Below are 57,671 nucleotides of genomic sequence, written 5' to 3'. Positions count from 1 at the left end.
CCTACGAATTAGGAAAAAACACAAGTATATCCACCAATTATAGCAAACGTATTACTAGACCGAGAGATCGTTTTATTAATCCTTTTGCTTCTTATACAAGTAATATCAACTTATTTCAAGGGAATCCTGATATTAATCCTGCTTATAGTGATGCTTTTGATATTGGTTTTTTAAAGAAGTGGAATCAATTAACATTAAACACCTCTGTTTATCTAAATCATACAACAGATGCTTTTCAAATTATCCGTAAAGAAAGAGGTGATTTTATTGATGGTACTCCTGTAATCATTAATACACCTTTTAATCTTTCAACAGACGATAAATATGGTCTAGAAATTACAGCTAATTATACCGTAAAAAAATGGTGGAAACTAAATGCTAATGCTAATTTTTTCTATAATATTACAAAAGGTGATTATCAATACACCAATACCAAAAATGAATTAGTTATTCAAGATTTTAATTTTAAATCCTCTACTTGGACGGCACGTTTAAACTCAAGAATTAATTTACCTTATAAAATTGATTTTCAATCTAATTTTACTTACAACGCATCACAAAAAATGGCACAGGGAATTCAAAAAGGAATTGCAGTGCTTAATTTAGGATTTAGTAAAGACATCCTAAAAGACAAAGCTACTTTAGCCTTTAATATCAATGATGTATTTAATTCACGTAAGATGATACGTGATTTAAACTTGCCAAGTGTAAATTCTTATTCTGAAATGCAAAATCGGATGCGCGTAGCTACTTTATCTTTTACTTATCGTTTTAACAAATCAAAAACCGAAAAAGAAAAAGATTCTAAGCAGAAACTAAATCATGATGGTAATGATAACGATTATATGGGAGGATAATACAATTAAAAAGCCCCATAAATGGGGCTTTTTGTTTAAAACAATAATAAAATTACTGTTTTAAGCTTTCTCTATTAGCTCTCTTTTCTTTGTATTCATTCCACAAATAACCTCCTACCCAATAGAATACGAAATTAATTAAGAAAATCATTAACCAAAATCCCATAGTTAAAATGGTTAAGAAAAGTAAGAAACCTAAATACTGTTGAAATTCAAACATTTTCCGGATTTTTTTGTATACTCTACAAAAGTAAAAATACTATTTATTATAGCCAATAATTATGACTCTTTTTTTATTTACTAAAGTTTTCTTTTTTAAAACAATTAAATGTTATTTTTATCCTAGAACCATTTTCTCCATTTAAAATAAATTGCCATAGCTATTAATAATATCACCATAGAAACCAATACCATAAAATAACCATATTTCCAGTGTAATTCAGGCATATTATCAAAATTCATTCCATAAACACCTACTATAAAAGTCAAAGGCATAAAAAATACTGAAACTATAGTTAAAGTCTTCATTACCTCATTCATCTTGTGGCTTTGTGAGGCAAAATAAAAATTTGAAGCACTCTCTAAAGTTGTTAAATCATATTCTATTTGCTCTAATAACTCTAAACATTTTTGATGCAATCGATCAAAAAAACTATAATTTTCCTTTTTTATTACATTAAATACATTGTCGTCTTTTGTCGTTCTTATAGAGTATAATGAATCTCGTAAAGGAATTATTGAACGTTTTAAAAAATTAAAATTGTCTCGATGTTTTTCTATTTGCTCTAATATTTCGGGTTTTGAATTCGTTTTAGAAATATTAATTAATGCCTCTACTTTATCTTCTTCTGCCTCTATTGTTATAAAAAAATTTTCTATGATAGCATCTAATAATAAATATAATAAATAATCAACTTCTTTATCACGTACTATACCTGAATGCGTTCGGATGCGCTCTCTTATATGTGCAAAAAAATCACTCTTCTTTTCTTGAAAAGAAGTTAAAATTCCTTCTTTTAATAAAAACGATATTTGCTCTACCTTTATATTATCGGAATGCTCAATGGGTAAAATAGACTTGATGCTAAAAAAGAGGACATTATGATACTCATCTATTTTTGTGCGTTTTGTTGTATTAAGAATATCTCCTAAGATAAATTTATCAACATTTAAAAAAGCACCTATTTTTTGAATTTTTTCTAAATCTGTTAATCCATGAATATTAATCCAATTTTGTTTTTTTAGATCTACGTCTACAATCATTTCTTCAAAAAAGCCATCAGCACTTTCTACTAGAGTATGTGTATCATAAACAAATAACTGCATGGTGGTGGGTATACTTTTATAACTTCCTGTATACTCTAAAAAAGTAGGAATTATTTTTTTTCCTTTTTTATATTTTATTTTTCGCAAGATTCATTTCTTTTTAGTACAACACAAAAATATATTTTAAAAGACAAAAAACTGTTAAAAAAACAAGCAGTTTTGGTGTGTTTAATGATGTCTTCCTAAAAAACGTAGCTTTCTTTTTTATATACGTTTTTTTCGATAATACCATTTAACGCTCTCTTACACGACTAATCTGTAATAGTATCATCTTTTTTATTTCTTGACAATCCCTCAGCTTATTTTTACAAAACACATTAGAATCAATCTTTTAGGTCTATCTTTAGAGCAAAAATAACAGTTCAATAAATTTATTATTAAAAAAATATCTGATCTCTTTTAAAAAAGTCAACTTTTTTTACTGAATACTATAAAAACAAAGTACTTTAGCAAGACTTTTTTTTATAAAGATGAAAAAATTAATTATAAACATACAAGAATTATTACAAATAAGAGAACAATCTATTCTGAAAGTTTCAGGAAAAGATATGGCTGAACTTCCCAAAATCAACAATGCGTATTTATTAATTGAGGATAATCTTATTTCTGATTTTGGACCTATGGAAAACTGTCCGGAAAAAGTAGATGCTCATATTATAGATGCTAAAGGAAAAGTAGTTTTACCTACTTGGTGTGATAGTCATACACATCTTGTGTATGCGGGCAACAGGGTACAAGAATTTGTAGACCGAATCAAGGGCCTTTCATACGAAGAAATTGCTCAAAAAGGAGGTGGGATTTTAAACTCTGCAAAAAAATTAAATGAAACCTCTGAAGAAGAAATTTTTGAACAATCAAAAATTAGATTAGAAGAAGTTATCCAACAAGGCACAGGAGCTATTGAAATAAAGTCTGGTTATGGATTAACAGTTGAAGGAGAACTTAAAATGTTACGGGTTATTAAGAAATTAGCAAAGCAATATCCTATTAAAATCAAATCTACTTTTTTAGGAGCTCATGCCTTTCCTGCTTCCTACAAAGAAAATCATAGTGCTTATATAGATCTAATTATAAATGAAATGCTGCCTATAATTGCTAAAGAAAACTTAGCTGATTATATAGATGCTTTTTTAGAAACAGGTTATTTTTCTGTTGAAGAAACAGAACGTATTATGAAAGCAGGTCAGGAATATGGCTTACGAGCCAAAATACACGTTAATCAATTTACTGCCATTAACGGAATTGAAGCCTGTGTAAAACACCAAGCTCTTAGTGTTGATCATTTAGAAATTGTAACGGATCATGATATTGAAGTATTAAAAAATTCAAATACCATGCCTGTAGCATTACCTAGTTGTTCATACTTTATTAGTATACCATATACACCTGCCAGAAAAATGATAGAAGCAGGTCTTCCGTTAGCTCTTGCTACTGATTTTAATCCTGGTACTACTCCGTCAGGAAACATGAATTTTGTAGTAGCTACTGCTTGCATTAAAATGAAAATGACACCTGAAGAAGCCATTAATGCAGCTACGCTAAATGGAGCGTATGCTATGGGCATCAGTGATACACATGGTAGTATTACAAAAGGAAAAGTTGCTAATTTAATTATTACGAAAGAAATTCCAACCTATTATCAGTTGCCATACGCTTTTGGAAGTCATCTTATTGACCAAGTGATTATAGAGGGTAAAATTATGTAATTTCTTACTTTTATATCAAAAAAAGTCTGTCCTTAAAACTTGAATTAGAGTTTATCTTTCATTCTTTAAGGACAGACTTTCGTTTTTAAAATAATATTTTTTTAATATTAGGTTTAAAATAATGAGGTCCTTTTAAAACTTTTCCATCTTCTCGATAGATAGGTTTTCCATCCATACCAAGCTTGCTCATGTTGCTTTTTTGAATTTCTTCAAATACTTCTTCTATTTTATGTTGTAATCCATGCTCTAAAATGGTACCACATAATATATAAAGCATATCTCCTAAAGCATCTGCAACTTCTACTAAATCATTGTTTTTAACTGCTTCTAAATATTCTTCGTTTTCTTCTTTCATCAAATTAAAACGAAGTTGATTTAAATCATTGCCTAAATCTGCCACTGGGACTTCTTTTACTCCTAAACCAAAAGATTGGTGAAATACACGTACTGATTCGAGTTGTTTTTCCATTTTTATTTGATTATAAATTTTATATGACAATTAAGATGTTTAAAATAAAAATATACCAATACTAATACTTAATTTTGCAATAAAAAACTATGTTTAGTCAAGGTCAAATTATATTTGCAATTTCTTTTTTTATTTGCTTTGTTATATTAATGATTTTTTCTTACAGAAAAGATATAAAACTACATAAATTACATTACAAAGGTAGTTTTTGGATACTTATCTCTTTTTTAATTTTCATTGGAATTTTATTTCTCATAAAAACAACACTCAAAAATCAATAAGAAATTTGCGTTTTTAACATTTTTTTATAGCTTTACATGAGTTTACACTTAGAAGCATGAAGGTAGCTAAATACTTATTCTTACTAATGCTATTACTTACAGGAACTATAACTGTATTTGTAGCCACAAAAGATGGAAAATATAAGATACAACATGAAAAGTTAATAGAGGTTTCTAAAGAAATCGCTTTTAAATACATGAGTGATCGTGCCAATTGGGATTCTATCAACCCTTGGAAAGATGAAAATTTTAAAGTAATCCAACTCCAAAAGGTCTCTAATGAATCTATTTCCCAACAAATTATCATGAATGAAGTAGTAAATAAATTAGTATTAAAATTTAAAGACACTTTACAAAACAAGACCAAAGCTATTTGGTCTACTGAAGGAGAATTAACATTTAAAGATAAATTTCTTAGTATTATAGGCAGAGGTGTTAAAAACGATTTTGAAGATCGTTTTGAGTCTGCTTTAAGCTTCGTAAATACTACATTAACAAGAGAGATTAACAATTTTGAAATAAAACTAGATGGTTTTGTAAAAAGAGATACCCTTTATTATATACAACGCCCTGTAATTTCTAAAAAAGAACAAATCCCATTAATGATCAAACGTTTTGTTCCTAAACTACAAAAAATACTAACCAGTACAAACACCCCTATAAACGGAGCCCCCTTTCTTGTTTACCATGCTAAGGATAGTATACAAAATCAATTTAAATACTCTATTGCTATACCTATAAAGAAAAAAATATACATTAGTAATGATAGTGATATATTAAGCGGTCAAATCAATCCTTCAAGTACTATAAAAGCAACTGTAAAAGGGAATTATATTCATTTAGCAAAAGCTATACCGCAGCTACATACTTTTATGGAGAAAAACAAATTGGAACAAAGTGATAAGTTCCGAGAAATAGAAGTTTTAGTTAAAAATAACACCACATCTCAATCCGCTTCTTCTTGGGTAACTGAAATTTACATTCCTGTCAAACCTATAAAAATAGCTACCAAAGTGAGTTCCGTAAAAAAAGATACGACAAAAACTCACATTGATAGCCCTGAAAATCTGCAAAAATAAAAGCGGATTTTTATTTTTTAAGTAGATCTCTAATTACCTTTTCTGCTGCGTGTAAACCAAACAAAGCAGGCATCCAACTATTCGTACCATAAAATGACTTCTTAAAATTAGATCCATCCGTCATTTTTACACTTGAATAATCAGGTCTTTCGTGTGAATAAACCACTTTTACTCCTCCTGAAATTCCTTCTGCTTTAAGTCTTTTACGCACTTGTTTAGCTAGTGGGCAATAGTCTGTTTTACTAATATCTTTCACACATACTTTTCCTGCTTCAAACTTGCCTCCAGCCCCCATATTGCTGATTATTTTTACTTTTTTCTTTTTAGCTGCAATAATAAGATTTAGTTTAGGTGTAATACTATCTATACAATCCATAACATAATCAAAATCCTCTGTAACAAGCTCATAAGCTCTTTCTGGTGAAAGAAATTCTTCGATAACGGTCAAATCTATTTCAGGATTTATATCCTTAATTCGCGCCGCCATTAACTGTACTTTAGGCACTCCTACAGTAGAATGCAAAGCGGGTAATTGTCTATTAATATTTGTAATATCTACCACATCACCATCTACAATAGTCATTTTACCTATACCTGCACGCACTACAAATTCTGCCGCAAACGAACCTACTCCTCCCATTCCTACGACTAAAACGTTGGAATTTCTTAATTTCTCTAAGCCTTCTGTTTTAAATAATAATTCCGCTCTTTCCTGCCAAACTGCCATTCAATTTTATTTTTTATTAATTCATTAAAGTTGAAACACTTTCATAAAATTAGCTTCTATTAATCCTTCTACATTCTTCCCTTTAATTATTGAAGCTTTATTGTATACCTCTTCAATCGTTTCTTCTATTGTATCTGTTTCTAAAAAAAAACGATCCTCTGGTACATACTTAAATACTGATGCTAATTCAGGATTTCTTATTAAATATTTCCCAAAAGAAAGATAAAATTCGTTATCTAATAAACTTTTAGCAACTTGAATATTCTTAGAAAAGCCATGTATAACAATAGGCTCCTCTATTTTCATTGCTTTTTTTATACTAATTATTTCCTGAAAAGCCGAAACGCAGTGCAAAATTAAGGGTTTTTTATATTTTTTTGCAAGTTCTAATTGCTTTTCAAACACTTGTATTTGAAAATCTAATTTTATATCTATCCGTTTATCTAAACCACATTCCCCTAACGCTAAACAATTTTGTAATGGTAATTTATTCTCTATTATCTTTAATTCTTTATTAATATATTCTTCTTTTATATACCACGGATGTATACCTATAGAAAAATAAGGTGTTTTTTCATTAAACGACATAGGGTATTGATTGACAACTTCTAATACCTCTTTTTGGTTTTTAAACGAATGTGTATGCAAATTATATTTCATCAGTCCTGATTTTTTTAACTCCTACAGAAATAGGTCTAGACAAAGTATTTTTATAAGAAACTATAGAACATGAATACTTTTGATTATAAACCCAATACGGATTGTACACTTGGTTAAAATCAAGCAATACCCTGTTTTAGGAGTACGTATTTCCAAATATATTCCGTCTCCGTAGGTTGTCACTTCGTTTGTTTCATCTCTAAATGGGAGAAACAAATAATTTCCGAATCCTTTTTTATGTTTTAATTCTTGATTTGATAGACAACCAATTCTTCTTTTACGCCTTTTATTTCAAAGCCCAAAAGTCCATACACTTTATAGATTACTTTACGTTCCGTTGTTGTAGTCAATTTCAAAAACTTTGCCTTTACTAAATAATCATTATTTATAGAAAAAAAATCCAAACTTTTAAATTTAGCAAGATCTGTTTTTTCTAAAGGTGTTTAATCTATCTAAAAACTCTTTATTTAAACGATTTTGAAATTGATAAACTGTTTCTTGAAGAGCCTCCTTTTGTTCAAAATATTTTAAAAAAAATAAAAGACTATAAATAGATTCTATTTTTTCATTTGCTAAAATTAAGTAAATATCTATAAATTACACATATTTTCTTTTGATATTTAGTATTTTTGAGAGCTATTACATCATTATGCTCAAAGCTGGAATTATTCGTTATATTAACAACTTCAAAGGATTTTCAAGAGAAATTTGGATACTAACCCTAACCACTTTTATTAATCGCGCGGGTACTATGGTACTTCCTTTTTTATCTAAATATTTAAAGGAAGATCTGCATTTTAGTTACAAAGAAGTGAGTTGGGTCTTAGTAAGTTTTGGTATTGGTTCTATGATCGGTTCGTGGTTGGGCGGCAAACTTTCGGACAAAATAGGTTTTTATAGAGTCATGCTTTTTAGTCTTCTAACCAGTGGTATTGGATTTATTATTTTACAATTTATCACTTCATTTATAGGTTTATGTGTAGGAATCTTTCTTATTATGGTGATAGCTGATATGTATAGACCTGCCATGTTTGTATCCTTAAATACTTTTGCTACTAAAGAAAATAGAACAAGGGCTTTAACATTAGTTCGTCTAGCGATTAATTTAGGGTTTGCATTAGGTCCCGCCATGGCTGGATTGATCATTATCGGAATAGGTTATAAAGGCCTTTTTTGGGTGGATGGTATAACTTGTATATTAGCCATTAGCCTTTTTAGATATTTTATAAAGATAAAAACCAACAAACATAACTCTAAAAAAAATGTAAGTCTATTTAATAACAAGATTACTGTATTTAGTGATACCCTTTTTTGGATTTTCTTATCTTGTTGTATGCTGATAGCCATTTTGTTTTTTCAACTTTTCACTACTTTACCCCTTTATCACAAAATTCAATTTAATTTAACAGAACTCCAATCGGGATTACTTCTGATGCTCAATGGTTTATTTATCTTTTTTTTAGAAATGCCCATTGTAAGTTATGTTGAAAGAAAACAAATTAATAAAATAAAGATTATCACTACAGGTGCTCTTATGATGTCTTTAAGTATGTTTATACTGATTTTTTCTTCTTGGAGTAGTATACTCGTAATTATGATGATTCTAATGTCTTTAGGCGAAATGCTTACTTTTCCTTTTTCAAATTCTTTTGCCATGAGCAGAGCTCCTAAAGGTCATGAAGGAAGATATATGGCTATTTTTAGTATGAGTTTTAGTGCTGCTAATATAATAAGCGCAAAAATTGGCCTGTCTATCGTGGATTATTTTGGATATACGACAAATTGGTTAATCATGGCTTTTTTAGGAATTATTGCTGTTTTATTAGGCATAATTACTTATAATCTTACTCAAAAAGAGAATTAAAGCATTTGCCTCTTTTCTTAAAAATAACTTAATTTTTAGTTAAACAACTACAAAAATAGTTGTTCAACTAAAAACATCGTTTTAGTTTTGTTCTACTTACTAAAAAAGAAGAAAGTATTTAACTATGCAAAAGTTAACAAACAAAGAAGAGGAAATTATGCAAATTTTATGGAAGCTTGAAAATGCTTTTGTAAAAGACGTAATGGCTGAAATAAAAAACGAAACGCCACATTACAATACCCTTTCTACAATTATTAGAAATTTAGAAGATAAAGGTTATGTTGGACATACTATTTTTGGCAACACACATCAATACTACCCCATTGTCCCCATAAAAGAATATAGAAAAAAGTTTTTTAACACAACTATTGAAACCTATTTTAACAATTCATACAAAAATTTAGTTTCTTTTTTTGCGGAAGAAAAAAAAATTTCAGCTGCTGAACTTAGAGAAATTTTAGAATTAATAGAAAATAAAAAATGATATGGGAATGCTAATTCTATATGTAGCTAAAGTCAACATAGTAATAGCAATTTTTTATATTGCTTATTATTTTCTTGTAAGCAAAGAAACTTTTTTTCGCAGTAATCGCTGGTTTTTACTATCTGGATTGATAACTTCTGTTATTTTACCCCTATTTTTCGTTCATAAATACATCGCAATCAAACCTCAAACAACACCAAAATCTACTTTCCTACAAAGTATACATCACACTCCAATTAGTCACACTGAATCCATGCCATTTATCAACTGGAATATTATAATAACAACTATTTATTTGAGTATCTCTTTAGTATTCTTTATTAAATTCATTATTAGTTTCTTTTCGTTGTATAAACTTCTTAACCAAGAAGAAGTTATTAAAAAAGGCTCTTTCAAATTGGTGGATTCAGATAAAGATATTGCTCCCTTTTCATTTTTTAATTATATAGTCTATAATTCTGATTTTTATACTGTAGAGGAATTACAATATGTGTTAGTACATGAGAGGGTTCATAGTAAAGAAAAACACACAATAGATATACTATTTACTTCTATATTTTGTATTCTTTTTTGGTTTAACCCATTTATTTGGTTCTACAAAAAAGCAATTGTTCAAAACTTAGAGTATATAGCCGATCAAAAAGCCAGTTCTTTTTTAAAAGATAAAACCCAATATCAAAAAGCATTATTAAAAGTAATTACACAACGAAATTATTTTTCAATTTCAAACTATTTTAACTCATCATTAATTAAAAATCGAATCATTATGTTAAACCAATCACAATCAGAAAAAAAGAACTCTTGGAAATACGCATTAATTATTCCTGTCGTAATGGCTTTTATATTCTTTTTTCAAGTAAAAACAATAGCTCAAGAAAAAAACATTGTTCAGCCTAACTCAAGTGGTTTATATATTACTACTGATAAAAGTTCGACGGATCAAGAAATAAAAGAAGACACTAAAATTGCTAAAGACAAGTTTGGTGTTATTCTAAAATATTCTAAAATTAAACGTAATTCAAAAGGAGAAATAACAGCTATTAAAATAGAATATAAAGATACTAATGGCAAAAAAGGAATGACACACATTCAAGGAGATGACCCTATTAAACCTATTTATTTTCACAAAATTAAAGACAGAATAGGCTTTGGAAAAGCAAGCGAAATAAATCTGAATAAAAATTTTTACAAGTCTAATAACGAAGATACTGATTTTGGGTTCTCTTTCTTAGAGAAAGAAAACGATGGAGTACCTGATTCAAATCAAATAGAACTACCTACACCAGAAAATCAAAACAATTTAGAAAAAAAAGAGGAGAAACCGGTAGTAAAAAATTATAGCAAAAGCATAGTGATTAAAAAGAAAAACGATGGAAAACCTCAAGTCATTATAGATGGTGAACAAATAGAAACTGATTCCGAGGAGTATAAAAAAATGTTGAAAGATTTCAATGGGAATTTTGAATTCAATATACAAGAAGAAGGTCCTATGGTTTTAAAATTTAACAACAAAGATCTTTTTAAATTCGATTCCAATGAAATAGAAAAAATAACAAAAGAGGCGTTATCTAACTCACAAAAACATATTAAAAAGTTACGTGAAAAAATGAACACTATACAACCCGAAACAAATCAAATGAAAATTGAAATGGAAAAAATAAAACCAGAAGATTTTAATTTTGATTTTCTTTGGAACGAAAAAGAAGGCGAATCTGAAATGAAAAAAGCTAAAGAAGAAATCATCAAAGCTCGTGAAGAAATGATTAAAGCTCGTGAAGAAATGATCAAGGCCAAAGAAGAAATGCTAAAAGTAAAAAGTAAACAAAATAAAACAAAGAAGGTATAATTTTATTACACCACTAAAGAAAGTATCCTAATAGATTGCAATCTTATTATTTCGACTACAGGAGAAAACATAGTACTATAATACGCCTTTCTCCTTTTGGTTCAAGTAACGAATTAGAGGTTAAACATCTATTTTTTAGCCCTCTTTTTTATCTAGTGTTTTTTATTCAGGAGATAAATATGTAAATCTACGATTTGATTTAGGAAAAAATATAGATTATGTCTGAGATTAGTTAATTTCACAAACGATGTTTAATAGTCAAAAAAGTTAGTAAAAGAACTATTAGACATTGTAAAACATGAAGTTTCGAAGAGTTTATTGAAATTTCTTTCAATAAACTCTTTTTATTTATGAAAAACTCAAAAAAAGCAATGTCCAACTTGTAAAAGTCTAGAAACTATAAAATGGGGATTCAACAAAACAAACAACAATTTAAGTGTAAGAATTGTGGAGAATTATTTACCATTAGGAATAAATCAGTTTCAGATTCTAACAAAGAAATTTGATTAAAAAACTGGGAGAATTAGCAAACCTCTGGTTACTAATCTCTTAATAATAGAAGCACCCTTACAAATGCCATTACAGAATATACTATATTAAAAGGTATCGAACAAAAAATAAATGGATAAACAATCCTTAATCTTGTATTTATAAAAATCAGGTTATTTCACCCCTTCTAATCCTTTAACCGTTTCAACCAATACGCAAACCATTGCTTACCTTTTGATCAGAAGATAACAATACAATATCATTATTTTCCCCCACAGAACCTAACACCAAACACTCGCTCATAAATTTGCCTATTTGTTTTTTGGGAAAATTTACAACGGCTATAACCTGCTTATCAATTAATTCATTTTTTGAATAACGCTTTGTTATTTGAGCAGAAGATTTTTTAATCCCCAATTCACTTCCAAAATCAATTAATAATTGATACGCTGGCTTATGTGCTTCAGGAAAATCATCCACAGCAATTATCGTTCCTATCCGCATTTCTACCTTTTCAAAATCAGACCAAGAAATTTCCATATTAAATATTTTAATTAGTATTTGATGTATAAAAAAAGCCCCAAAATATCGGGGCTTCTAATTTATTAAAAAACACTTAAATTAAGCATTCATTTCTGCGTGTCTTTTTTCTATTTCTTCTTTATCTTTTTTAGACAAAGTATCTACTAGCACAGGTGTTGCAATGAATAATGAAGAATAAGTACCTACAATAATACCTATCAACATAGCAAAGATAAATCCTCTGATAGACTCACCACCAAATACGAACATAATAGCTAATACTAAAATCATAGTCAATGATGTATTGATTGTTCTTGATAAAGTAGTATTAATAGATTCATTTACAATATGATTAAAGTTTCCTTTTAAGTTCCCTGCTAAGAACTCGCGAATACGGTCAAATACAATAACTGTATCATTCATTGAGTACCCAATAACTGTTAAGATAGCTGCAATAAAGTGTTGATCCATTTCCATGTGGAAAGGCATAAACTTATAACATATAGAATAAATACCTAATACAAAAATTACGTCGTGTGCTACTGCTGCTACTGCTCCTAGTGAATATCCTAATTTACGGAATGAAATTACTAAGTATAAACCTACTACTAACATTGCTCCAATAACAGCCCAAAAAGAGTTTGTTTTAATATCATTAGAAATAGCAGCACCTACTTTTGATCCTGATAATACAGCTAGTTTTTTACCATCTGTTAAGGTAATAAATGTTTTATAATCCATACCAGGGAAATATTTAGACAATCCTTGGTATAATAATTTATTGACTTCCTCGTCTACAGCTACGCCTTCTTCTTCTATTTTATATTTAGTTGTAATCCTTAATTGATCTGAATCACCAAATACTTTAGCTTCGGCAGGTACACCAAATACTTTTCCTAATTCTTCCGACACTACGGCTGCATCAACTGGTTTTTCAAATTTCACTTGAAAAGTTCTACCTCCAACAAAGTCTACCCCTTGATCTAAACCATTTACAAAGAAAATTGAAACCAAACTGATTATAGTCACCACTAATGAGAAACCATAGGTAAATTTTTTAATTTTTAAGAAATCGAAATGATATCCTGTAAACCAATTTTTAGACCAATCTGTAGTAAATGATAAAGTAATATTTTTAGCCACTGCTCTATCCAAGAAAATTCTTGTAATAAAAATAGACGTAAATAATGAAGTTACGATACCGATTAATAACGTGGTAGCAAAACCTTTAATAGGTCCTGTTCCAAAAGTATATAAGATAGCACCCGTTAAAACGTGTGTTACGTTTGCATCAATGATAGAACGCATAGCACCCGTCCAAGAGAATGATTTTTGTACTGCATCACCTAAATTTAAACCATGTCGTAATTCTTCTTTTGCTCTTTCATAAATAATGATATTGGCATCTACAGCTGTACCCAATGTTAGTACAATACCTGCAATACCTGGCAATGTTAATACAGCACCTAAACTGGCTAAAATACCAAACAAGAACAATAAGTTAACTACTAGTGCTATATTTGCATAAGTTCCTGATTTACCATAATATACCCACATCCACAACATAACAGCCAATAATCCCACAATAGCAGACATAGTACCATTATCAATAGCTTTTTGTCCTAATGATGGTCCTACTACTTCTGACTGAACAATTTCTGCAGCGGCAGGTAATTTACCAGCACGTAAAACATTAGCTAAATCTTTTGTTTCATCAATTTTAAAAGTTCCTGAAATTTCAGAACGTCCTCCTGCAATGGGCCCTGAAGTTACACCAGGTGCAGAATATACAACATCATCTAAAACGATAGCAATTGCATTCTTTTGAGAAAATACTCTACCTGTTAATTCTTCCCAAATTTTAGCCCCTTTACCGTTCATTTGCATAGATACGGCTGGTTTTCCCATTTGATCAAAAGTGTCAGCAGCATCTATTAAAACGCTTCCACTCATAGGAGGCACATTTGTTCTATTTCCTTTAATAGCATATACCTCAACTGCTTCTGCTTCTTCGTCTTTTACTTTACCGTATAAAAACTTAACATCTGCTAAATTGGCAGGTAATAAAGATTTTATATCCGTTCTTTTTAAATAAGCATTAACTGTTGCTGTATCTTTAGTTGCAATCATGCCTATTATAGAACCTCCTTGCTGTAATGGCATTAATTTGTCAAACAATGGATTATTTCCTTTTGCATTACTTGCTGAATCTTTTGACTTATCAACTAATAAATCATTTAGTTTCGAAGATGATTTAGTTTCTTTAACAGCTGGTTCAACTTTTTCAGTTTTCTTCAAAGCCTCATTTACAGTCATTAAGTAAGAGGCTACTTCCTCTACTTTGTAAGTTTCCCAAAACTCTAATTGAGCCGTAGAAGATAACAATTTTTTAGCACGGTCTACATCCTTTGCTCCTGGCAATTCCACTAAAATACGTCCTGTATTTCCTAATTTAACAATATTAGGTTGTGTAACACCAAATTTATCAATACGTTCACGTAATACTCCAAATGCGCTTTGCACAGACTCATCTACTTTTTTAGCAATTACAGCTTTTACTTGTGAATCTGACATATTGAAGTTAATCTCATCGGCTAAGTTTCTATTTCCAAAAACATCAGGAGAAGCTAATTTAATTCCTGAACCAGCCGAAGCTTTTTCAAATGCTTCAAAAAAAGCATCTAGAAAAGATTGATTCCCTTGTTGATTTTTCTTAGCATCTGCTAAAGCTTTATTGAATAAAGCATTTGATGTATTATTAGCTAAACCTTTTAATACATCTTTCACAGAGATTTGCAAGGTAACGTTAATCCCTCCTTCTAAGTCTAAACCTTTGTTAATTTGCTTATCAGCTACTTCATTGTAAGTAAAATCAGTAAACCCTAAACTAAAAACTTTTTGTTTACCAATTGAATCAAGATACTTAATCTCCTTTTCTTGATTTCCATTTGCAAATGCTTTTGCATCACTTTTAACTTTATTCGCTATAAAAGTGAAAGTAAGCTGGTAAATACTTACTAAAGCAAAGATGATTGCAAAAAACTTAATGAGTCCTCTATTCTGCATTCTTTGTAAAAAATTAATTAATTTGTTCTACGTTAGTTTTTGGTTAATAAAAGACTCCTAAATACAATAGGAGTATTTACTAAAACTTGCAAATATATAATTCTGAATACGATAAACCAATTAATTTCCAAAAATTATATAAAAAAAAAGACTGTCGTTTTACAGTCTTTTTAATAAATTAAAGTTTTTATCATAATAGTTCTGAAAGGGTATCATTCATATTACGAACTGCCGCTGAGGATTTGATAAATAACTCCCTCTCTAGATCATTTAACTTCACATCTATTATCTCTTCCACTCCATTCCTACCAACAATACAAGGAACCCCTATACATAAATCCTTTTGACCGTACTCTCCATCCAAATACACAGAACAAGCAATCATCTTCTTTTGATCATTTAAAATAGAATCTACCAAATAAGCCACCGAAGCACCAGGTGCATACCAAGCTGAAGTACCTAGCAAAGCCGTTAACGTGGCTCCACCTACCATTGTATCCGAAGCTATTTTACTCAATTGTTCTTCTGACAAAAACTGCGATACTGGGATTCCATTATAAGAAGCCAAACGCGTCAGCGGAATCATAGTTGTATCACCATGTCCTCCAATAACCATAGCGGCAATATCATTAGTTGGCTTATCTAAAGCTAAGGCTAAATATGTTTTAAAACGTGCACTATCTAAAGCTCCTCCCATGCCTATCACTCTGTTTTTAGGTATACCTAAAGCCTTATAGGTTAAATAAGTCATTGTATCCATAGGATTTGACACTATAATAAATACTGCATTAGGTGAATGTGCTAAAAGATTTTCAGCTACTGACTTTACAATCCCTGCATTAATACCTATAAGTTCTTCACGTGTCATACCTGGTTTTCTAGGAATTCCCGAAGTAATAACCACTACATCACTATTAGATGTTTTAGAATAATCATTGGTTACCCCTATCAATTTAGTATTAAAACCTGTATTCGTGGCGCATTGCGAGATATCTAATGCTTTTCCTTCTGCAAAACCTTCACGAATATCCAATAGAACTATTTCACTAGCAATACCTCTATAAGCCATAACATCTGCGCAAGTGGCTCCAACATTACCCGCTCCTACAATTGATACTTTCATAATAATTTATTTTTTTTAATCTTTTTATTTCTAAAACCTCTTTAATAAGAATCTTCTTTCGAATATACGAAAAAATACAATAGCAATCTACTAATAAAAAAATTTATATAAACAAAAAAGACTGGTTCATTAGACCAGTCTTTTTTGTTTATGTTATACATACTACGCATCAATATTAGCATAAATAGCATTTTTCTCGATAAATTCTCTACGAGGAGGAACCTCATCGCCCATTAACATTGAGAATACCCTATCTGCTTCTGTTAAACTATCAATAGTTACTTGACGTAGTGTTCTATAGCCTGGATTTAAAGTGGTTTCCCATAATTGTTCTGCGTTCATCTCTCCAAGACCTTTATAACGTTGAATATTAGCTCCTCCTCCCATTTTTTCATTGATTGCATCACGCTGTTTTTCATCCCAAGCATACTCTTTTTTATTTCCCTTTTTAACTAGGTACAAAGGTGGAGTTGCTATATATACGTGTCCTTCTTCTATTAATTCTTTCATAAAACGGAAGAAGAATGTTAAGATAAGAGTAGAAATATGGCTCCCATCAATATCGGCATCACACATGATTACCACTTTATGATAACGAAGTTTTTCAAGATTTAAAGCTTTACTATCATCTGCTGTACCTACTGTTACTCCTAGGGCTGTAAAGATATTACGTATTTCTTCATTTTCAAACACCTTATGATGCATTGCTTTTTCTACATTCAAAATTTTTCCTCTTAAAGGCAGAATTGCTTGAAAATTACGATCTCGTCCTTGTTTGGCTGTTCCACCTGCGGAATCCCCCTCGACAAGGAATATTTCACATTTTGTAGGATCTTGTTCTGAACAATCTGACAATTTTCCTGGCAAACCACCACCGCCCATAACGGTTTTGCGCTGTACCATTTCACGTGCTTTTTTAGCTGCATGACGTGCTTGAGCGGCAAGAATTACTTTTTGAACGATAATTTTAGCATCATTAGGATTTTCTTCTAAGTAATTTTCTAGCATTTCAGCTACCGCTTGCGATACAGGAGAAACTACTTCTCTATTCCCTAATTTTGTTTTTGTTTGTCCTTCAAATTGTGGTTCGGCTACTTTTACTGAAATAATAGCCGTTAACCCTTCACGGAAGTCATCTCCTGAAATTTCAAACTTTAATTTATCTAATAATCCAGAAGCATCTGCATATTTTTTCAATGTACGAGTTAACCCCATACGAAAACCTTGCAAGTGTGTTCCTCCTTCGTGCGTATTGATATTATTTACGTAAGAGAATATATTTTCTGAATAGCTATCATTATAAATTAAAGCTACTTCAACAGGAATTTCTCCTTTGTCATTTTCCATTGAAATTACGTGACCAATAATAGGCACACGATTCCCATCAAGAAATTTAACAAACTCCTTCAAACCTTCTTTGGAATGAAATGTTTCTCCTAAATATTTCCCTTCTTTATCTTGCCCTCTTTTATCTGTAAGAGTAATTGTAATTCCTTTATTTAAGAAAGCCAACTCACGCATACGAGCGGCAAGTGTGTCATAAGAATATTCTAAGGTTTGTTGAAAAATCGTACCATCTGGCTTAAACCAAACAGTAGTTCCTCTTTTATCTGTAGTTCCTATTTGTTTTACAGGATATTGGGCTTTACCTCTTTCATATTCCTGCTCATAAATCTTCCCTTCGCGATAAACCGTGGCTTTTAAATGATCCGAAAGAGCATTAACACACGAAACCCCTACCCCGTGAAGACCACCAGAAACCTTATATGAATCTTTATCAAATTTACCCCCAGCACCAATTTTAGTCATTACAACTTCCAGTGCTGAAACGCCTTCTTTTTTGTGAATATCTACAGGAATCCCACGACCATTATCTTCTACAGTTATGGAATTATCTTCATTTATAGTAACAAAAATAGTATCACAGTGTCCTCCTAACGCCTCATCAATTGAGTTATCTACTACCTCGTATACTAAATGATGTAATCCTCTTACACCTGTATCACCGATATACATGGACGGACGCATACGTACATGCTCCATCCCTTCTAGTGCCTGAATACTGTCAGCAGAATAATTATTCTTTTTAACTTCTTCGCTCATAATATCTTTTTCGAAATTGCATTATTTTGTCTAATATGCAAATATAGTGAAATACCACTTTTTAAAATTATAAAATACTTTAAAACCCTTTTAGTTTGTTAACATTAGAGAGTTAATAAAAAGATCATTGCTTAAATCAAACAAAAATAGTCTTAATTTACATTTTCTTTCTTTTTTAAGAAATGTTAAAATTAAGTTTTTACAAAAATCCATTTAAAGCCCTCTTATAACTTTATTTTTACATTAATCCCAGATTCATTAGAAATTTATTACAGATAAAAATGCTTTTTAATCTAAACAAAGTAGTTGTTTTTTGTACTCCATATAGTAAAACTACAGCAGCGATAAAAATTTCTCGTCCCCTTTACCTTCTTTCCCCTTTTCATCTTTATCACAAAGTTTAACGTATAATCTGGGTTCAAATTAAAAAACCTCAAAAGAAAAGCTATTGAGGTTTAAACTTTCCCATTAAATTGATGAGAAAGTAAATCAGAACACAAAACTATTTTAATTCTTTTTCATACGCATCATCATGTACGTTAGCTACAGCTCTACCCGAAGGATCATTTAGTTTTTTAAAAGCTTCATCCCATTCTAAAGCTATTTTTGTACTACAAGCCACACTTGCTTCTTGCGGCACACACAATGCAGCCGTATCGCTTGGATAATGCTCGCTAAAAATAGTACGATAATAATATTCTTCTTTATTCATTGGCGTTTGAATTGGGAATCTGAATTTAGCATTTGCCAATTGCTCATCTGTCACCTCTTTATTAACAATCACTTTCAAGGTATCAATCCAACTGTACCCCACTCCATCGCTAAATTGTTCTTTTTGGCGCCATGCTACACTTTCTGGCAACATATCTTCAAAAGCTTTACGTAAAACCCATTTTTCCATGCGCTCTCCGTTAATCATTTTATCTTGCGGGTTGATTCGCATGGCTACATCCATAAATTCCTTATCTAAGAACGGTACACGTCCTTCGATCCCCCAAGCCGCTAAACTTTTATTAGCTCTTAAACAATCGTACATGTGGAGTTTACTTAATTTACGAACCGTTTCTTCGTGAAATTCTTTGGCATTAGGTGCTTTATGGAAATATAAATAGCCCCCAAACAACTCATCAGAACCCTCACCCGAAAGCACCATCTTAATCCCCATAGATTTAATTACACGAGCCATTAAATACATAGGCGTACTGGCACGAACCGTAGTAACATCATAGGTTTCTAAGTTATAAATCACATCACGAATAGCATCCAAACCTTCCTGAATAGTAAACTTAATTTCGTGGTGAATTGTTCCTAAATGATCCGCTACTTTTTGAGCCGCAGCCAAATCTGGTGACCCTTCTAAACCTACAGCAAACGAGTGCAATTGCGGATACCAAGCTTCTGATTTATCATCTGTTTCAATACGACGACTTGCATACTTTTTAGCAATGGCAGAAGTAATAGATGAATCTAAACCTCCTGACAGCAACACTCCATAAGGCACATCACTCATTAACTGACGATGCACAGCAGCTTCTAAGGCTTCACGTATCGCTTGAATACTAGTTTCGCTCTCCTTCACGGCATCGTATTCAGTCCATTCTCTATCATACCATTTTACCAATTGACCATCTTTACTATAGAAATAATGTCCCGGAGGGAACAACTCAATTTTAGAGCAATACCCTTCCAAGGCTTTTAATTCAGATGCCACGTAAAATGTTCCGTGTTTATCCCAACCTATGTACAATGGGATAATACCAATATGATCGCGAGCAATAAAATACTCATCTTTTTCTACATCATATAAAGCAAAACCGAAGATTCCGTTCATTTCATCGACAAACGTTGGTCCTTTTTCTTGGTACAATGCCAAAATAACTTCACAGTCGCTTTGAGTTTGAAAATCGTATTTGCCTTCAAATTGTTTACGTAATTCGCGGTGATTGTATATTTCTCCATTTGCGGCTAAAACAAAATTTCCATTAGAACTAAACAAAGGTTGCTTTCCCGAAGCTGGATCTACAATAGCTAAACGCTCATGTGCTAAAATAGCTTTATCATTCGAGAAAATCCCACTCCAGTCTGGGCCACGATGACGGATGATTTTTGCCATCTCTAACACTTGAGGCCTTAAGGTTTCTGCTTTTTGTTTTAAATCAAAGGCACATACAATTCCACACATAATATTTTTAGTTTTTAATTACCTGAATCCAGATTTTATTAATAATTTATTTCTGAAACAAAATTGATATATTTAATTCTAATTTTAAACTATAAACAATATTTTGATTTAAATTTAAAACAAAAAACAAAAAAAAACAAACTAAAACAAACTAAAACACATTGACAGATAATTAAAAATTAAAATCTGTAACTTATTTAATATTTTTAAGGAATGTTTTAAAAATCAAACTCTATATCATTTATAAATTGACTCAGCTTCTTTGCCCTAATAAACGACAGAAAAAAGACTAATACAAACGATCTAAATAAGACTGAGTATTCAACTTGTTCATTAAACTAAAAACTAGTTGAATATTAAAAATAGTAGTTTACAACTTCTATTAACACACGTTATAAGAGATGTTAAAACTGATCCGCTGGGGTTATTTTTATATTAATTTTAAATAAAAAAAGGTTTACTAAAAAATTAGCAAACCTTTTTAAAAGTGATCGTCTATTTTATTCTTGCATTTTTTTTTCTCTTTCAAAAAGAAGTTTAATGTTTTCGTATGAATTAGTTAATACTTCCTCTATTTGAGCAGGATTAAGCCACGCTACTTTTTCAATACCTTCCTCTAATTGACCTACTAACAAACCATTATAATCTGTTTTCATTTCATACCATTGCGTAATTTTCAAACGGTATTTGCCATTTCTTCTAAAGATATGGTATGTTTTTTGGAGTTTTTTGGTAATTTTAAGATTCGAAACCCCTGTTTCTTCCTCTACTTCACGAATAGCCGTTTCTTCTATTTCTTCCCCTTTATCAATGCCTCCTTTAGGTAAATCCCATTTTCCTCCACGATAAATAAAAAGAACCTCTCCTTTATTATTGTACACTAAACCGCCTCCGGCAAAGTTTACTTTTATTTTAGATTTTAGAGTATTCAAGATTTCTTTTTCATCTGGATGATACAAATAAGCCTTTTGAATTTTGTTTTGAAAATAGCTTACAATAAGCTGTTCTATATCAATACTTTCAAGTAAAAAAAACTTGAAATCGGTTTCCTTAACAAATTCATTTGTCAGGAAAAGTGGTTTGTCGTTCACAAAAACTTTATACATTTGCAGTATGATTTTTAATAAAGATACAGCGAGTAAAACTGCCGAATTGCTTTTACAAATAAATGCAATTAAATTGAATTCTAAAAATCCTTTTACATGGGCCTCTGGTTGGAAATCGCCAATCTACTGCGATAATAGGATATTACTTTCGTTTCCGGCAATACGAAATTATGCAAAAGATGAATTTGCAAAAAACATCGAAAAACAATTTGGTAAACCTGATGTGATTGCGGGAGTAGCTACAGGAGCTATTGGTATAGGTATATTAGTGGCACAAGAATTAGGACTCCCTTTTGTATATGTACGTCCTGAACCTAAAAAACACGGTCGTAAAAACCAAGTAGAAGGGTTTTTACAAAAAGGTCAAAATGTGGTGGTAGTTGAGGATTTGATTAGTACAGGAACCAGTAGCTTGTTAGCTGTTGAAGCCTTACGAAATGAAGGGGCTAATATTAAAGGAATGGCTGCTATTTTTACTTATGGTTTTCCTATTGCTGAAGAAAATTTTAAAAATGCCAATGTAGATTTATTTACCTTGAGTAATTATGAAAATCTTTTAGAACTAGCCGTAACAAAAGAATACATTACAGAAAGAGAACATGAATTACTTACAGACTGGAGAAAAAATCCAGCAGAGTGGAATATTGGAATATAATATATTTAAAAAATTGATATGAATTTAGAGAGCCCAAAAGTAACGGTAGCAAAATCTGCGGAATACATATTTAACGAATTATCTATCGTTAAAAATTTTGAAAAATTAATGCCTGAAAACACGGCTAAATTTGAAGTAATTGATGAAAATTGTTTTGAATTTGGTTTAAAAGGTATGCCTGAAATCAAATTAGTAAAAAAAGAAGCTGTACCCACTTCGAAAATTGTTTTAGGAGCTGCTTCTAGTAAATTACCATTTACATTAACTGCTAATATAAACGAAACGGCTGCTGAATCTACTGATATTCAATTAGTATTTGAAGGCGAATTTAATGCTATGATGGCAATGATGATTAAAGCCCCTATTACTAAATTCATTGAAACATTAGCACAAAATATGAGTAAATTATAATTCTTTACAGAAGTAAGAATGATACAAAGACAACTGTTAAGCAGTTGTCTTTTTTTTGAATTTTATTTAAAATTTTAATAACCAAACTCTTGTTTTTTTAAATATCTTCAAAAAAAAATCTATTTAACACCATTAACTTATAACTTTTCACTACCTTTGCGCCCAATTTAAAAGTAAGTAATGAATAAATTTGAACAATTAGGTCTTAATGAATCGCTAGTGCTGGCGATTAAAGATCTAGGATTTGAAAATCCCTCCGAAGTACAAGAAAAAGCGATTCCTCTATTATTAGAGCAAGATACCGACATTGTTGCATTGGCGCAAACTGGTACTGGAAAAACAGCTGCATTTGGTTTCCCTCTTATTCAAAAAATTAACGTAGAAGATAAAATAACTCAAGCATTAATCTTATCTCCTACGCGTGAATTATGTTTGCAAATCACGAATGAAATCAAACTTTATTCTAAATACATCAAAGGTTTGAATACGGTAGCCGTATATGGTGGAGCAAGTATTAACGAGCAGGCAAGGGACGTAAAAAGAGGAGCGCAAGTTATTGTGGCCACTCCAGGACGTATGCAAGATATGATTAACCGCGGAATGGTTAACATAAAAAACATTTCGATTTGTGTATTGGACGAAGCAGATGAAATGCTTAACATGGGGTTCTATGATGATATCTGTTCTATTTTAGCAGATACTCCAAAGGATAAAAATACTTGGTTATTTTCGGCAACTATGCCTACTGAAGTAGCAAGAATTGCTAAACAATTCATGCATACTCCTCAAGAAATTACAGTAGGTCATAAAAATCAAGGTTCAACAAACGTTTCGCATGAGTTTTATTTAGTTAATGCACGCGATCGTTACGCTGCTCTAAAACGTTTAGCAGACACTAACCCTGACATTTTCTCTGTTATTTTTTGTAGAACCAAAAGAGATACGCAGGCAATTGCCGAAAAATTAATCGAAGATGGTTATAACGCAGCAGCTTTACATGGTGATTTATCACAAGCACAACGTGATGCTGTTATGAAAGCATTTCGTGGTCGCCAAATTCAAATGTTAGTGGCTACTGACGTTGCAGCACGTGGTATAGATGTAGATGATGTAACACACGTAATAAACTATCAGTTACCTGATGAAATTGAAACTTACACACACCGTTCGGGTCGTACGGGTCGTGCTGGAAAATCAGGTACATCTATGGTTATTATTACAAAAAGTGAATTACGCAAAATCAGTCAGATTGAGCGAATCATTAAAACTAAATTTGAGGAAAGACCTATCCCTAGTGGAATTGAAATCTGCGAAATTCAGTTATACCACTTAGCAAACAAAATAAAAGACGTAGAAATAGATCATGAAATTGATAATTACCTACCTGCTATTTATGATGTTCTTCAAGATTTAACAAAAGAAGAATTAATCAAGAAAATGGTATCGGTTGAATTCAATCGCTTCTTATCTTACTACAAAAAATCACGTGATTTACACCAAGAATCTTCTAGTAGTAAAACAACAACTATTCCAACAGAAGGTGCTGTTCGTTATTTCATTAACATTGGAGCTCGTGATGGTTTTGAATGGATGGAATTAAAAGATTTCTTAAAAGAAAAATTAGAACTAGGCCGTGATGATGTTTTTAAAGTAGATGTAAAAGAAGGTTTTTCTTTCTTCAACACTGATGCAGAGCACGTAGATTTAGTTATGAATACTTTAAACGGTATTACCTTAGAAGGTAGACGTATAAACGTAGAAATATCTAAAAACGATGGTTCTTCCAACAACAAACGTCGCGACCATAACTCTAGAGGTGGTGGTGAACGTAGAGAAAGACGCGGTGAAGGTGGTGCTCCTAGAGGGGAAAGACGTGATGGCGCTAAAAAATCATCCGATAGAAGAAGCTCTTCTTCTGACGATAGAAGCCCTAAAAATGAAAGACGTCCTCGTCGTTCCGATTCTTCTTCATCAGGCAGCAGAAACCGTAGAAGCTAATCATTTTATTAAACTCAGATTATGCGTTAGCCTTTGCTATAAAGATAAAAAGGAAAGAAAAAAATACACGGTTTTTTTTCTACAGATGTAGTTTTACCACATTGAGGAACAATAGTTAAGTACTTTTTTAGAAACCTTTTTATCTATAATAAATTTCTAATGCGTGATTCTGGTTAAAGCTATACTATCTAAAAGGTTGTTCAAAATTGAACAACCTTTTTTATTCAAATAAAACCAGATTTCTTTACTTTGTACAAAAAATATGCACGACTTTATATACGATCAAAACTTCAATCAAGTTGTTTACAACCAATACGAATTAACTAACAAAGAATTTGAAAACTGTACTTTCACGGGTTGTAATTTCACACAAGCCTTTTTTACTGGAACTATGTTTGTTGACTGTACTTTTAAAAACTGTAATTTTAAAGAGGCTAAAATTGGCCATGTAGGTTTAAGAAATGTATTATTTATAGACAGCGATTTTACAAATGTAAATTTCGCTATGACGGATCAAGTTATTTATGAGTTTCATTTTACCAATTGTCTTTTAGATTATGCCCAATTTTATAAACTAAAACTAAAAAAAATTCAATTTACTAATTGCAGTATGGTTTCCGTAGATTTTATGGAAAGTGATTTAACAGAAGCTTTGTTTGATAATTGCAACTTACGCTTGGCTGTTTTCTCAGATAGTATTCTTATAAAATCAGATTTTTATTCAAGTTATAATTTCTCCATAAACCCTGAGAAAAATAAATTAAAAAAAGCCATTTTCTCTCAAGAAAACATCAAAGGATTATTAGATACTTATGAGATTATAATTAAGTAACTTTTTTTTACCGAACGAGAAATAAAATCCGAACGAGAAATAAAAAACACAAATAAAACAATTACCTCCTACTCCAACGGATGTTTGTAGAAAATATAAACTAAAAAGAGTAAGAGGTAAAATGGAGTTCATCTTGTATCGAATAAATGAAACTTATTTAAACTCGCTTATAATTTCATCTAACTGCAAGCGTGATTTAGATCGTACATGAGGTTGGTTTCCATCTTTTTGATCTCTTTTTCCTATTGCAACTGCAAATAAAGGCTGATAATCTTTTAATCCTAATACTTTTCTATAAACATCTGTTTCTATTCCTTCCATAGGAGTTGAATCAATTCCTAAACTGGCACAAGCTGATAAAAAATACCCTAATGATAGGTATACTTGATTTTTCATCCAAGATTTTATTTCTTCTTCTGGAAGAGGTTTTAAATATTGTTTGTAGTACCCTGTCGCGCCTTCTGGTAATTTATTTTCTATTTTTTTTTCAAATTTTTCTTCAAATTTTTGAATATCATCAATTACGCTAAACACTATTGTATGGCTTGACTCTAAAACTCTTGAGGCATTAAAATAGGATGCTTCTGCTAAAAGTTTTTTTATCTCAGTATTGGATACAAAAGTAAAATGCCAAGGTTGACTATTAATAGAAGATGGTGACAAGTTTAATATTGATTTTAATTTTTCAATCATTTCTAATGAAATTTTTTCATTAGGATTGTATTTTTTTGTAGTGTAGCGCTCTTTTGCTAATTGTAGAAAACTCATGTTTGTTTATTTTAAATTAAACTATACTTTTTATAGTTGCAAACATATTTATAGTTTTTTATATTTGCAATAACGGTCAAAAAGGATAGTGAAATGTATAAAATAGATCATAAAAAATTTCCTTGTAGCACGAGTTTGACTATGAAATTCATAGGAGGTAAATGGAAAGCGGTTATCTTAATTCATCTTTTTAATAAAAAAAGGTATAACGAACTAAGAAAACAAATACCTATGGTAACAGAGAGAACTCTTAGTTTACAACTAAAAGAATTAGAAGAAGATGGTTTGATATCTAGGACTGTTTTTACTAAAAAACCTCCGTTAAAAGTAGAATATGAACTTACAGAATTAGGTAAAACCTTAATTCCCTTATTGAATGAAATTTCAAATTGGGGCAAATTTATTGCTGAAGAGCACTTACATGTAAAAATAGAGTCTTGTATAACAGATCTTAAATCATAACTCTACCATCCTCCATAGTTATAATACGGTGCGTACGATTAGCAAAATCAGGATCGTGTGTTACTATTAATAAGGTTTGATTAAATTCTTTAGCTAATTGATTAAAAATATCAAAAACGATATCGCTATTTTTTTTATCTAGGTTACCGGTTGGTTCATCACCCATGATTATAACAGGTTTATTGATAAGTGCTCTAGCAATTGCGACTCGTTGTTTTTGTCCACCACTTAATTGATTGGGCATCTTCAATGCTTGTTCGTGCATTTCTAATGTGCGCAAGTATTCCATTGCATTATATTCGATTTCCTCTTCTGAGAGTTTAGCTAATTTTAGTCCTGGAAGCATTACATTTCGCAACACACTAAATTCGTTAAGCAGATAATGAAACTGAAATACAAATCCTATTTTTTCATTTCTAATTTGCGCTAATTCTTTATCTGTCTTGCCTGTAATTAACTGATTATCCATTAAAATTTGCCCTTCATATTCAGTATCCATAGTTGATAGTAAATACAATAATGTGGATTTTCCACAACCTGACTTTCCCACAATAGAAACGAATTGACCGTATTCTATTTGTAAATCAATTTCTTTAAGAACCTGCATACGTACTGGATCATTAAAGTATTTTGTTAGTTTTTTAGTTTCTAAAACAATATTATTCATTATTTTCCTCTAATAATTTCTACTGGGTCAATTTTACTGGCTTTCAGTGCTGGAAACAAACCTGCTATACAAGTGGTTAGTAGGGCAAATGTAATTCCTATGACATAAAAAAGGGGATTGTAATTCATTGGAAACGTTTTAACTGTAGGTAGAGCGGCTGTATTAAATGGAATTAGATCTATAATATTTGAAAAAACAAAACCTAAAAACAACCCTAAAATACCTCCTGTAATTCCAATAACCATGGACAATAACAGAAAAATCCATTTTACATCATTTCCTGAAAAACCTGTTGCTTTTAGAATTGCAATACTATCCATTTTTTCAAAAATCATCATATTTAATATGTTATAGATCCCAAACCCAGCTACAATTAAAAGGACAACACCTACTGCGTAGGATATAATACTCCTAATAGTCGTACCTGTTTCAAATTGCGAATTGGCAGTTTGATAATCCATTGCATCTGTTTCATATTTTATTTTATATTCCTTAGCTAAAATGGGGGCTTGTAAAATGTCATGAATTTTTACTTGAATATCGGTAATATAGTTTTTGGGAACGCCTAAAATTTTTTGAGCCATAGACAAAGAGGTATAACTAGTTATATCATCTATTTCTGCGATACCTATTTGAATAATTCCTACAATTTTCATAGAGGTTAAATTCCCTTTGGGTGTAGTAATTTTAATCATATCTCCTTTTTTTAACAACATTTTATCAGACAATCCTTTGCCGATCACAATGCTATTGTTTTGTTGCAAATCTTCTATTTTACCTTCTATCATATAATCATTAAGAGCAAATAACTTTTGTTCTACTAGAACATCAATACCGTTTACAACTCCTGAAATTTCTATTGTTCCAGAATTAAAAAAAACAGGTGTATTGATCTTGGCTGCCACATCATATACGCGGGTATCTTGCTTTAAACTCTGAATAATTGATTTAGCATTGTAAATAGATTTCCCTCTATCTTTAGGTTTTATTGAATGAATGAAATTACTATGTTCTTTATATTCTTGCGAGATAGTCACAGGCTGATTTTGGGAAGGTTTTATTTCGTTATACAAACGAACATGTGGTGTACGATTAATAATTAGACCGTCTAACAAATCGTTCATACCATACATAAAACTGACCAAAGTAATAAACATGGCTATTCCAAACATGACTCCTGCTCCTGCAATGATGGTTTGCTTGAGTCTAGAACGCATTAAATGCAGTGCTATAGAAAAAATCAGCTTGCAATTCATTACTTAGGCGTATAAATGGTTTCATCTACTTTTAATCCACTAATTACTTCTACTTTTTGGTAATCTTTTAGCCCTGTTTTTATTTTTCTTTTTTCATTTTCATTTACCAAAACGTATTGTTCTTCTATTAAATAATTCCTTGGTATAGTGAGTATATTTTTACGGGTTTGAATAATAATATTAGCCTCGGCAGTCAGATTAGGATATAGTTTTTGTGGTGGTTTTACAAAATGGGCTTCTATTTTAAATGTACGTGAACGTACATCCATAATAGGATAAATTTTAGCAACGGTAGCTTGAAAAAATTCCCCCTTATAACTATCCATTGTAACGCCTATTTTTTGACCAACTTGCACGCGTACCATATCATTTTCATCTATATCTAATTCTAATATATAATTATCTTTTTTACCTATGATGGCTAAGGGTGTTTGTTGATTTATAACGGTTCCTTCTTTTACTAGGATATCATAAAGTTCGCCTGAAAAAGCACTTTTAACAATAAAATCACTTTGTGTTTTTTGGTTTATTCTTAAATTTACATTACTACGATCTTGTTCATTACGCAACTGAGTTTTTAATTGAGACAATTGTTTTATAGCCATTTCGTGAACTAATTTGGAGTTCTTGTAGGCTAATTCTACTTTTTCGAAATCGACTTCAGAAATAGCGTTGTATTCCTTAACATTTTTACTACGTTTATAAAGTGATTCATCCAAAATTAATTTATCTTTAGCACTCTGGATACGTAATTCTGCTTCTGCTATTTTATCTCGAATATATCTACCGTTTTCTTGTGTGATTTCATACGACAAACGAGCATTTTCAGTAGCCAAATTAGCTTTTTCACTTTCTATTTGAAACAATGATTGTCCTTTTATTATAGGCTGCCCTGGTTTTACATTAATGTTTTGTAAAACACCTGTTACTGTACTAAAAACTATATATTGTTTGTCTGCTTTTACCACTCCAGAAGCATAAACACTTTCCGTAACGGTTCCTTTTTTAGGTTGTGTTTCTTTAGCTGCTTTTTTGGAACAAGAAACAATAGAAAGTAATGAAATCAGTAATATTTTTTTCATTTGAGGTAATTAATTTAGAATGAATAAATTTACAAATTTTATTACTGTTTTTGATTCATTCAAACTAGTATTTTTTATTTACTCTTAACAACCTATAGCGCATTATTCAATAGTATTTTTCTTTCTTTTCTATACCATAAAACTGGCTCAAGTTAATACCATAGCAACAAAGACCAATAAGTCTAATTTTACCATTATTCTTAATGATAATTCATTTGTATTAAAACAAGATCATAAAAACCATAAGGATTCCTTTATAGGCAAAATCACGATTATGCTTTTGTGTATAATAGTAACTCCCTTAAAAATGTCAGGGTAATTCCTATGAGTGACATTAAAGAGATCCGTTTTACTTTAGAGGAATAAATGGTTCTTTTTACTTTTATAAATTCTGTGTAAAAAAGCAACCCAAATTATTATAGTCGAGTAACTTAATACTAAAAGCACACCTGTTTTTTAAAACTTTTTTACAAAGACAATGCACTAAGTACTAAAAAACTAGTTAAATTTCAGATGGCAACACATAAAAAAAACTAGCCAAATACTAGGTTTTCAGGTGTTTTTAAAAAAACTTAATATTATTAATAATTAATCCTTAGGCTTATGTTCGTGAGGTTTTAATTTTGGGTGTTTTGGTTGATTTTCTCGAGTTACACGTCTTCTTTCATCAGGTGTTCCGTCTTCCTTGTTCGGTTTAGGACCTGGTTTAATTGCTTTAATTGTTTCCATATAGTTTGTAAATTTAAAATGATAGACAAATTACAATAAAAAACTTATAATTGTTTTACGGAAAACCTCATTATAAAAAAGAAGACTACTTTATATTGGCTTTAAACAACGCAAGTAGCAGTTCCAAAATACCGTACTCCAGCATATAAAGCCTGTCTAGTAAAAGACCCTCTAAGGAGGTTGTCTTTTTTATTGAAATTGCTTTTGATTTTTTTACATACAAAACCTTTTGGGACAGGATTTATTAAAAACAGGATTTTATACCATGTCAAAAATAATAATTTTAAACCCAAATTACGCATTAGACTTCGTTATGAAATCTAATGCGTAATTTGGGTTAAACTTTATCTAATTATAGTACTTTTGAGTAAAATTTTTCCTCTGTATTCATACCTTCATTTGTTTTGTATTCAAAAATATCTTTTGAAAGGCAGTCTGTACGATTCTTGATCTCTAAAATTTGCTATGAAATGGAATGTGTTTATATTAACTTTTTTAGGAAATTTAAAATTTCCTTTTCATTTATGAATATCTATGGACAATCGAAAAAGAAATACTATTCATTTAATATAGATCTATAATTGTTTTTTATTCTAATTCTATGTTCTAAGCTTAAAACTACTATTCTTCAGAGCCCGTAGATAAACTGAAATCTAGAAAAATAAAAAGAAATTCGTTTCCCTAGATTTCAGCATTTTTATTTTGATTTATTGACCCTTACTGCTTCTGGTACCAGACCTGTATAATCGCCTCCATTACGTACCACATCACGTACTATACTGGAAGAAATAAATGAAGTATCAGGTGCTGTTAAAAGAAATACAGTGTCTATTTTTGATAATAATCTGTTAGTATGCGCAATGGCTTTTTCAAATTCAAAATCAGCTGGATTTCGGAGTCCTCTTAGAATAAAATCGGCTTCTAAACGTTTGCATAAATCAATTGTTAGTCCTTCATAAGATACAACTGTAATTTTGTCTTCATACTTAAATGTTTCTTCAATAAAATGAATCCGTTCTTGTAATGAAAACATATACTTTTTATCAGCGTTGACACCTATAGCTATTACAATTTCATCAAACAGAGGAAGGCTTCTTTCTATGATATCAATATGCCCTAATGTTATTGGGTCAAAAGACCCAGGAAAAATCGCTTTTCTCATTATTTTTTCCAGATTAATTTTCTTTGAAATGCTAATTGAATTTCGTTATCTAACATTTCTCCAAAATCTAGCTTTGCGTACTGAGCTTGTTGTGGAAAAATACTTTGTGGAGACAAACCTGGATTTGTATTCATTTCTATAAAATGAGGTATCCCGTTCATGATAATAAAGTCCGTTCTAGAAAAACCACTCATTCCTAAAGCTTCATATACTTTTTTTGCCGTTTGTTCTACTCTTATACGTACCTCATCAGTTAATCTTGCAGGTGTAATTTCTTCTGATTTACCAAGGTATTTCGCTTCGTAATCAAAAAAATCCGTTTGCGAAACAATTTCTGTTATTCCTAAAACTTTGGTTTCTCCTTTATAGTGAAATACTCCTACTGAAACTTCTATTCCTTGCAAAAAGGATTCTATTAATATATCACTATCTTCTGCAAATGCAAATTCTAATGCCTTATCAAACTGACTTAAATCGGTTACTTTTGAAACACCTAAACTACTTCCTGATTGATTGGGTTTAACAAAAAAAGGCAGTGCTAACTCATCTGCAATTACTTGTTTATTTATTGTCGTTCCTTTTGTTAGATAAATAGATTTCGCTTTAGGAATATTAAATTTAGCTAATACAGAAAGTGTGTCCCGTTTATTAAATGTTAATGCTGATTGATAAAAGTTACATCCTGTATAAGGAATTTCTAGCAACTCCCAATAAGCTTGAAGATGACCGTCTTCACCTGGAGTACCATGAATCGTGTTTACGATTACATCAAATGTTATTTTTTCTTGATTCAATGTAAATGAAAAATCTGATTTATCCAACGTATACTTTTGATCATTTATCAAAACATACCACCCTTCTTTAAGAATATGCACTTCAAAAGTTTGGTATTTACTCTGATCTAAATTATTTAATATCAACTGACCACTACGCAACGAAATTACACTTTCGCCTGAATAGCCTCCCATTACCACAGCAACTTTCATATTTGTATATTTATTTTTTATAAAATCGTTTAAGAAAGATTTAAAAACTTATTTTTTATCTAAAATCTCTTCAAACAAAAATATCATTTTTTTTCAAATGAATTCGCTTTACTATTTTTATATCTTTGCATATATTGCTTTTTTTCTAAAAAAAATAGCATACAAAAAATAACCCTTTGAAAATTAGCATTTTTATATGAACTGGAAACGTTTTATACTTAGTTTTACTTTTTTTAAGCAACTATTTTTCGCATTTTTAATAGTATCTGCTTCTTTATTTATTTTTATGCAATGGATTCGTTTTACGACTAATCATGGAGAGGAGATTACAGTTCCTAACCTAAACAAATTAACGTTAGAAGAAGCAGAAGAAAGACTGGACGAACTAGATTTAGATTATGAATTATTAGATACTACAGACTATAACCCTGCATTCCCAAAACTTTCTATTGTTCAGCAAGACCCTAAACCTGGAAGTAAAGTAAAACATAACCGCGTAATTTATGTTAAAATTAACGCAGAAGAATACGCTAAGGTAAGACTTCCTGACCTAATCCAAAAAACGTATCGTCAAGCCGTTCCTACTCTTAACGCGTTAGGATTGTCTGTAGGGGATACAACCTATATTCCTAACCTTGCTAAAGACATGGTATTAGAAATGAATATCAATGGTAAACCTATAAGACCTGGACAACAGGTTTTAAAAACGACTCGTATTAATCTTGTTTTAGGCGATGGCAAAATAGGTTTTGAAGAAGAAAATACTGATCCTGAAAATGAATCTATAGACTCTACTGTTACAGAATAAAAATGGCTATTACATTTATAGAAAAGGAAGAGGAATGGGAAAACGATTTATATGAACACTATAAATTTGATATTCCAAAAGGGCAAAGCTCAATGCGTGTAGACAAATACTTAATGACTAGTATAGAAAACACTACACGTAACAAAATACAGCAAGCTGCTGAAAAAGGATTTATATTAGCAAATGACATAGCTGTAAAATCCAGTTATAAAATAAAACCATTTGATGAAATAAAGGTTGTACTATCACACCCTCCTTTTGAGAATAAGATTATTCCTGAGAACATTCCTTTAGACATTATATATGAAGATGATGCTCTTATAGTCATTAACAAACCTGTAGGATTAGTTGTTCATCCTGGTCACGGAAACTATACCGGTACTTTAGCTAACGCATTGGCTTTTCATTTTGAAAACCTACCTATGAATTCAAGTAACCGACCAGGACTAGTACATAGAATTGACAAAGACACTTCTGGACTCTTAGTTGTTGCAAAAACCGAACAAGCTATGGCTCATTTAGCCAAACAGTTTGAAGAAAAAACTACAGAAAGAGAATATATAGCTATTGTTTGGGGAAATGTAGAAGAAGATTATGGAACCATAAAAGGCAATATAGCCCGTCACTCCACTGATCGTATGCAAATGGCCGTATATACTGATTCATCTATAGGAAAACACGCTGTAACACACTATAAAGTCATAGAACGGTTAAGCTACGTTACCGTTGTATCCTGTAAATTAGAAACAGGACGTACACACCAAATACGTGTTCACATGAAACATATAGGACATACCTTATTCAATGACGAACGCTATGGCGGTCATTTCATTCTAAAAGGAACTACTTTCTCTAAATACAAACAATTTGTAGAAAATTGTTTTAAAATTTTGCCTCGCCAAGCTCTTCATGCAAAAACACTGGGGTTTGAACATCCTGTTACAAAAGAATACATGCGTTTTAATACTGAATTACCAGAAGATATGGTTTTATGTATAGAAAAATGGAGACTTTATGGCAAATCTAATCATTTAGAATAACCATACCCAATATATAAAGTGTCCAAAAAGTAAAAAATAAATAGTTAATTGAGTTCTCTAAGAACAAAAGAAACATTGTACTTAATTCTTAGATCCTTTTCAATCAAAACAAGAAAACTAGAGATTCATAAAACAAATTTGATTACTTTTTGGACACCTATTCTATTTTCTCAACGATTTTACTTGCACTATTTAAAAGATATAATTCTTGCTTGTAAACCAACATTTACCTATATTCGTCTATCAAATGTTAAATCATGAATAAAAAGACGATCTTATTAGGATTTCTTTCCACCCTATCACTAAGCTGTTCTAGTCAGAAAAAAACGACTAAATCAGACCATAATAATAAAAATTTAGTTACAACCTATCTCAATACCATAACAGAAAAAGAACTTAAAGACCACCTCTATACAATTGCTTCTGACGAAATGCAAGGAAGAAATACGGGAGAAGAAGGACAAAAAAAAGCAGGAAAATATATCATTTCAGAATATATAAAAAACAATATTCGCTTTCCAGATGAAGCTACATCTTACTACCAACCTATCCCTTCTTCTTATTTTCAAAAAGCATTTAGCCCTCGTTTGGGGGATTCTGAAAATATTTGGACGTTTATAAAAGGAACCGAAAAACCTAAAGAAATAGTAGTTGTTTCTGCTCATTATGATCACGTAGGAATGAAAAACGGTGAAATCTATAACGGGGCGGATGATGATGGCTCTGGCACCGTATCTTTACTAGAAATTGCAGAAGCTTTTCAAAAAGCAAAAAATGAAGGACATGGTCCTAAACGTTCTATATTATTTTTGCATGTAACAGGTGAAGAACATGGATTACACGGGTCTCGTTTTTATTCCGAAAATCCTCTTTTCCCTCTAAAAAATACAATTGCCAATGTTAATATTGATATGATAGGTCGTAGAGATAATTTACATAAGGATTCTAACAATTATGTTTATATAATAGGATCCGATTATTTATCATCTGATTTATATACAATTGTTGAAAATGCCAATTCTGATTTTGTAAATCTAAAATTAGATTACAAATACAATGACAAGAATGATCCAAATCGTTTCTATTATCGTTCCGATCATTATAACTTTGCAAAACACAACATCCCATCTGTTTTTTTATTCAATGGTACTCACGAGGACTATCACAAGCCAACGGATGACCCTGATAAAATTGAATATGATGCATTAGCAAAACGTGCCAAACTTGCCTTTGCCATTATATGGAATTTAGCTAATAGAAATGAAAAACCTATAGTAGATAAACTTTAAAATACAACTTTCTTTTTATTTTTAAAGTTTCATTTTGTTTCGCATACATTTTTTATAAAAAGCCCTAATGACTACTATACAATCATTAGGGCTTTTTCATCCTTGCTCTTAGTTCTTATTAATCTTGCTTTACCCCAAAGAACATTCATTCAGAAAACAAACACACTTCTCTAAATAGAACTGAAATAACAATATACGGATAGATGTAACAATGTTTTTAAAATAAAACCCAGATTACGCGTTAGACTTTGTGATGATAATGAAAAGAATAAGGATAGAAAAATACGCCTATTTTTTTTATCGCAGCCACCGTTGTACTTCATTGAAGGCAAGAAATAACGTACTTTTTTAAAATCGAAGTTTTTTTATCTGTCATAAATTCCTAATATACAATTTAGTTTTATAGTAGTACAACCTCTATTTTTTTATATAGAATAAGAATGTCCTAAAAGGTTGTAACCTTTATCCTCTGTTTGAAAAGAAAAGTTCGAACGAATTAAACAAGTGAAACACATGTAATATTGAAAATGTGCTTCCTATTTCGTCGAAGTGACAAACTAGATTTTAAGTTACTACTTTTTAGGACACCCTTTGTATCAAAAGCTTAAATAGTTTTTTTCTCTTTTAAAACTATTCGTTAATTAGTAAAATCTTGATCTTCTAATTTAGCATCTGCTATTTTGTTGTTATGCAATTTAACAGGGTTTTTAGATTTTTTCATTCTTAAGTTTAAGAATTCTACAAATAGAGAGAAGAAGATTGAGAAATATAAATATCCTTTAGGAATACTATGTACTTCTGTACCTCCAAAGAAAGCAATATGAGCAAGATGTCCTCCTTCTGCTAATAACATTACTCCTATTAGTATTAAGAATGATAACCCTAAAATTTGAATCGTTGGGTGATTATTTACAAATTTACTCACTGGTCCCGCAAATATCATCATAATAACAATTGAAATAACAATTGAAAGAATCATAATCACTAAAGCTCCTTCATATCCAAAACCCTCAGGAGCAGGTTTCATACTTACCAATCCAACAGCGGTTAAAATACTATCAAAAGAAAAAACTAAATTTAGTGCTGCAATTTGAAAAACAGCTGCTGACAAACTACTACTTGCACTTCCTTTTTCACCTTCTTCTTCGCCTTCTAATTTGTGATGTATTTCAGATACTGATTTGTATAATAAAAACAAACCTCCTCCAAATATGATAAGACTTTGCCCTGTTATTCCTGCTTGAAGCCATCCCCAATCAATGTGAAATAAAACCTCTTGTAAGCTTAAAACCCATGTAATACCAAATAGTAATACAATACGAAAAGCCATGGCTAATAACAACCCTATTCGACGCGCTTTGGGTTGCTCTTCCTCTTTTAATTTTCCGGAAACGATTGATAAAAAAACAATGTTATCAATTCCTAAAATAATTTCTAAAAATGTTAAAGTTAATAATGCTATCCAAGCATCTGGGTTAAATAAGATTTCCATTTTGTTTTTTTGAATTTACAATCATTATACGCGACTATTTTATTTTTGTTACAAAACCTTTTTGTTTTTTTGATTCTCCTACAAAACAATATTCAAAATAATAACCTTTTTGATTGGTACTCAGTATCTTTATCTGAATTGCTTTTTTTTCTTCTAAATTTTTAGGGTTTATTTTTTGCAGTATGTATTCGCAATCATTAACCCATCGTACTTTAGCTGTATCTATTTTTCCTCCAAATGTTTCTATTTGTAAAGAATCATTACGTACAAAAGTAGAAGTGTGTTTAACCCCTTCTATTTCTTCATTAAATTTAAAAGTACCTGTTTTAAAATCATTGCAATTACGTTCTACATTATAACAAGAAACAAAAACAAGTGTTAGAAGGAAAAATAAATTTTTAAACATTTTAATAGTTGTTTAAGGATTTTATAAATTATTTTCTTTTGAAAATTTGATACTATTATATTCTTTTGACTGATTTTTAGGAATAGATAAGCTGTTCCAGGTTTGTTTTTTTAGCATTTTAGCATAAAAAACAATTTGTCCGATATGGTATGGATAATGTGCTAACTGACGATTAATAGCATCTATAACGGTTTGTTCTTCATTTCGAATGTATATAATTTGACTTAAATTTTGAGGTTTTAAGTCATTAATTGCATCAAAAAAACATTTCCATCCCTTTTCCCATAACCCCAAAAGTTCTTCCTTAGTCGTTATTTTATTTTCAAATTCAGCGTCTCGATCGCGCCATTCTTTCTCTCCATCAGAAGTAAGAAAATCGGTCCAACGAGATAACATATTACCCGCTATATGTTGTAGTATTACAGCAATTGAATTGGTGTCTTCGTTAGACATTACAAATAATTGTTCTGAATTCAACTGATCTATAGCCTTCTCAGCAATAGTTTTGTAATAAAACATCTGTTTTTTTACACTTTCTAAATAAAGATTAGTGCTTTCCATCAAACAAACTTTTCATGATAGTTTGAATTCCTTTGAATATAAGATATATTGAAAAGAAACATAAAATAACTCCTAGACCTAGAACAGGAATATAAAATGGATGCCCTTGATTTTTGAATGCGCTAAAAATAACAGACGGTCCTATAAACATAAGGGGCAGAGCCATTGCTAACGTTTTTATTCCTTTTAATAAAACATCTTTATTAGTTGACATATTGATTAATGTTGTTTATATTTTAAAGATAATTTACAATTGCTTTTCTAACACTTCCATGTTCTTTTAAAAGTCTTTCAGCTTCTTGATAACTCACAGGAATTTCATTCATTATCATTCGCACCCCGCGATCAATTAGTTTTATGTTACTTAATTGCATATCAACCATTTTATTCCCTTTTATATGTCCTAATTGAATCATAGTAGAGGTTGAAATCATATTTAAAACTAACTTTTGAGCTGTCCCTGCTTTCATACGACTACTTCCTGTTACAAATTCTGGTCCTACAACTACTTCTATGGGAAATGTAGAGGTTAATGCTAAGGGACTTCCAGCGTTGCAGGTAATTCCGCCTGTTATAATTCCTTTATCATTGCATTTTTCTAACCCTCCTAAAACATAAGGTGTAGTTCCCGAAGCGGCTATACCTATAACGACATCATCTTTATTGATATCCCATGCTTCTAAATCATTCCATGCTTGTTCTCGATCATCTTCTGCAAATTCTACTGCTTTTCGGATAGCGGTGTCTCCTCCTGCTATTATTCCTATGACTCTATCAAACGGAACTCCAAACGTAGGAGGGCATTCTGAAGCATCTACAATTCCTAATCTTCCAGAAGTTCCAGCTCCTATATAAAACAATCTTCCGCCTATTTTCATCTTTTCTACAATTTGATGAACTAATGCTTCTATTTGTGGCAATGCTTTTTCTATTGCTAAAGGAACGGTTTTATCCTCATTGTTAATATTAATCAATAAGTCATGAACCGACATTTTTTCTAAATCTTGGTATTTTGATGATTGTTCTGTGGTTTTTATGAAGGTCATTTTTATACATTTAAAGTGAAAGCATCTTTTATTTACATTTTACATAAAATAAGCTAAAACAATTCCCAATATAATAGCAATTAATTTAGCTAGATTAAATTTATGTCCTTCACTACTTTCAAAAATAATAGTAGAAGAAATATGAAATAAAATACCTATAACAAATGCTGTAATTTCTTTATGAAAAGGAATCAGAAAATCCGTACTAGCTGAAATGTAGGTTCCCACAGGAGTCATTAAAGCAAAGCTTAACATAAATATAGCTATTTGAATTTTATTTAGATGGGATTGAATTAAAAAAATTGTCAAAATAATTGCAATAGGAAAGTGATGTATTGATATTCCCCATGCCACATGAGGGTGTTGACTGATTGGCATTCCTTCTAGTAGAGCATGCAAACACAGACTTACAAATAAAGCCCAAGGAATATGTGCTAAATCATTGTGTCCGTGTACATGACCGTGCTCTGCTCCTTGTGAAAAATATTCTAAGATAATCTGAAATAAAATTCCAGCCATAATAAACATTCCTATGTTGTTATGCAAATGCTCCCCTATCGCCTTATTTACACTTGTAAAAATTTGAGGAAGCAAATGAGAAACAGTCAACGCTAATAAAAAAGAGCCACTAAAAGCTAATAATAATTTTAGATTCTTCTTGTTTTTAGGTTGTAAAAAAATAGCTACTATATAACCTAATACAACAGATAAAAAAGGAATTAAATATATCATTTATGTTTATTTCTGATAAATTCATTTGAAAAGCGGATTTTGAAATAAACCAATATTCAAATGAATCCATCAACTTTTATTTAAAAATCATTATTAATCGTTCCGATTCGTTTTTATAAAACTTACGCAGTTTATAATCTCCAAAAATTTCTAAAAGGTAGATTCCTGCTTCTTCCATCATAGTTTCAAAATCTTGTAATGTCAAGGCACGAACTTTTTCTGTAAAATGGTATTTTTTCCCTTTATATTCAAAATTAATTTGTTTAAAAATATGTCCTTCTCTTAGATCCCTTTTAATATAAAAATCAATTCCATCAACTGTTTTAATCTCTTCAGGCACTAAATTATTGATCACATAATTAACATTTAAAAAATCAATAACTGCAAAACCATATTCCGTTAGGCTTTCCTTGATAGCTATTAAGGTTTTTAAATTATCACTTTCATTCTCAAAATAACCAAAACTAGTAAAAAGATTAAATACCGCATCGTATTTTTCTTCTGTACGTTCGCGCATATCATGTACCTTAAATTGTAACTTTTCATTACTAAACTGAGCTGCTTCTGCAATGCTGTTTTCTGCTAAATCTACTCCTGTAACATCATATCCTAATTGATTCAGATAAATAGAATGTCGTCCTTTTCCACACGCTAAATCTAGAATTTTAGCTTCTTCAGGTAAGTTCAAATAATGCGTCAAGTTATCCATGAATAACTGTGCTTCTTGATCATTTCGTTCTTTATAAAGAATATGATAATAAGGGGAATTAAACCAAGTTTCAAACCAATTTTCTGATTTGGCTTCTGGGGTCTGTGCTTTATGATTTGATAATTCTGACATTTATACTTATTTGCATACAAATTTAAAGTATTTTTGCATTCCAATTTCAGATTTAAAATTTGATGTTTGAAAATATTTAGGATTTGAAATTGGGAAATTAAAATTTTGACTATTGGAATTTAAAATAATTTATGGATAATAATTTTAAAATGGTTGCTAAGACACTTTTTGGTTTGGAAGAAGTGTTGGCAAAAGAACTGCAAGTTTTAGGTGCTCAAAAAGTAGAAATAGGAACTCGTATGGTGAGTTTTCTAGGCGATAAAGGATTTATGTACAAAGCTAATTTAGCATTGCGTACAGCCTTAAAAATACTAAAACCCATTCATCAATTTAGAGTTTATAACGAATCTAGTTTATATAAAGGGATTCAACAAATAGATTGGGCTCAATATTTTGGAGCCAATCAAACTTTTGTAATTGACACAACGGTAAATTCAGAATATTTTAATCATTCGCAATTTGTGGCATTAAAATGCAAAGATGCCATTGTAGATCAATTCAAAGAAAAATTAGGCCATCGTCCGAGTATTGATAAAGAACGTCCAGATATACGTATCAATGTACATATTGATAAAGAAAACTGTTCTGTTTCCTTAGATTCTTCAGGAGATTCTTTACACCATAGAGGATATAAAACAGCAACCAATATTGCGCCTATAAATGAAGTATTAGCAGCTGGAATATTATTATTGTCAGGATGGGATGGTAGTGGTCATTTTATGGACCCCATGTGTGGTTCAGGCACTATTTTAGCCGAGGCTGCCATGATTGCTTGCAACATTCCTGCCAATATCAATCGCAAGGAATTTGCTTTTGAAAAATGGAATGATTGGGATAATGATTTATTTGATAAAATAATGGATTCATTGTTAAACAAAACAAAAGAATTTCATTATAAAATTATCGGTTACGATAAAGCCCCAAGTGCTGTAATGAAAGCCCGAACCAATATTACACAAGCCAATCTAGATGAATACATCATTATTCGCGAACAAAACTTTTTTGAAACTAAAAAAACATTGGAAGGCCCATTACACATGGTTTTTAATCCACCCTATGGAGAGCGTCTTGACATTCATTTAGAACGTTTTTATCGCGAAATAGGCGATACCCTAAAACAAGGATATCCAAACACCCATGCTTGGTTCATAACGGGTAATATGGACGCGTTGAAATTCGTAGGATTAAAACCTTCAAGAAAGATCAAACTATTCAATGGAAAGCTAGAAACCCGTTTAGCTAAATTTGAAATGTATGAAGGTAGTAAAAAAGGAAAATTTTTAAACACCAATAGTTAAAATTACCTTATCATTAATTCAGCCGTTATTATTTTAAAAATATAAATATTGAAAAATATAATTCTAGAATGTTTATTAAGTAGTATACAAACACTGTTTTATTTTGCATTAATAGAATTATTTTTTTCTTTATTTAACTCAACCCTTAGTTATAGGAACAATACACCCCTTTACATTATTAGTTTTCTTAATATTGGTTTTAATAATAAAGAAGGATGCAATTTTATTCAAAAAAGATTACACCTACACTAAAATCTAAATAAAAACTTAATCACTTTTTACGTACAAAAATTCTAAAAAACATATAATGAACAAAAAAACAAAAACCTTTATTTATAATTTTTTATCCTTCGCTCTTTTCTTTTTTTCAGCACGTTACTTGGTTAATCAATATACCCATTTAAATGGCTGGTGGATTCCTATGACTGCTTTTGTTATTAGCACCATATTAGCACCTAAATTTCAAGCAATTACAACACGTGATGGAGAAAAAATTTTTATGAAATGGATTTTTATTAAAGGAGTTAAAACAATAGAATAACAAAAAGGGTGTTCTAAAAGTTCGCAATCTTTCATTGAATCAAAAAGAAACTGAAACAAAATCAATAAACGAAATCTCATAGTCCTTGATAAGATAACTTTTCTTCCCGTTGAAGCAACAAGTTAAACATTAAGTTACTGCTTTTTAAACACCCACTTCCCTTTTTCACACCTTTATAAACACAAACTCTATGTTTTTTCCTAGATTATCTACAAATCCTTGTAACTAAACGTTACCCCTTTTGGATTTACCTCTTGAGGTCGGTGGTAGCTAATGGTGGGTAGTTTTCAACTCTATTGGATTTTTTCCAAAATAAAGCACGGCTACGTGCCGAGCATAATTGCTAAAAGTACTTTGACTTCTACCGAGTATAGAAATGCTACGCTCAAAACGGTAAATAAATTCGCTAAAGCCTTCTACCTCTCGTTTGGCTTGATTAAGGATTTTGTTTTCTCTTAAATCATCAGGATGCTTTTTTTAGACATAATAAATAATTAATACCATTTAAACTTAAAATATACTGGATTAAAAAGTAAAGTTCTCGATACGTTTTTTTTTCATTTTAAAAACAACTCGAACAGACGGTTGAGTATATAATTGAAATCATCGTTCGTTCGAGTGCGAAGCGCATCGAGAACCAATACTAATATTTGTTGCTTTTGTAGATGTACTATTTTTAAAAAGAAAATTCAAAGTTTAAATGGTATAAGCTGATATTTAAACTGAATCCAAATGATGTTTCGACCTTGATGCGTGCCGAATGAAAATTGATATTGTGATACATCCATAACTGCGCATTTTAAATATTTAAATATTATTTTTCGCAATAAAACTATATAAAGATACATAAAATACGCATTTGACATGTCTTTTAAAAGCATTGATTTTAAAGATTTTAGCTAGAATAACCTAGCTTTCTTTGTTTTTCCTTGTAATCATCGCTGAGTTGCGTATATTTGTGTGTTGTGTGTCATTGTAGAGGAACTAACCGTTGAAAAAGACGTGAAAATAAAAAGTTAATAGATGGAGAAAAAAGATTGGATAATTCTAATAGCCACTTTCGCATTACTTGGTGTAGGTACTTATTTTGCTTTAAGCACTCTTGAAGGAGATAACAAATCTACTCTTAATTATATTTCAATTATTGGAAGTGCTGTAACAATATTTGGTTTCTTTTTTACAATATACCAACAGTTTAAAATTCAATCGGTTTCAAAGCAGATAAAAACGAATTTAGAAGATTACCAAAAACAAGTAATTAGAAACTTGTTCAACTGGCAATTTGAGAAAGTAATAAGGCATTGCGAAAAGATTGACACTTTGAACGAGGTAAATAAAATTGAAAAGGGATGTGCATTTATTCTAACAGAAATACAAGAGAGTTTAAAGGATTGTGCTAAAATCTGCAAGAATAGTAAAGTTGAAAATAGTAATGAATTAGAAAGTAATTTAAAATCTCTTATACGTAAAATATCTACTGAAATAAGCAGTTTTACAGAACATCATAAAAGCTCTAAATACAAGTACGACACCAAATCTTTAGTTGAGATTGTTAAACAAATTAATGATTTCCTAAAAGACAATAAAACAACATATTTAAATATTTAATATGGACTTACAAATGATACAAGATATATTAGAAAAAGTTAAAAATAAAACTTTGGTAGTTGAAGGTACTTCAAGCGATGATTGTAACCTATTAGCACCAACAAAGGAAAAAGAAAATGGTTATGTTATCTGCAAATCTTATGTAAATGATACAACAGATAATTACCTATGGAAAATTACTGAACTTGATGAATGGGGAATGTTGAACGAAGATAGCGAAACATACTTTGAAAAGAGTAAAGAAGAATACGAAGTAATTGAAAAAATACATACAGAAATTTACAGATAACAACGAACACACAACAGCGGTTTTGCAAAAAGCAAGAAAATAAATAAGCAAGACGTTTATTTTCCGCTAACAAAAATAAAATAAATATAAACCCTGTGCTCACGAAGTCTTGCTCTTCGCAAAGCCACAAAACGTTAGCTGTAATTTTAAATGACGGGAAACATTAAACATATAATCGTAATTGAAAGTCTCACAAATCGTGATGGCGCAAACTTTACTGGTGAAGCGCTTTATAATGATGTCATTAGAAGACAAATTGATTTGTATGAACGAGATTTTACACATATTTTTTATAAAGCAACATCAAAGCAAGAATTCATTGAAATCATCACATCATATATTCCAAAATCAAAAGAACTTGAAGGTGGAATTTTAATTCATCTTGAAATGCATGGCGATGAAAATTTAGGAGGATTGATTCTATCAAGCGGAGAATTAGTTGGATGGGAAGAGCTCGCTGACTTATTTCGAGAAATAAATATCAACACTTGCAACAAATTGTTTATCACTCTTGGAACTTGCTTTGGCAGATTTCTCTATAAAGGTGTTAATCCTTATAAAAAATCTCCATATTCAGGTTATATATCTGCAAGTATAGAAGTCAATCCTGAAGAAGTTTATATAAAATTTGGAAAACTTTTCGAAGAATTAATTAATCGTGGAAATATTGTTGAAGGTTACCTCGAGATGGAAAAAACAGAATCTAATTTTTATTATAAAGATTCTGAAAGAGTTTTTGAAGAAGCTTTCAATAGTTCAATGCAACAATTGAAAAATGGTTTGAGAAATGAAATGCTTAGTGAATCTATTGAACAGGTAAAAAATGAAATCGGTGCAGATATACCACCAAATATAGCAGAAGTTTTGTTTGATTTAGCTTTACGAAATATTTATCTCGCTCAGAAAAAAGCATTTGATTTTGAAGACTGCAAATAAAAAACTACAGCTAACAGCGGTTTTAAGAAATTGGGGTTTTAGGCAAAATTTAAAGGCTTTTTTATATATTTGACTTAAGTCTTAACGGAATGGTTTGGGAACAAAAATCCCCAACTTCTTAAAGCCGGCGGGACGTTACCACCAATTATAAAAGACGACAGCGAAACAAATAACTAACAGATAAAAAGAAATGCCATTTACATTTTCACACCCAGCCATAGTTTTACCGTTGACATTTTTGCCTCGACAATGGTTTTCGTTGAGTGGACTTGTAATCGGCAGTTTGACTCCAGACTTTGAATACTTTTTAAGAATGAGAATTAAGAGCAATTACAGCCACACAATTGACGGACTTTTTTGGTTCGACTTACCATTAGGACTGTTGCTTGCTTTCATTTTTCACAACATTGTTCGAGACAGTTTATTCGACAACTTGCCGACAATTTTAAAATCAAGATTTTCGGCATTTAGACAGTTTGACTGGAACGAATACTTCAAAAGAAACTGGTTCGTAGTGACTATTTCAATTCTAATCGGTGCTGCTTCTCACATTTTTTGGGACAGTTTTACTCACGACCACGGCTATTTCGTTCAGACAATTCCAGCATTGCAAAACTCGGTTGACTTTTTAGGTGGACAAATTCCAATCTTAAAGATATTGCAACATTCTTCGACTATTCTCGGTGGACTTGTAATTGCTTTTGCTATTTATAAACTGCCGACAAACAAGACTGAAAAGGAAAACATAAAATTGAAATATTGGACAATTTTAGCAAGTCTAACTTTGACAATTATTTCGATAAGACTTTTAAGCGGACTTGACTTTAAACAATACGGTAACGTAATTGTGACAGCTATTTCCGCAGGACTAATTTCATTAACAATAACACCGTGGCTGACAAGGACGAAAGAAGAATAACTGGTGGTAACACACGTTTGGCGTAATGCCACGAGACTCTGTAAACATTGACAGTCAGACAAAAAAATGAGCGACAACGATACAAAACGACTTTCACGACTGACTGCAATTTTAACACAACTGCAAACAAAACGGCTTTTAACTGCGACAAGTCTTGCCGACAAATTCAATGTAAGTATTAGGACAATTTACCGTGACATAAGAGCATTAGAACAAGCAGGAGTTCCAATTTTAACTGAGGACGGAAAGGGTTACACGTTAATGGAGGGCTACAAAATTCCACCAGTGATGTTTTCTGAAAGTCAAGCCAACGCTTTAATACTTGCAGAACAATTGGTATTAAAGAACAAAGACACTTCATTTATTAAAGATTACACCGAAGCTATTGACAAAATTAAAGCAGTATTACGACAATCAGAAAAAGACAAAGCCAATTTGCTTGCCGACAGAACTCGATTTGAACAAAACATAAACAGAGAAAGAAACAGCGACAATATTTCTCAATTACAACAAGCACTTACAAACTTTCAACTAATTAAAATTGACTATAAAAACGAACAGGACGAAACTACAAGCAGGACAGTTGAGCCATTTGCTTTAATCAGTACAACAGAAAATTGGTTACTAATTGCTTGGTGTCGTTTACGCAAAGAATTTAGGTATTTCCGTTTGGACAGAATTACAAAATTACAAGTGCTAACAGAAAAATTTGAACAACATAAAATGACCTTACAAGAATATTTTGATAAATTTTACTAATACATTTTGACCCCTGACATAAGGCTGTCATACGACCATTTTACTTTTGCAATGTCAATAATGACAAACAATTAAAAAATAGTAAAATGCAAAAAACAACATTCGACCCTTGGGCTTGGGGCAAAAACACAAATTCAGTACAAGCCGTAGAAGTGAAGCAACCAGAAGGAACGCTTTATTGTTCAGGACAAGTAGCAATTGATGCTAACGGAGTTCCAAGTAGTGCTGATATGCGAAGTCAGTTAATTCAGACAATCACAAATTTAGAGCAACTTATAAGTGAATCGGGATATGAATGCAAAAACATTGTAAGGTTAAATGTTTACACGACAAACACTAATGAATTTTTCACAACTTGTATGGATGTTTATGTGCCCTTCATTATGAAACACGGCATTCAACAAGCTACTACATTGCTTGAAGTGAAAGGACTTTTTGCAACATTAACAGTAGAACTTGAAGCAACTGCCGTAAAATAGAAAATGCAGAAAAAAGAAATAGAAATATTTTATCCGACAAGCCAAACAATGTGGAGAAAATGGTTACAAGAAAACCATCTTTCAAAGCAAGCTGTTTGGCTTGTCTTTTACAACAAAAAATCAGAAATAAAATCTATTACCTGGAGCGATGCAGTTGATGAAGCCCTTTGTTTTGGTTGGATAGACAGCAAGAAAATTTCAATTGACAAAGAAACTTCACACCAATTTTTTAGCAAAAGAAAACCCAAAGCACTTGGTCGAAAATCAACAAAGAAAAAATTGAACGACTAATTGAACAAGGCTTAATGACTGAATCAGGTTTAGCTATTATTGAAACAGCGAAACAAAATGGTTCTTGGACAATTTTAGACGAGGTTGAAGAATTGATTATTCCAGCAGACTTGGAAGAAGCATTTATTGAAAAACCTAATGTAAAAGAATATTTTTTGAGTTTAAGTAAATCAGTAAGAAAGATAATTTTATCTTGGCTTGTTTTTGCAAATACAACGGAAACAAGACAAAAACGAATAACAGAAATTATAGAAAGTGCAGAGCAAAATCAAAAACCGAAACACTTGCGATAGAAAAGGCACATACGCCTAACAGGGGTTTTGCAAAAGTGGGGCATTTGTACTAAATTTGAACATTGGGAATTCTATTAAACATTTGTGTTAATTTGAACATTTGTGCTTCGATTTCCCCACCTTCGCAAAGCCCTAAACCGTCAGGCTGTGAAAAAACCTCTTTTTTGAATACAATTCATCCCACCAAACTGACATAACTTTATTTTAAACAATGCTATTTTTGAACTTATTTTGAGGTGTTTCAAAAAATATAAAGCCTATAAACAGGTTTAAATAAGTCGTTTTTATCAAAAACAAGTCCTTTGTCTTGTAAGGTGAGTTCCAAGCTTTGATTTTTGCTATTAAATCAAGAACTCCAAGGATATTTATGGTACGCTTGATGTTGTAAACTAACATAATTAAGCTATGTTCTCCGTTTACTTTTTCAAGTCCTATTAAATTGGTATGATTGTATCCCCATCGGCATCTTTCAAAAAAGAAACAAACAGTTTAAAGAGTTGCTTCAATGCATTGGAATTGTCTTTTCTAAAATCAGAAATACTGTGATAATTAGGACGAATATCTTCTAACAACCATTGCATTTCAATATTACGAATACACTCTTTTTCTAGTTTTCTGGAGCTGCGAATACCATTCAAATAACCGTATAAATAGATTTTAAGAAACACTTGGATATTGAAACTTGGACGACCTTCTTTTTTTAAATTCACTGCTGTAAATCCTACTTTTTGAAGGTCTATGTGTTCAACAAAAGCATCTATGAATCGAACAGGATTATCAGAAGTAATTTTGTCTTCTAAACTCGATACAGGTAACTGATTACGGGAAATCCCTTGGATATGCTGCATTTTTAAAAATAAGAAAATTCCCCTTTTTTAACAAACTATTTTAGCTATATTTGGTGAGGTTTCTGTGTTTTTTCACAGACTGACGTTAGCCAACATTAAAAAAAACTTGGCGTAAATATTATGTTTATAGACTCTTTTCTAGAAGATAAAATTAAAAGATCAATTCAAAAAGCAAAAATTGATTTAGAATCTAGGCACGTAAACCTAAAAGAAGTACCCGAAGAAATTTTAAAGAAAAAAATAAGTGAAAATTTTGATACTTTAAATTTTTTTCAAAGTCATAATCCAAAACCCTCAATATTATTTGTAGATAAAGTTAAACTTACAAGAGTAGTATTAGAAGAGAAAAGTAATTCACGTTACAAATCTATAATTGGTTCAGGTCTCATAATAGCAGGTCAGCCAATCATAAAAAAACGGTTTGTAATGTCAGGTTCATCCATTGGAACATCAATAGCTTCAAAATATTTATCCAAAGCTTTGCCACAAAAGTTGCCATTTAGAGTTCTTGGAACTACAGTCGTAGGTCGTGCAATTGGAAGAATTGTTCCATATGTTGGATGGACATTATTGGCAATTGATATAGTAGAAATAATAATTGAATGTACAGAACATAAGGACGATTCTAAAGGGTTTTATGGAGGATTTGGAGGAGGTTCGTTTAGCGGAGGTGGAGCAGGAGGAGGATTTTAAAATAAAGATATGAAAAATAATTTAAATAAAGAATTTTATGCTTTTTTGAAAGAAGAAATTAACATTAACATTAATGAAAATTCTCCAAATTTCAGATTAGAGAAAGACCTAAATATGTATGGTGAAGATGCATTTGAGTTTATAGAGAAATTTGCTAATAGATTTAACGTTAATCTTGATAATTTTAATTTTGAAAAATATTTTAATCCTGAAATAGACAGAATTAGTCTATTTTTTAAAGAAAAATTCAGAAAGAATAATAAATCAGAATTAACAATACAAGATTTAAAATCTGCCATAATAAATGGAAAATTTGAGTAAATTAACGTCGGCTAACAGCTAAGGTTTCGTTGGGCTCGAAGAGCCAACAATGAATTGTAATCACTGAACACAAAAAAACAAATAAAAAAAAGTGAAGTAAACCCGTGTTGAACGGAACCGCTTACACTTCCGCCCACTATGGGGATTTCAAACTAAAAATTTAAGGATATACAAGAGGCATTTAACGCCTCTTTTTTTTGAAGTCTACTTTAGGTGTTTTTTATAGTGATTTCCTTAACTTATGGGTACAAATCCCCGTACTACTCAAAAATCCGTAATGCTATTTTAAAAAAAGTTTCTGGGGAGTATATGCAAAGCAAAACGCTTTCTGCACTCCTCCAAAAAAACGTTACCTGTAATACCGCCACCGAGAATCCTCCGAAATTTAAGATCAACATCAAAGATTATTTTTTGTAAATTTGACCAAGAAAACAAGTTGAGAATATGAAGGCAAAATACATCAATCCCTTTACCGATTTTGGGTTTAAGAAGATATTTGGGGAAGAAGCCAGTAAAAACCTGCTTATCGACTTCCTCAATGCCTTGTTGCCAGAATATGACCAGATCAAAGAACTTTCTTTTAAAAACACCGAACAACTCGGGCAGACCGACCTCGACAGAAAAGCCATCTACGACATCTATTGCGAAAACGAAAAAGGCGAAAAATTCATCGTAGAGCTCCAAAAAGCCAAGCAAAACTACTTCAAAGAAAGAACCATCTATTACTCCACATTTCCCATTAGAGAACAAGCCGAAAAAGGAGAATGGAACTATAATTTGAAAGCGGTTTATTGCGTAGGTGTTTTAGATTTTACTTTCGACGATTACGAAAACGAACCCGAAAGAAGCGAGGTAGTGCATACCATCAAGCTGAAAAACCAAAACGGAAAAATATTTTACGATAAACTGACCTATATCTACTTGGAAATGCCCAATTTTAACAAACAGGAAAACGAATTAAGCTCCCGTTTGGATAAATGGTTGTATTTTATCAAAAACTTGGAAGACTTTCAAAGTATTCCCACAATTTTCAAGGACGAAGTATTTACCCAAGCCTTTGAAAAAGCAGAGTTGGCAAATTTTGGGCAATTGGATTTAGACAAATACGAGAGCAGTCTTAAAGTTTACCGAGATCTAAAAGGCGTTATCGACACTGCTTTCGATGAAGGAAAGATGGAAGGATTAATTGAAGGAGAAATAAAAGGGAAGATTGAAGGAAAGATTGAAGGAAAGATTGAAGGAAAGATTGAAACGGCTAAATCCTTAAAAAAATTAGGTGTTTCAGTAGAAATAATTACGCAGGCAACAGGCTTAACCAAAGAAGAAATCAACAAACTATAATAAGGTGCTACTGCCAACAGCTAAGGTTTCGTTGCGTGCGGAGCACGAACAATGAATTGTAATCACTGAACACAAAAAAACAAATAAAAACAAAGTGAAGTAAACTCGTGTTGAACGGAACCGCTTACACTTCCGCCCACTATGGGAATTTCAAACTAAAAATTTAAGGATATACAAGAGGCATTTAACGCCTCTTTTTTTTGAAGTTATTTTATTTTGGTTTTTATACTATTCAAACTTTGAAATTTCCTCATAATACTATTTTTTTAACCTTGAGACTGTCCAAAAAGTTCGCAATCTTGTATTTCGACCAAAGGGAGAAATCACATACTATTGATTATGAGACTCCTCTTTACGTAGGAGTGACAAACTGTATGTTGATTTAGATACTATCCTACAAAAGCAATAAAAATTAGTGTTGGTTCTCGATGCGCTTCGCGCTCGAACGAACGATGATTTCAATTATATACTCAACCGTTTGTTCGAGTTGTTTTTAAAATGAAAAAAAACGTATCGAGAACTTCACTTTTTAATCCAGTATATTTTAAGTTTAAATGGTACAAAACTACCAAGAACTAAATATTTAGATTAGTGTAAGCAATACAATAAATATTCAAAAAAGAGAAAAAAGGAATCAAAACGAGCAAAAACGTTCCAGATAGAATTGTCAGTATTAGCAAAAGTTATATCCGACCAATTCTAAACCACAAAGTAGCAATATATATTAAAAAAATCCAGAAAATTCAAGATTTTCAAATGGTATCACAAAGATAATCCATCTAGAGGACTTTTTATTTTAGAAAGTGTCACATCGGTGACATGCGTGTAAATTTGAGTTGTTTTAAGATTACTATGTCCTAAAAGCTTTTGCAAAAAACGAATATCTGCCCCTCCTTCAATTAAATGCGTAGCATAACTATGTCGCAATCCATGTATTCCAATAGTTTTGGTAATCTTAGCCTTTTTCATAGCACTTTTAAAAACAACCTGAATACTACGAATCGAATAAGCGCCACCGTAAGCCCCTTCAAACAACCATGTCTTAGGACGATATTCTAAATAATAGGCTCGGAGGTCTTCTAAAACCGATTCAGGAAGATTCGTATAACGATCTTTTTTTCCTTTTGCATTTGTAATCAAAACCCGCATAGACTGACTATCAATATGTTCTATTTTTAGATTAACAATTTCACCCACGCGTAGTCCCATCCCGTAACATAATTTTAAAATAAGCCGATGCTTTTTATTTTCCAAAACTGAGAATAATTTCACAATTTCATTTTTGGATAACATTTTGGGTAATGTTAAAGGGCTTTTGGGTCTGGGAATATCAGAAAACATTTGCTCGCGATGCAAGACTTTTTCAAAATAAAATTTGATTGCATTAATTTTAGAGTTCATACTTTGCTCCTTAAGTTCATTTTTTTGCAAACAGTACAAAAAGTAATCTTTCAATCTATCTGGTGTTAGAGAATTTACAGAAACGTTCCCCAGTAGTGACAATAATTGCATAAACTCTTGCAGATAGGTACGCTTAGTGTGGGGACTGTAGGCCAGCAAATCTAAATGGTTGCAATATTGAGTTACAGCCAGGCGATTATTTTCTGAAATATGACTAAAAGTTTGCTCTTCCAAAGTTTTAAGAGGTAGTTTTAGCTCCTTACGAACGGTAGCTAAGTCAGGTAAATACCATGCTTTATGTGTACTACTATAACGGGCTGACGGAAAGCGTTCGCGGAGTGCGTCTTTCAAACTAAGCTGATATTTAAACTGAATCCAAATGATGTTTCGACCTTGATGCGTGCCGAATGAAAATTGATATTGTGATACATCCATAACTGCGCATTTTAAATATTTAAATATTATTTTTCGCAATAAAACTATATAAAGATACATAAAATACGCATTTGACATGTCTTTTAAAAGCATTGATTTTAAAGATGTTAGCTAGGAGAACCTAGTTTTCTTTGTTTTTCCTTGTAATCATCGCTGAGTTGCGTATATTTGTGTGTTAGCAGTAATACTACGAAAAAACGGGAGAAATAACTATAATCCAAAGGAAATTATGACAGAACTTAAAATAGAATGGAATCTGTTTAAGAATAGCTTAAATGAGTTAAGTGAGAAGGGAAAAATTATTCTAGAAAATAATCCAAGAACAAAAGAAGATATAGAAATTTTTTTTGAAGAATATAAATCGTGGAGAAAAGACGTACTTGAATTCTTAACTAATTCTTTTGAGCCAAATAATTCTTTTGCACAAGGTTTTAGAATTGCGAATTCAAATAACTTTCATTTTCAAGGAACTCAAAAAAGTGATGAGCAATTAATAAGAGAGAACAAACAGTTTTTAAGAAGCGATTTAAGAATATTAGAATATACTTTAAAAATATTAAGTGTTTCTGAAAAAATAATTTCTCCGAACAAAATAGACTTAACCATTAGAGAGAATTATACTTCCGAAGAAATATTAAACTTATTGTTGGAAAAATTATACGAGATTTATGATGATAATATATATCCTATTTTACCAATTTTAGAAGGAAATGGAATAATTCTAAAAAAGAGACGGGAAGAATTTGAATATTTGAAAATACTGGAAAATAATGGTTATGTAATAAGTAATAATATTGGTAATCAAGCTGATGCTCAACTTACTGTTAGTGGGAAAATTTATGTTGAAGAAAAAAGAAAAATTGTAATTCCAAACTATGAAACAATAAGCAATGATAAAGAAAACATTGATAAAAAAATTGATGAATTATTTATTAAATTAGAAAAACTAGGATATGGTCAAGAAATAATTTTCGAGGAATTAGAAGAATTAAAAGATTTATATTTAACTCTAAATAAACAAAATTGGGCTCAACTCGTTAAAGGAAAAATAATTGATTTAGGTTTATCACAAGTTATAAGTGTTGATATAATGAAAATAATTTACGAATCAATAACAAATGATATTTTAAGATTACCATAAGTACTACTGCTAACAGCCGTTTCACGAAATAGCGGGGTTTGGGATTTATCAGAATTGGTAATTTTTGAAACTAAATTTTGTCTATATTTGTAAACAAAAGTGTTGAAAATCCGCAACTTCGTGAAGCGGCGACACGTTATGGCTCAGTGTGTTACCGAATCGAACCTAACAACTTAAATCATGAAAATTCATCTTCTAAATTTTGATATTTAATATTTGAAATCACTTACAAACAAAGTTTATTAAAGTCTGATTTTTTACCAAACTGAATGTAATAAGACTTAAAAAAAGTCTTTAAAATTATCTTTTTTATTGAGTTTCTAATAATTAAATTCTAAAAACTGACAAACTATCAGATGTCTAAAATAAAAAATCTATTAACGGGTATTACTTTTTTTAGCTAAAAAAGCCCTCTTTTAGACTTTCTTTCTATCACTACAATTCAAGTTTTTTTTTATAAAAAGGTATTTTTGTGGTTTAAACCCTCTTATATTTACAAAAATACGAAACCCGTAAAAAAGTAATGTTTTGAGATTATTATACAAACTGATGATAGCTTTAATGTCCCTAAAACAAGTATTCTAAAAATAAAAAAACACAACACAAAATATATTTGTATCGTGTTTTAAAAATTCCCATTTATGAAATGATATTAATTGTTTAAGGACGATTTTGATCCAATATAATTACAAATGACACTTTTATCTTATTTTTTTGTTGGAGTAAAATCGAATCCAGCAGATTGATATGAATAAAAAACACAAGGTTCTTCAGAAACACAACCAGTTGTATGCGCTTGATTTGCAGGAACATACCAATAAGAACCAGGCCCCATTCTTTTTGCATTTTTAGGATCTTCATCACCAATAGGATTTATCATTGTTCCAGAGATTACAACAGCTTGATAACTATGACTATGTGTATGTTCTGGTGTAATAAAATTTTGACCTCCTGGAAATTTACCAAAATTACCATGTTCAGTTTCAAAAATAACTCCATTTGTAGGGGCAAACTCAATAGGAAAACCATCAAAAGCTGTTTTCCATTTTAACTCTTGGGCAGGAAGTATAACTGCAATTTCACCATGAGTATTAACTTTTTTAGTATGAGTAGCACAGCTAGATAATATGCTTAATAATAATAAAATTTTTAAATTGTTAATTTTATTCATAATTGTTAATTTTTAATGTTATCTAATTTTAATATAAAATCTTTAATTTTTTCACCAATTAAATCTGGATTATCTTCTTGGATAAAATGAACCCCTTTACCGATATTTACCGATTGCAAATTAGGCACATTTTCTATAATCCAATTACGAACAACTTCCGGCATAAACGCACCAGGTTCTGCATAAAAAAATAATTTAGGGAGTTTGGATTTTTGCAAAACTTCCCTATAATTTTTTACAATTGAAGCAGTTAATTCTGGTTTACCATTTAAAGGAACTTGAGATACAAATTTCCAAATTGGTTTTCTGCTTTCTACTGTTTGAAATGGAGCTCTATATCCTTGAAGTTCTTCTTTCGTCATATCTCTTGAAATCCACGTTGGTAAAACATCGTTTAAAAAAATATTGTCTTCAGCTATCATTTTATAACCTTCAGGACCTCGTAATTTATTAAAAAAATCAATGTTCTCTTGAGGGAAAAATGTTTCAATATCTTGAATTATTCCTTCCATAAAAACGATTGCTTTTACATTGTCTTGATGATTTGCAAAATAATTAAACCCTAAACCAGAACCCCAATCGTGTAAAACCAAAGTAATGTTTTTAAGTTCCATTTGCTCAATTAACTTTTCCAGATAGGCATATTGCTCCATATAAGTATAATCGATTGCAGGTTTGTCTGATTTCCCCATTCCAATTAAATCAGGAACTACTATATGATGTCCTGTTCCTTGAACATATGGCGTAATATTTCTCCATAAAAAACTATTGGATGGATTTCCATGTAAAAATAGGATTGGATTCCCTTTTTCTGCCTTGCCGTATTCCAATACGTGCATTTTACTTCCATAAATTTCATAATAACTTGAGACTTTTTCTTGTCTATTCTGTGCCATAATTTCTGTTTTAAAGATTATTGTTAAAAAAAAAATAGATAATAAAATTTGAAATCTATTGATTAAAAATATAAGAGTGTGCTTCATGATTTTTTTATTTTAATTTATGGGTCAAAGGTAAAAATCTTGTGTATATAAAAAAAATGAATTAATTTTATAAAAATTATAAAATTACTGAATACATGGATGTTTCGTTAAGGAATTTAAAACTAGTTAATGTTATTGTAAAAGAAGGATCAGTAACAAAAGCTTCTGAAAAATTGTTTCTTTCTCAACCAGCATTGAGCCATCAGCTTAAAAAATTAGAAGAAGAAATTGGTTTAAAAATATTTAGTCGTCTGAATAAGAAATTGATACTCACAGAAGTAGGCCAAATTTTGTTTTCTAATTCAGAAAAAATGTTGGCGTCCATTAATCAACTCAATTTCGAATTAGACGAAATAAAAAAAGGAAATAAAAAGAACATTCGATTGACAATTGAGTGTTATACCTGCTATCATTGGCTACCAAGAGTGGTTCAACAATTTACAAAAAATAATGTTGCAATAAATGTTCAAATTGATATTGAAGCTACCAAGGAGCCATTTCAATATCTCACAGAAGGGAAAATTGATTTAGCAATTGTAAGTAGCATAACTAAGAATTCCTCAATTAATTTCGAGCATTTGATAACGGATGAAATGGTCGTTATTTTGTCTAAAGATAATGAATTGATAGGATTAGAAAAAATAAATTTAACTGATTTAATCAATCAAAATCTAATATTATACGATATTCCTTCAGAAAAAAACTTCGTTCTTAACAATATCTTACATAACAATATTCGACTTGTAAACTCTATCCAAAAAGTGCAATTAACTGAAGCAATTATCGAATTGGTAAGTGCAAATTTAGGAAT

At 30.8% G+C, this 57,671-nt stretch carries 57 protein-coding genes and 2 pseudogenes (2 of these 59 cut by a window edge); 29 read left to right on the top strand and 30 right to left on the bottom strand.

Features of this window, described 5'->3' with window-relative positions; genetic code table 11:
- Window positions 1-857, top strand: partial view of an outer membrane beta-barrel family protein gene (locus HUE53_RS11010; protein WP_065213452.1) — the final stretch only. It extends 1,621 nt beyond the left edge of the window; 857 of the gene's 2,478 nt are visible here — the last part of the coding sequence; the start codon falls outside the window, past its left edge; it ends in the stop codon at window positions 855-857.
- Between the two features lie 52 nt (window positions 858-909).
- Here HUE53_RS11010 and HUE53_RS11005 read toward each other — a convergent pair whose 3' ends face one another.
- A complete protein-coding gene (locus tag HUE53_RS11005; RefSeq protein WP_014165448.1) occupies window positions 910-1,077 on the bottom strand; it encodes a hypothetical protein in 168 nt (55 codons plus the stop codon).
- A 122-nt stretch (window positions 1,078-1,199) separates the two neighbouring features.
- Window positions 1,200-2,270, bottom strand: coding sequence for a magnesium/cobalt transporter CorA (gene corA / locus HUE53_RS11000; RefSeq protein WP_065213451.1), 1,071 nt, complete (start codon window positions 2,268-2,270; stop codon window positions 1,200-1,202).
- A 383-nt stretch (window positions 2,271-2,653) separates the two neighbouring features.
- Here corA and hutI point away from each other — a divergent pair, with 383 nt between their 5' ends.
- Window positions 2,654-3,889: an imidazolonepropionase gene (gene hutI / locus HUE53_RS10995; protein WP_063744027.1), complete on the top strand. Its 1,236-nt coding sequence runs from the start codon at window positions 2,654-2,656 to the stop codon at window positions 3,887-3,889.
- 85 nt (window positions 3,890-3,974) lie between these two features.
- On the opposite strand, the gene HUE53_RS10990 is transcribed toward hutI, so the two are convergent.
- Entirely contained in the window at window positions 3,975-4,358 is a 384-nt protein-coding gene (locus tag HUE53_RS10990) for a pyrophosphohydrolase domain-containing protein (protein ID WP_014165451.1), read from the bottom strand.
- A gap of 337 nt (window positions 4,359-4,695) precedes the next feature.
- On the opposite strand from HUE53_RS10990, the gene HUE53_RS10985 reads away from it, so the two are divergent.
- A complete protein-coding gene (locus HUE53_RS10985; RefSeq protein ID WP_014165453.1) occupies window positions 4,696-5,718 on the top strand; it encodes a GyrI-like domain-containing protein in 1,023 nt (340 codons plus the stop codon).
- Between the two features lie 10 nt (window positions 5,719-5,728).
- On the opposite strand, the gene HUE53_RS10980 is transcribed toward HUE53_RS10985, so the two are convergent.
- The 3 genes and pseudogenes from HUE53_RS10980 to HUE53_RS14530 form a co-directional block, all read right to left on the bottom strand.
- Window positions 5,729-6,445, bottom strand: coding sequence for a tRNA threonylcarbamoyladenosine dehydratase (locus tag HUE53_RS10980; protein ID WP_014165454.1), 717 nt, complete (start codon window positions 6,443-6,445; stop codon window positions 5,729-5,731).
- Between the two features lie 24 nt (window positions 6,446-6,469).
- Window positions 6,470-7,108, bottom strand: coding sequence for a TatD family hydrolase (locus HUE53_RS10975; RefSeq protein WP_324712746.1), 639 nt, complete (start codon window positions 7,106-7,108; stop codon window positions 6,470-6,472).
- Window positions 7,095-7,375: pseudogene (locus HUE53_RS14530) on the bottom strand (DUF1684 domain-containing protein). The gene HUE53_RS10975 and the pseudogene HUE53_RS14530 overlap by 14 nt, the downstream one beginning before the upstream one ends.
- Window positions 7,376-7,754: 379 nt before the next feature.
- On the opposite strand from HUE53_RS14530, the gene HUE53_RS10960 reads away from it, so the two are divergent.
- From HUE53_RS10960 to HUE53_RS10950, 3 genes are all read left to right on the top strand, one after another.
- The gene (locus tag HUE53_RS10960; RefSeq protein WP_014165457.1) at window positions 7,755-8,969 is read left to right on the top strand and encodes an MDR family MFS transporter; all 1,215 of its coding nucleotides are present in this window, start codon (window positions 7,755-7,757) and stop codon (window positions 8,967-8,969) included.
- A 124-nt stretch (window positions 8,970-9,093) separates the two neighbouring features.
- Window positions 9,094-9,453, top strand: coding sequence for a BlaI/MecI/CopY family transcriptional regulator (locus tag HUE53_RS10955; protein WP_014165458.1), 360 nt, complete (start codon window positions 9,094-9,096; stop codon window positions 9,451-9,453).
- A gap of 1 nt (window position 9,454) precedes the next feature.
- On the top strand, window positions 9,455-11,299 hold the full coding sequence (locus tag HUE53_RS10950; RefSeq protein ID WP_107317730.1) for a M56 family metallopeptidase: 1,845 nt from the start codon (window positions 9,455-9,457) through the stop codon (window positions 11,297-11,299).
- Window positions 11,300-11,992: 693 nt separating this feature from the next.
- Here the strand turns inward: HUE53_RS10950 and HUE53_RS10945 are convergent.
- The 6 genes from HUE53_RS10945 to HUE53_RS10920 form a co-directional block, all read right to left on the bottom strand.
- A complete protein-coding gene (locus HUE53_RS10945; protein ID WP_014165460.1) occupies window positions 11,993-12,328 on the bottom strand; it encodes a tRNA-binding protein in 336 nt (111 codons plus the stop codon).
- A gap of 81 nt (window positions 12,329-12,409) precedes the next feature.
- Window positions 12,410-15,376: a protein translocase subunit SecDF gene (secDF, locus tag HUE53_RS10940; protein WP_014165461.1), complete on the bottom strand. Its 2,967-nt coding sequence runs from the start codon at window positions 15,374-15,376 to the stop codon at window positions 12,410-12,412.
- A gap of 190 nt (window positions 15,377-15,566) precedes the next feature.
- Window positions 15,567-16,499, bottom strand: coding sequence for a malate dehydrogenase (mdh, locus tag HUE53_RS10935; protein ID WP_077225112.1), 933 nt, complete (start codon window positions 16,497-16,499; stop codon window positions 15,567-15,569).
- A 162-nt stretch (window positions 16,500-16,661) separates the two neighbouring features.
- Window positions 16,662-18,602 (bottom strand): DNA topoisomerase (ATP-hydrolyzing) subunit B, encoded by a 1,941-nt coding sequence (gene gyrB / locus HUE53_RS10930; protein ID WP_014165463.1) that lies wholly within the window; start codon window positions 18,600-18,602, stop codon window positions 16,662-16,664.
- Between the two features lie 502 nt (window positions 18,603-19,104).
- On the bottom strand, window positions 19,105-20,784 hold the full coding sequence (gene asnB, locus HUE53_RS10925) for an asparagine synthase B (RefSeq protein WP_192188489.1): 1,680 nt from the start codon (window positions 20,782-20,784) through the stop codon (window positions 19,105-19,107).
- Window positions 20,785-21,284: 500 nt separating this feature from the next.
- Window positions 21,285-21,890, bottom strand: coding sequence for an NUDIX hydrolase (locus tag HUE53_RS10920; protein WP_014165465.1), 606 nt, complete (start codon window positions 21,888-21,890; stop codon window positions 21,285-21,287).
- A gap of 7 nt (window positions 21,891-21,897) precedes the next feature.
- On the opposite strand from HUE53_RS10920, the gene pyrE reads away from it, so the two are divergent.
- The 4 genes from pyrE to HUE53_RS10900 all read left to right on the top strand — a co-directional run bounded on the left by pyrE (window position 21,898) and on the right by HUE53_RS10900 (window position 25,786).
- Window positions 21,898-22,545, top strand: a complete 648-nt coding sequence (gene pyrE, locus HUE53_RS10915; RefSeq protein WP_192188488.1) for an orotate phosphoribosyltransferase — start codon at window positions 21,898-21,900, stop codon at window positions 22,543-22,545.
- A gap of 18 nt (window positions 22,546-22,563) precedes the next feature.
- Window positions 22,564-22,956 (top strand): hypothetical protein, encoded by a 393-nt coding sequence (locus HUE53_RS10910; RefSeq protein ID WP_014165467.1) that lies wholly within the window; start codon window positions 22,564-22,566, stop codon window positions 22,954-22,956.
- Window positions 22,957-23,136: 180 nt separating this feature from the next.
- The gene (locus tag HUE53_RS10905; RefSeq protein WP_014165468.1) at window positions 23,137-24,954 is read left to right on the top strand and encodes a DEAD/DEAH box helicase; all 1,818 of its coding nucleotides are present in this window, start codon (window positions 23,137-23,139) and stop codon (window positions 24,952-24,954) included.
- A gap of 262 nt (window positions 24,955-25,216) precedes the next feature.
- On the top strand, window positions 25,217-25,786 hold the full coding sequence (locus HUE53_RS10900) for a pentapeptide repeat-containing protein (protein WP_065213445.1): 570 nt from the start codon (window positions 25,217-25,219) through the stop codon (window positions 25,784-25,786).
- A 153-nt stretch (window positions 25,787-25,939) separates the two neighbouring features.
- Here the strand turns inward: HUE53_RS10900 and HUE53_RS10895 are convergent, their stop codons facing one another.
- The gene (locus HUE53_RS10895; protein ID WP_014165470.1) at window positions 25,940-26,554 is read right to left on the bottom strand and encodes a nitroreductase family protein; all 615 of its coding nucleotides are present in this window, start codon (window positions 26,552-26,554) and stop codon (window positions 25,940-25,942) included.
- A 93-nt stretch (window positions 26,555-26,647) separates the two neighbouring features.
- Between HUE53_RS10895 and HUE53_RS10890 the strand changes: the two genes are divergently transcribed.
- The gene (locus tag HUE53_RS10890) at window positions 26,648-27,016 is read left to right on the top strand and encodes a winged helix-turn-helix transcriptional regulator (RefSeq protein WP_050855774.1); all 369 of its coding nucleotides are present in this window, start codon (window positions 26,648-26,650) and stop codon (window positions 27,014-27,016) included.
- Here the strand turns inward: HUE53_RS10890 and HUE53_RS10885 are convergent.
- From HUE53_RS10885 to HUE53_RS10860, 6 genes are all read right to left on the bottom strand, one after another.
- The gene (locus HUE53_RS10885; protein WP_014165472.1) at window positions 27,006-27,683 is read right to left on the bottom strand and encodes an ABC transporter ATP-binding protein; all 678 of its coding nucleotides are present in this window, start codon (window positions 27,681-27,683) and stop codon (window positions 27,006-27,008) included. The two genes, HUE53_RS10890 and HUE53_RS10885, sit on opposite strands and share 11 nt — an antisense overlap.
- Complete coding sequence (locus tag HUE53_RS10880; protein ID WP_014165473.1) at window positions 27,683-28,939, bottom strand: ABC transporter permease; 1,257 nt, start codon at window positions 28,937-28,939, stop codon at window positions 27,683-27,685. Before HUE53_RS10880 ends, HUE53_RS10885 begins: the two co-directional genes overlap by 1 nt.
- Window positions 28,939-30,021 carry an efflux RND transporter periplasmic adaptor subunit gene (locus tag HUE53_RS10875; RefSeq protein WP_077225108.1) on the bottom strand — a complete coding sequence of 361 codons (1,083 nt, stop codon included), beginning with the start codon at window positions 30,019-30,021 and terminating at the stop codon, window positions 28,939-28,941. The genes HUE53_RS10880 and HUE53_RS10875 overlap by 1 nt, the downstream gene beginning before the upstream one ends.
- Before the next feature lie 588 nt (window positions 30,022-30,609).
- The gene (locus tag HUE53_RS10870; RefSeq protein WP_014165475.1) at window positions 30,610-30,750 is read right to left on the bottom strand and encodes a hypothetical protein; all 141 of its coding nucleotides are present in this window, start codon (window positions 30,748-30,750) and stop codon (window positions 30,610-30,612) included.
- A 697-nt stretch (window positions 30,751-31,447) separates the two neighbouring features.
- Complete coding sequence (gene coaD / locus HUE53_RS10865; protein ID WP_014165476.1) at window positions 31,448-31,912, bottom strand: pantetheine-phosphate adenylyltransferase; 465 nt, start codon at window positions 31,910-31,912, stop codon at window positions 31,448-31,450.
- Entirely contained in the window at window positions 31,912-32,898 is a 987-nt protein-coding gene (locus HUE53_RS10860) for a D-alanine--D-alanine ligase (RefSeq protein ID WP_014165477.1), read from the bottom strand. Before HUE53_RS10860 ends, coaD begins: the two co-directional genes overlap by 1 nt.
- A gap of 196 nt (window positions 32,899-33,094) precedes the next feature.
- On the opposite strand from HUE53_RS10860, the gene HUE53_RS10855 reads away from it, so the two are divergent.
- The 3 genes from HUE53_RS10855 to HUE53_RS10845 all read left to right on the top strand — a co-directional run bounded on the left by HUE53_RS10855 (window position 33,095) and on the right by HUE53_RS10845 (window position 36,035).
- On the top strand, window positions 33,095-33,706 hold the full coding sequence (locus tag HUE53_RS10855) for a PASTA domain-containing protein (RefSeq protein ID WP_014165478.1): 612 nt from the start codon (window positions 33,095-33,097) through the stop codon (window positions 33,704-33,706).
- A 2-nt stretch (window positions 33,707-33,708) separates the two neighbouring features.
- Window positions 33,709-34,746, top strand: a complete 1,038-nt coding sequence (locus tag HUE53_RS10850) for an RluA family pseudouridine synthase (protein ID WP_014165479.1) — start codon at window positions 33,709-33,711, stop codon at window positions 34,744-34,746.
- Between the two features lie 257 nt (window positions 34,747-35,003).
- Window positions 35,004-36,035: a M28 family metallopeptidase gene (locus HUE53_RS10845; protein WP_065213442.1), complete on the top strand. Its 1,032-nt coding sequence runs from the start codon at window positions 35,004-35,006 to the stop codon at window positions 36,033-36,035.
- A gap of 637 nt (window positions 36,036-36,672) precedes the next feature.
- On the opposite strand, the gene HUE53_RS10840 is transcribed toward HUE53_RS10845, so the two are convergent.
- The 7 genes from HUE53_RS10840 to HUE53_RS10810 form a co-directional block, all read right to left on the bottom strand.
- On the bottom strand, window positions 36,673-37,527 hold the full coding sequence (locus HUE53_RS10840) for a TerC family protein (protein ID WP_014165481.1): 855 nt from the start codon (window positions 37,525-37,527) through the stop codon (window positions 36,673-36,675).
- A 34-nt stretch (window positions 37,528-37,561) separates the two neighbouring features.
- Entirely contained in the window at window positions 37,562-37,933 is a 372-nt protein-coding gene (locus tag HUE53_RS10835) for a hypothetical protein (RefSeq protein WP_014165482.1), read from the bottom strand.
- A gap of 21 nt (window positions 37,934-37,954) precedes the next feature.
- Complete coding sequence (locus HUE53_RS10830) at window positions 37,955-38,494, bottom strand: DUF1572 family protein (RefSeq protein WP_014165483.1); 540 nt, start codon at window positions 38,492-38,494, stop codon at window positions 37,955-37,957.
- On the bottom strand, window positions 38,481-38,708 hold the full coding sequence (locus HUE53_RS10825) for a DUF6095 family protein (RefSeq protein WP_014165484.1): 228 nt from the start codon (window positions 38,706-38,708) through the stop codon (window positions 38,481-38,483). Before HUE53_RS10825 ends, HUE53_RS10830 begins: the two co-directional genes overlap by 14 nt.
- 22 nt (window positions 38,709-38,730) lie before the next feature.
- Window positions 38,731-39,540: an N-acetylmuramic acid 6-phosphate etherase gene (gene murQ / locus HUE53_RS10820; protein WP_063744036.1), complete on the bottom strand. Its 810-nt coding sequence runs from the start codon at window positions 39,538-39,540 to the stop codon at window positions 38,731-38,733.
- A 39-nt stretch (window positions 39,541-39,579) separates the two neighbouring features.
- On the bottom strand, window positions 39,580-40,272 hold the full coding sequence (locus HUE53_RS10815) for a ZIP family metal transporter (RefSeq protein WP_107317726.1): 693 nt from the start codon (window positions 40,270-40,272) through the stop codon (window positions 39,580-39,582).
- Window positions 40,273-40,348: 76 nt separating this feature from the next.
- Entirely contained in the window at window positions 40,349-41,113 is a 765-nt protein-coding gene (locus tag HUE53_RS10810) for a class I SAM-dependent methyltransferase (RefSeq protein WP_192188487.1), read from the bottom strand.
- Between the two features lie 131 nt (window positions 41,114-41,244).
- Between HUE53_RS10810 and HUE53_RS10805 the strand changes: the two genes are divergently transcribed.
- The 10 genes from HUE53_RS10805 (at window position 41,245) to HUE53_RS14480 (ending at window position 48,526) form a co-directional block, all read left to right on the top strand.
- Complete coding sequence (locus HUE53_RS10805; RefSeq protein ID WP_014165488.1) at window positions 41,245-42,411, top strand: THUMP domain-containing class I SAM-dependent RNA methyltransferase; 1,167 nt, start codon at window positions 41,245-41,247, stop codon at window positions 42,409-42,411.
- 307 nt (window positions 42,412-42,718) lie between these two features.
- Window positions 42,719-42,952, top strand: coding sequence for a hypothetical protein (locus tag HUE53_RS10800; protein ID WP_060381906.1), 234 nt, complete (start codon window positions 42,719-42,721; stop codon window positions 42,950-42,952).
- A gap of 1,023 nt (window positions 42,953-43,975) precedes the next feature.
- On the top strand, window positions 43,976-44,560 hold the full coding sequence (locus HUE53_RS10795; protein ID WP_192188486.1) for a hypothetical protein: 585 nt from the start codon (window positions 43,976-43,978) through the stop codon (window positions 44,558-44,560).
- Window position 44,561: 1 nt separating this feature from the next.
- Window positions 44,562-44,849 (top strand): hypothetical protein, encoded by a 288-nt coding sequence (locus HUE53_RS10790; RefSeq protein WP_192188485.1) that lies wholly within the window; start codon window positions 44,562-44,564, stop codon window positions 44,847-44,849.
- A gap of 150 nt (window positions 44,850-44,999) precedes the next feature.
- Window positions 45,000-45,785 (top strand): hypothetical protein, encoded by a 786-nt coding sequence (locus HUE53_RS10785; protein WP_088419992.1) that lies wholly within the window; start codon window positions 45,000-45,002, stop codon window positions 45,783-45,785.
- 190 nt (window positions 45,786-45,975) lie between these two features.
- Entirely contained in the window at window positions 45,976-46,704 is a 729-nt protein-coding gene (locus HUE53_RS10780; protein WP_041253216.1) for a DUF4184 family protein, read from the top strand.
- A gap of 66 nt (window positions 46,705-46,770) precedes the next feature.
- Complete coding sequence (locus tag HUE53_RS10775) at window positions 46,771-47,463, top strand: helix-turn-helix transcriptional regulator (RefSeq protein ID WP_014165499.1); 693 nt, start codon at window positions 46,771-46,773, stop codon at window positions 47,461-47,463.
- Between the two features lie 86 nt (window positions 47,464-47,549).
- Complete coding sequence (locus tag HUE53_RS10770; RefSeq protein ID WP_014165500.1) at window positions 47,550-47,942, top strand: RidA family protein; 393 nt, start codon at window positions 47,550-47,552, stop codon at window positions 47,940-47,942.
- Between the two features lie 3 nt (window positions 47,943-47,945).
- Window positions 47,946-48,233, top strand: coding sequence for a YdeI/OmpD-associated family protein (locus HUE53_RS14485; protein WP_307725311.1), 288 nt, complete (start codon window positions 47,946-47,948; stop codon window positions 48,231-48,233).
- A 14-nt stretch (window positions 48,234-48,247) separates the two neighbouring features.
- The gene (locus HUE53_RS14480) at window positions 48,248-48,526 is read left to right on the top strand and encodes a YdeI/OmpD-associated family protein (RefSeq protein WP_307725310.1); all 279 of its coding nucleotides are present in this window, start codon (window positions 48,248-48,250) and stop codon (window positions 48,524-48,526) included.
- A 446-nt stretch (window positions 48,527-48,972) separates the two neighbouring features.
- On the opposite strand, the pseudogene HUE53_RS10760 reads toward HUE53_RS14480, so the two are convergent.
- Window positions 48,973-49,374: pseudogene (locus tag HUE53_RS10760) on the bottom strand (transposase); the annotation flags it as partial.
- A 120-nt stretch (window positions 49,375-49,494) separates the two neighbouring features.
- Between HUE53_RS10760 and HUE53_RS10755 the strand changes: the two are divergent.
- The 3 genes from HUE53_RS10755 to HUE53_RS10745 all read left to right on the top strand — a co-directional run bounded on the left by HUE53_RS10755 (window position 49,495) and on the right by HUE53_RS10745 (window position 51,729).
- Window positions 49,495-50,067, top strand: a complete 573-nt coding sequence (locus HUE53_RS10755) for a hypothetical protein (protein WP_192188484.1) — start codon at window positions 49,495-49,497, stop codon at window positions 50,065-50,067.
- 9 nt (window positions 50,068-50,076) lie between these two features.
- Complete coding sequence (locus HUE53_RS10750; RefSeq protein WP_014165492.1) at window positions 50,077-50,388, top strand: DUF1493 family protein; 312 nt, start codon at window positions 50,077-50,079, stop codon at window positions 50,386-50,388.
- A gap of 444 nt (window positions 50,389-50,832) precedes the next feature.
- Window positions 50,833-51,729 (top strand): Rpn family recombination-promoting nuclease/putative transposase, encoded by an 897-nt coding sequence (locus HUE53_RS10745; protein ID WP_192188483.1) that lies wholly within the window; start codon window positions 50,833-50,835, stop codon window positions 51,727-51,729.
- A 762-nt stretch (window positions 51,730-52,491) separates the two neighbouring features.
- Here HUE53_RS10745 and HUE53_RS10740 read toward each other — a convergent pair.
- Window positions 52,492-53,658 carry a tyrosine-type recombinase/integrase gene (locus HUE53_RS10740; protein ID WP_192188482.1) on the bottom strand — a complete coding sequence of 389 codons (1,167 nt, stop codon included), beginning with the start codon at window positions 53,656-53,658 and terminating at the stop codon, window positions 52,492-52,494.
- Between the two features lie 136 nt (window positions 53,659-53,794).
- On the opposite strand from HUE53_RS10740, the gene HUE53_RS10735 reads away from it, so the two are divergent.
- Entirely contained in the window at window positions 53,795-54,706 is a 912-nt protein-coding gene (locus HUE53_RS10735; protein WP_192188481.1) for a hypothetical protein, read from the top strand.
- A gap of 706 nt (window positions 54,707-55,412) precedes the next feature.
- Here HUE53_RS10735 and HUE53_RS10730 read toward each other — a convergent pair.
- Together HUE53_RS10730 and HUE53_RS10725 are read right to left on the bottom strand one after the other, a co-directional pair.
- On the bottom strand, window positions 55,413-55,877 hold the full coding sequence (locus tag HUE53_RS10730) for a DUF4437 domain-containing protein (RefSeq protein WP_192188480.1): 465 nt from the start codon (window positions 55,875-55,877) through the stop codon (window positions 55,413-55,415).
- A 5-nt stretch (window positions 55,878-55,882) separates the two neighbouring features.
- The gene (locus HUE53_RS10725; RefSeq protein WP_192188479.1) at window positions 55,883-56,773 is read right to left on the bottom strand and encodes a haloalkane dehalogenase; all 891 of its coding nucleotides are present in this window, start codon (window positions 56,771-56,773) and stop codon (window positions 55,883-55,885) included.
- Window positions 56,774-56,955: 182 nt separating this feature from the next.
- Between HUE53_RS10725 and HUE53_RS10720 the strand changes: the two genes are divergently transcribed.
- Window positions 56,956-57,671, top strand: partial view of a LysR family transcriptional regulator gene (locus HUE53_RS10720; protein WP_094178401.1) — the 5' portion only. 172 nt of this gene lie beyond the right edge of the window; 716 of the gene's 888 nt are visible here — the first part of the coding sequence; it begins with the start codon at window positions 56,956-56,958; its stop codon lies beyond the right edge, outside the window.

This window comes from Flavobacterium columnare (assembly GCF_014844295.1).
Classification (GTDB): Bacteria; Bacteroidota; Bacteroidia; order Flavobacteriales; family Flavobacteriaceae; genus Flavobacterium; species Flavobacterium columnare.
The sequence above is the reverse complement of the archived record's forward strand: the minus strand, read 5'-3'. Positions and strand labels throughout refer to the sequence as shown.

Excerpts from the sequence above, each read along its gene's own strand:
- HUE53_RS10905 (WP_014165468.1), top strand. The coding sequence starts at position 23,137 with ATGAATAAATTTGAACAATTAGGTCTTAATGAATCGCTAGTGCTGGCG.
- HUE53_RS10740 (WP_192188482.1), bottom strand. The coding sequence starts at position 53,658 with ATGCTTTTAAAAGACATGTCAAATGCGTATTTTATGTATCTTTATATA.
- coaD (WP_014165476.1), bottom strand. The coding sequence starts at position 31,912 with ATGAGAAAAGCGATTTTTCCTGGGTCTTTTGACCCAATAACATTAGGG.
- murQ (WP_063744036.1), bottom strand. The coding sequence starts at position 39,540 with ATGACCTTCATAAAAACCACAGAACAATCATCAAAATACCAAGATTTA.
- HUE53_RS10785 (WP_088419992.1), top strand. The coding sequence starts at position 45,000 with ATGACGGGAAACATTAAACATATAATCGTAATTGAAAGTCTCACAAAT.
- HUE53_RS14485 (WP_307725311.1), top strand. The coding sequence starts at position 47,946 with ATGCAGAAAAAAGAAATAGAAATATTTTATCCGACAAGCCAAACAATG.
- HUE53_RS10805 (WP_014165488.1), top strand. The coding sequence starts at position 41,245 with ATGGATAATAATTTTAAAATGGTTGCTAAGACACTTTTTGGTTTGGAA.
- HUE53_RS10895 (WP_014165470.1), bottom strand. The coding sequence starts at position 26,554 with ATGAGTTTTCTACAATTAGCAAAAGAGCGCTACACTACAAAAAAATAC.
- HUE53_RS10955 (WP_014165458.1), top strand. The coding sequence starts at position 9,094 with ATGCAAAAGTTAACAAACAAAGAAGAGGAAATTATGCAAATTTTATGG.
- HUE53_RS10815 (WP_107317726.1), bottom strand. The coding sequence starts at position 40,272 with ATGATATATTTAATTCCTTTTTTATCTGTTGTATTAGGTTATATAGTA.
- HUE53_RS10790 (WP_192188485.1), top strand. The coding sequence starts at position 44,562 with ATGGACTTACAAATGATACAAGATATATTAGAAAAAGTTAAAAATAAA.
- HUE53_RS10750 (WP_014165492.1), top strand. The coding sequence starts at position 50,077 with ATGAAAAATAATTTAAATAAAGAATTTTATGCTTTTTTGAAAGAAGAA.
- HUE53_RS10920 (WP_014165465.1), bottom strand. The coding sequence starts at position 21,890 with ATGTATAAAGTTTTTGTGAACGACAAACCACTTTTCCTGACAAATGAA.
- HUE53_RS10800 (WP_060381906.1), top strand. The coding sequence starts at position 42,719 with ATGAACAAAAAAACAAAAACCTTTATTTATAATTTTTTATCCTTCGCT.
- HUE53_RS10755 (WP_192188484.1), top strand. The coding sequence starts at position 49,495 with ATGTTTATAGACTCTTTTCTAGAAGATAAAATTAAAAGATCAATTCAA.
- HUE53_RS10780 (WP_041253216.1), top strand. The coding sequence starts at position 45,976 with ATGCCATTTACATTTTCACACCCAGCCATAGTTTTACCGTTGACATTT.
- HUE53_RS10850 (WP_014165479.1), top strand. The coding sequence starts at position 33,709 with ATGGCTATTACATTTATAGAAAAGGAAGAGGAATGGGAAAACGATTTA.
- mdh (WP_077225112.1), bottom strand. The coding sequence starts at position 16,499 with ATGAAAGTATCAATTGTAGGAGCGGGTAATGTTGGAGCCACTTGCGCA.
- HUE53_RS10835 (WP_014165482.1), bottom strand. The coding sequence starts at position 37,933 with ATGTTTAAAAATTTATTTTTCCTTCTAACACTTGTTTTTGTTTCTTGT.
- HUE53_RS10730 (WP_192188480.1), bottom strand. The coding sequence starts at position 55,877 with ATGAATAAAATTAACAATTTAAAAATTTTATTATTATTAAGCATATTA.
- HUE53_RS10855 (WP_014165478.1), top strand. The coding sequence starts at position 33,095 with ATGAACTGGAAACGTTTTATACTTAGTTTTACTTTTTTTAAGCAACTA.
- HUE53_RS10950 (WP_107317730.1), top strand. The coding sequence starts at position 9,455 with ATGGGAATGCTAATTCTATATGTAGCTAAAGTCAACATAGTAATAGCA.
- HUE53_RS10860 (WP_014165477.1), bottom strand. The coding sequence starts at position 32,898 with ATGAAAGTTGCTGTGGTAATGGGAGGCTATTCAGGCGAAAGTGTAATT.
- HUE53_RS10745 (WP_192188483.1), top strand. The coding sequence starts at position 50,833 with ATGAAGGCAAAATACATCAATCCCTTTACCGATTTTGGGTTTAAGAAG.
- HUE53_RS10890 (WP_050855774.1), top strand. The coding sequence starts at position 26,648 with ATGTATAAAATAGATCATAAAAAATTTCCTTGTAGCACGAGTTTGACT.
- HUE53_RS10985 (WP_014165453.1), top strand. The coding sequence starts at position 4,696 with ATGAAGGTAGCTAAATACTTATTCTTACTAATGCTATTACTTACAGGA.
- HUE53_RS10875 (WP_077225108.1), bottom strand. The coding sequence starts at position 30,021 with ATGAAAAAAATATTACTGATTTCATTACTTTCTATTGTTTCTTGTTCC.
- gyrB (WP_014165463.1), bottom strand. The coding sequence starts at position 18,602 with ATGAGCGAAGAAGTTAAAAAGAATAATTATTCTGCTGACAGTATTCAG.
- HUE53_RS10840 (WP_014165481.1), bottom strand. The coding sequence starts at position 37,527 with ATGGAAATCTTATTTAACCCAGATGCTTGGATAGCATTATTAACTTTA.
- secDF (WP_014165461.1), bottom strand. The coding sequence starts at position 15,376 with ATGCAGAATAGAGGACTCATTAAGTTTTTTGCAATCATCTTTGCTTTA.
- HUE53_RS10910 (WP_014165467.1), top strand. The coding sequence starts at position 22,564 with ATGAATTTAGAGAGCCCAAAAGTAACGGTAGCAAAATCTGCGGAATAC.
- HUE53_RS10900 (WP_065213445.1), top strand. The coding sequence starts at position 25,217 with ATGCACGACTTTATATACGATCAAAACTTCAATCAAGTTGTTTACAAC.
- HUE53_RS10825 (WP_014165484.1), bottom strand. The coding sequence starts at position 38,708 with ATGTCAACTAATAAAGATGTTTTATTAAAAGGAATAAAAACGTTAGCA.
- asnB (WP_192188489.1), bottom strand. The coding sequence starts at position 20,784 with ATGTGTGGAATTGTATGTGCCTTTGATTTAAAACAAAAAGCAGAAACC.
- HUE53_RS10725 (WP_192188479.1), bottom strand. The coding sequence starts at position 56,773 with ATGGCACAGAATAGACAAGAAAAAGTCTCAAGTTATTATGAAATTTAT.
- HUE53_RS10775 (WP_014165499.1), top strand. The coding sequence starts at position 46,771 with ATGAGCGACAACGATACAAAACGACTTTCACGACTGACTGCAATTTTA.
- HUE53_RS10795 (WP_192188486.1), top strand. The coding sequence starts at position 43,976 with ATGGAGAAAAAAGATTGGATAATTCTAATAGCCACTTTCGCATTACTT.
- pyrE (WP_192188488.1), top strand. The coding sequence starts at position 21,898 with ATGATTTTTAATAAAGATACAGCGAGTAAAACTGCCGAATTGCTTTTA.
- HUE53_RS10735 (WP_192188481.1), top strand. The coding sequence starts at position 53,795 with ATGACAGAACTTAAAATAGAATGGAATCTGTTTAAGAATAGCTTAAAT.
- HUE53_RS10880 (WP_014165473.1), bottom strand. The coding sequence starts at position 28,939 with ATGAATTGCAAGCTGATTTTTTCTATAGCACTGCATTTAATGCGTTCT.
- HUE53_RS11005 (WP_014165448.1), bottom strand. The coding sequence starts at position 1,077 with ATGTTTGAATTTCAACAGTATTTAGGTTTCTTACTTTTCTTAACCATT.
- HUE53_RS10960 (WP_014165457.1), top strand. The coding sequence starts at position 7,755 with ATGCTCAAAGCTGGAATTATTCGTTATATTAACAACTTCAAAGGATTT.
- HUE53_RS10990 (WP_014165451.1), bottom strand. The coding sequence starts at position 4,358 with ATGGAAAAACAACTCGAATCAGTACGTGTATTTCACCAATCTTTTGGT.
- hutI (WP_063744027.1), top strand. The coding sequence starts at position 2,654 with ATGAAAAAATTAATTATAAACATACAAGAATTATTACAAATAAGAGAA.
- HUE53_RS10885 (WP_014165472.1), bottom strand. The coding sequence starts at position 27,683 with ATGAATAATATTGTTTTAGAAACTAAAAAACTAACAAAATACTTTAAT.
- HUE53_RS10770 (WP_014165500.1), top strand. The coding sequence starts at position 47,550 with ATGCAAAAAACAACATTCGACCCTTGGGCTTGGGGCAAAAACACAAAT.
- HUE53_RS10830 (WP_014165483.1), bottom strand. The coding sequence starts at position 38,494 with ATGGAAAGCACTAATCTTTATTTAGAAAGTGTAAAAAAACAGATGTTT.
- HUE53_RS10870 (WP_014165475.1), bottom strand. The coding sequence starts at position 30,750 with ATGGAAACAATTAAAGCAATTAAACCAGGTCCTAAACCGAACAAGGAA.
- HUE53_RS10810 (WP_192188487.1), bottom strand. The coding sequence starts at position 41,113 with ATGTCAGAATTATCAAATCATAAAGCACAGACCCCAGAAGCCAAATCA.
- HUE53_RS14480 (WP_307725310.1), top strand. The coding sequence starts at position 48,248 with ATGACTGAATCAGGTTTAGCTATTATTGAAACAGCGAAACAAAATGGT.
- HUE53_RS10945 (WP_014165460.1), bottom strand. The coding sequence starts at position 12,328 with ATGGAAATTTCTTGGTCTGATTTTGAAAAGGTAGAAATGCGGATAGGA.
- HUE53_RS10980 (WP_014165454.1), bottom strand. The coding sequence starts at position 6,445 with ATGGCAGTTTGGCAGGAAAGAGCGGAATTATTATTTAAAACAGAAGGC.
- HUE53_RS10845 (WP_065213442.1), top strand. The coding sequence starts at position 35,004 with ATGAATAAAAAGACGATCTTATTAGGATTTCTTTCCACCCTATCACTA.